Annotated in this window: 34 protein-coding genes and 2 pseudogenes; 18 read left to right on the top strand and 18 right to left on the bottom strand. The window is 71.8% G+C overall.

The annotated features are described in order from the left end of the window. From ACFE86_RS05265 to ACFE86_RS05230, 8 genes are all read right to left on the bottom strand, one after another. The coding region (locus ACFE86_RS05265) for a bifunctional precorrin-2 dehydrogenase/sirohydrochlorin ferrochelatase (RefSeq protein ID WP_375454272.1) at positions 1–401 on the bottom strand (401 nt) is incomplete at its 3' end. A 43-nt stretch (positions 402–444) separates the two neighbouring features. Next, positions 445–3117, bottom strand: coding sequence for a molybdopterin-dependent oxidoreductase (locus tag ACFE86_RS05260; RefSeq protein ID WP_375454270.1), 2673 nt, complete (start codon positions 3115–3117; stop codon positions 445–447). A 108-nt stretch (positions 3118–3225) separates the two neighbouring features. After that, a complete protein-coding gene (locus ACFE86_RS05255) occupies positions 3226–4824 on the bottom strand; it encodes a sulfite reductase subunit alpha (protein WP_375454269.1) in 1599 nt (532 codons plus the stop codon). Further along, a complete protein-coding gene (locus ACFE86_RS05250; RefSeq protein WP_375454268.1) occupies positions 4821–6605 on the bottom strand; it encodes a NirA family protein in 1785 nt (594 codons plus the stop codon). The genes ACFE86_RS05255 and ACFE86_RS05250 overlap by 4 nt, the downstream gene beginning before the upstream one ends. 12 nt (positions 6606–6617) lie before the next feature. Then, a complete protein-coding gene (locus ACFE86_RS05245; RefSeq protein ID WP_375454267.1) occupies positions 6618–7886 on the bottom strand; it encodes an NAD(P)/FAD-dependent oxidoreductase in 1269 nt (422 codons plus the stop codon). 389 nt (positions 7887–8275) lie between these two features. Next, entirely contained in the window at positions 8276–8488 is a 213-nt protein-coding gene (locus ACFE86_RS05240; protein WP_375454266.1) for a hypothetical protein, read from the bottom strand. Between the two features lie 126 nt (positions 8489–8614). Further along, positions 8615–9634, bottom strand: a complete 1020-nt coding sequence (locus ACFE86_RS05235; protein WP_375454265.1) for a CmpA/NrtA family ABC transporter substrate-binding protein — start codon at positions 9632–9634, stop codon at positions 8615–8617. Between the two features lie 10 nt (positions 9635–9644). After that, complete coding sequence (locus ACFE86_RS05230; protein WP_375454264.1) at positions 9645–10232, bottom strand: ANTAR domain-containing response regulator; 588 nt, start codon at positions 10230–10232, stop codon at positions 9645–9647. A gap of 244 nt (positions 10233–10476) precedes the next feature. Here ACFE86_RS05230 and ACFE86_RS05225 point away from each other — a divergent pair, with 244 nt between their 5' ends. From ACFE86_RS05225 to ACFE86_RS05185, 9 genes are all read left to right on the top strand, one after another. Beyond that, on the top strand, positions 10477–11031 hold the full coding sequence (locus ACFE86_RS05225) for a hypothetical protein (RefSeq protein WP_375454263.1): 555 nt from the start codon (positions 10477–10479) through the stop codon (positions 11029–11031). A 144-nt stretch (positions 11032–11175) separates the two neighbouring features. After that, a complete protein-coding gene (locus ACFE86_RS05220; protein ID WP_375454262.1) occupies positions 11176–13050 on the top strand; it encodes a glycoside hydrolase family 15 protein in 1875 nt (624 codons plus the stop codon). Positions 13051–13075: 25 nt separating this feature from the next. Next, the gene (tkt, locus tag ACFE86_RS05215; RefSeq protein ID WP_375454261.1) at positions 13076–15163 is read left to right on the top strand and encodes a transketolase; all 2088 of its coding nucleotides are present in this window, start codon (positions 13076–13078) and stop codon (positions 15161–15163) included. 98 nt (positions 15164–15261) lie between these two features. Further along, on the top strand, positions 15262–18111 hold the full coding sequence (locus ACFE86_RS05210) for a bifunctional transaldolase/phosoglucose isomerase (RefSeq protein WP_375454260.1): 2850 nt from the start codon (positions 15262–15264) through the stop codon (positions 18109–18111). Positions 18112–18152: 41 nt separating this feature from the next. Then, positions 18153–19130: a phosphogluconate dehydrogenase (NAD(+)-dependent, decarboxylating) gene (gene gnd / locus ACFE86_RS05205; RefSeq protein WP_375454259.1), complete on the top strand. Its 978-nt coding sequence runs from the start codon at positions 18153–18155 to the stop codon at positions 19128–19130. Then, positions 19131–19865, top strand: coding sequence for a 6-phosphogluconolactonase (gene pgl, locus ACFE86_RS05200; RefSeq protein WP_375454258.1), 735 nt, complete (start codon positions 19131–19133; stop codon positions 19863–19865). A gap of 251 nt (positions 19866–20116) precedes the next feature. Continuing rightward, on the top strand, positions 20117–21163 hold the full coding sequence (locus ACFE86_RS05195; RefSeq protein ID WP_375454257.1) for an HD-GYP domain-containing protein: 1047 nt from the start codon (positions 20117–20119) through the stop codon (positions 21161–21163). A gap of 202 nt (positions 21164–21365) precedes the next feature. Beyond that, complete coding sequence (locus ACFE86_RS05190) at positions 21366–22319, top strand: hypothetical protein (RefSeq protein ID WP_375454256.1); 954 nt, start codon at positions 21366–21368, stop codon at positions 22317–22319. A 159-nt stretch (positions 22320–22478) separates the two neighbouring features. Beyond that, positions 22479–23432 (top strand): D-2-hydroxyacid dehydrogenase family protein, encoded by a 954-nt coding sequence (locus ACFE86_RS05185; protein WP_375454255.1) that lies wholly within the window; start codon positions 22479–22481, stop codon positions 23430–23432. Positions 23433–23529: 97 nt separating this feature from the next. Here the strand turns inward: ACFE86_RS05185 and ACFE86_RS05180 are convergent. From ACFE86_RS05180 to ACFE86_RS05165, 4 genes and pseudogenes are all read right to left on the bottom strand, one after another. Next, positions 23530–24181, bottom strand: a pseudogene (locus tag ACFE86_RS05180) (TRAP transporter large permease subunit); the annotation flags it as partial. Then, positions 24171–24841: pseudogene (locus ACFE86_RS05175) on the bottom strand (acyl-CoA dehydrogenase family protein); the annotation flags it as partial. The pseudogenes ACFE86_RS05180 and ACFE86_RS05175, both read right to left, overlap by 11 nt. Positions 24842–24874: 33 nt before the next feature. Beyond that, positions 24875–25135 (bottom strand): hypothetical protein, encoded by a 261-nt coding sequence (locus ACFE86_RS05170; protein ID WP_375454254.1) that lies wholly within the window; start codon positions 25133–25135, stop codon positions 24875–24877. A 46-nt stretch (positions 25136–25181) separates the two neighbouring features. After that, positions 25182–26525, bottom strand: a complete 1344-nt coding sequence (locus tag ACFE86_RS05165) for an Nramp family divalent metal transporter (protein ID WP_375454253.1) — start codon at positions 26523–26525, stop codon at positions 25182–25184. 248 nt (positions 26526–26773) lie between these two features. Here ACFE86_RS05165 and mntR point away from each other — a divergent pair, with 248 nt between their 5' ends. Further along, on the top strand, positions 26774–27226 hold the full coding sequence (mntR, locus tag ACFE86_RS05160) for a manganese-binding transcriptional regulator MntR (protein ID WP_375454252.1): 453 nt from the start codon (positions 26774–26776) through the stop codon (positions 27224–27226). 62 nt (positions 27227–27288) lie between these two features. On the opposite strand, the gene ACFE86_RS05155 is transcribed toward mntR, so the two are convergent. Continuing rightward, positions 27289–27732: a DUF488 family protein gene (locus tag ACFE86_RS05155; RefSeq protein WP_375454251.1), complete on the bottom strand. Its 444-nt coding sequence runs from the start codon at positions 27730–27732 to the stop codon at positions 27289–27291. A 245-nt stretch (positions 27733–27977) separates the two neighbouring features. On the opposite strand from ACFE86_RS05155, the gene ACFE86_RS05150 reads away from it, so the two are divergent. From ACFE86_RS05150 to ACFE86_RS05135, 4 genes are all read left to right on the top strand, one after another. Continuing rightward, a complete protein-coding gene (locus ACFE86_RS05150) occupies positions 27978–28799 on the top strand; it encodes a GH25 family lysozyme (protein ID WP_375454250.1) in 822 nt (273 codons plus the stop codon). A 223-nt stretch (positions 28800–29022) separates the two neighbouring features. Continuing rightward, positions 29023–32067, top strand: a complete 3045-nt coding sequence (gene uvrA, locus ACFE86_RS05145) for an excinuclease ABC subunit UvrA (protein ID WP_375454249.1) — start codon at positions 29023–29025, stop codon at positions 32065–32067. Between the two features lie 506 nt (positions 32068–32573). After that, positions 32574–33512 carry a transporter gene (locus ACFE86_RS05140; RefSeq protein ID WP_375454248.1) on the top strand — a complete coding sequence of 313 codons (939 nt, stop codon included), beginning with the start codon at positions 32574–32576 and terminating at the stop codon, positions 33510–33512. A 387-nt stretch (positions 33513–33899) separates the two neighbouring features. Continuing rightward, entirely contained in the window at positions 33900–34475 is a 576-nt protein-coding gene (locus tag ACFE86_RS05135; protein ID WP_375454247.1) for a fasciclin domain-containing protein, read from the top strand. A gap of 132 nt (positions 34476–34607) precedes the next feature. On the opposite strand, the gene ACFE86_RS05130 is transcribed toward ACFE86_RS05135, so the two are convergent. Then, positions 34608–35330: an anti-sigma factor domain-containing protein gene (locus ACFE86_RS05130; protein ID WP_375454271.1), complete on the bottom strand. Its 723-nt coding sequence runs from the start codon at positions 35328–35330 to the stop codon at positions 34608–34610. Continuing rightward, on the bottom strand, positions 35309–35860 hold the full coding sequence (locus ACFE86_RS05125) for a sigma-70 family RNA polymerase sigma factor (protein WP_375454246.1): 552 nt from the start codon (positions 35858–35860) through the stop codon (positions 35309–35311). The genes ACFE86_RS05130 and ACFE86_RS05125 overlap by 22 nt, the downstream gene beginning before the upstream one ends. A 337-nt stretch (positions 35861–36197) precedes the next feature. On the opposite strand from ACFE86_RS05125, the gene ACFE86_RS05120 reads away from it, so the two are divergent. The 4 genes from ACFE86_RS05120 to ACFE86_RS05105 all read left to right on the top strand — a co-directional run bounded on the left by ACFE86_RS05120 (position 36198) and on the right by ACFE86_RS05105 (position 40894). Beyond that, positions 36198–37172 (top strand): S1C family serine protease, encoded by a 975-nt coding sequence (locus tag ACFE86_RS05120; protein ID WP_375454245.1) that lies wholly within the window; start codon positions 36198–36200, stop codon positions 37170–37172. Between the two features lie 625 nt (positions 37173–37797). After that, positions 37798–37944, top strand: coding sequence for a DUF1127 domain-containing protein (locus tag ACFE86_RS05115; RefSeq protein WP_375454244.1), 147 nt, complete (start codon positions 37798–37800; stop codon positions 37942–37944). A gap of 82 nt (positions 37945–38026) precedes the next feature. Then, entirely contained in the window at positions 38027–39463 is a 1437-nt protein-coding gene (trmFO, locus tag ACFE86_RS05110) for a methylenetetrahydrofolate--tRNA-(uracil(54)-C(5))-methyltransferase (FADH(2)-oxidizing) TrmFO (protein WP_375454243.1), read from the top strand. A 126-nt stretch (positions 39464–39589) separates the two neighbouring features. Continuing rightward, positions 39590–40894, top strand: a complete 1305-nt coding sequence (locus ACFE86_RS05105; RefSeq protein ID WP_375454242.1) for an MFS transporter — start codon at positions 39590–39592, stop codon at positions 40892–40894. Between the two features lie 6 nt (positions 40895–40900). Here ACFE86_RS05105 and ACFE86_RS05100 read toward each other — a convergent pair whose 3' ends face one another. The 3 genes from ACFE86_RS05100 to ACFE86_RS05090 all read right to left on the bottom strand — a co-directional run. Continuing rightward, positions 40901–41032: a hypothetical protein gene (locus tag ACFE86_RS05100; protein WP_375454241.1), complete on the bottom strand. Its 132-nt coding sequence runs from the start codon at positions 41030–41032 to the stop codon at positions 40901–40903. A gap of 61 nt (positions 41033–41093) precedes the next feature. Then, positions 41094–41624 (bottom strand): GNAT family N-acetyltransferase, encoded by a 531-nt coding sequence (locus tag ACFE86_RS05095; RefSeq protein WP_375454240.1) that lies wholly within the window; start codon positions 41622–41624, stop codon positions 41094–41096. Between the two features lie 235 nt (positions 41625–41859). Continuing rightward, the coding region (locus tag ACFE86_RS05090) for a 2-oxo acid dehydrogenase subunit E2 (RefSeq protein ID WP_375454239.1) at positions 41860–42521 on the bottom strand (662 nt) is incomplete at its 5' end.

The raw sequence follows: 42521 nt of genomic DNA, 5'->3' as shown, positions 1-42521 counted from the left end.
GCGCCGAACTTCACGTCGCAGAGGTGCGGCCGGTCCACCGCGTTGACGATGGCGCCGGTGCCGCGGGCGCAGGCGACGAAGGCGACGCACTCGGCCTCGTCCTCCATCGCGCCGATGCAGAAGGCGGCGCCCCAGAGGTCGTCCTGCGTCCAGGCGCGCGCGTGCAGCGTGACGCTGCCGGCGACGATCTCGGCGGGGACCCCGCGCAGCTCCTCGCTCGGGTCGGGGGCGTAGACGTCGACGTGGGCGCCGGCGGCGGCGAGCAGCTTCACCTTCCACGGCGCGCCGCCGTTGGAGCCGGCGAGCACGGCGCGCTTGCCCTGCAGCGGGACGAAGACGGGGAGGACCGCGAGGGGTTCGAGGCCGGCGCGGGTCTCGCGCGGCTGGCGGGGCGTGCTCATGCGGGTCGGCGTGTTCATGGGTCGGGTCTACCCGAAGGTGAGGCTACGCCGCACTGCGCGCAAGCGCCTCGGGCAACAGCTTGCGGATCTCGGGGATGCACGAGCCGCAATTCGTGCCGGCCTTGCAGGCGGCGCCCACCGCCTCGACGGAGCCGGCGCCCCCCGCGATCGTCGCGGTGATGACGTCGAGCCCGACCCCGTGGCAGGCGCAGACCACGGGCCCGGCACCCGCCGTGGCGGCGCGGCCCGAGAGCAGGGCGCGGCGCTCGGCCGCGTCCGGCGCCGGGCTCGCAAACAGCGCCTTGGCGGCTTCCCAGTCCGGTCGGCCGTCCGCCGGCGCGAAGGCGAGGCAGGCGACGAGCCGCTCGCCGTCGTAGGCCGCGCAACGGTAGCGCCCGCGGGCGTGGTCGGCGTACTCGGCGAGTTCGAGGCCCTGGAACAGGCCGCGCATCAGCAGGGCCGCCTCGCGGGACCCGTCCTGCGTGGCGAACTGGAGGCCGGAGCCGCCGGTGATGGTGGCTCGCGCCCACCACCAGCCGGCGGGGCCGGCGACCGGCTCGCGGCTCAGCAGGAAGCCGCGGGCGCGGTAGGCGACGGGCGCGATCGCGGCCGGCGTCGCCTTGAGCTCCGGCTGGCCCGAGAGCGGGTCGGGCACGCCGCGCACCAGCGCGCCGACGCGGGCCTGCGAGGCGTTGGCGTCGCTCCAGTGCATCGGCATGAACAGGGTGCCGGGCGCGACCGCCTCGGTGACGATCACCTCGAGCTCGGCCGCGCCGTGGGCGGTCGAGACCCGGGCGATGCCGCCCGCGACGAGGCCGGCCCTGTCCGCGTCCCGCGGGTGGACCTGGACGAAGGGCACCGGCCGGTGGGCCGAAAGCCGCTGGCTCTTCCCCGTGCGCGTCATCGTGTGCCAGTGGTCGCGCACCCGGCCGGTGTTGAGCACGAACGGCATCGCCGCGGTGGTCGCCTGCGCCAGCGCCGGCGCCTGCACCGCGACGAAGCGGGCGCGCTTGTCGAAGGTGAAGAACCGGCCGTCGGAAAACAGGCGCGCCTTCGGGCCGCCGCGCTTCGGGATCGGCCACTGCACCGGCAGAGTCCCGTCGTAGGCCGCGTCGCTGATGTCGCTGAGGCCGCCGATGTCGAAGTCGCGGGTCCCGTCGTTCTCGAAGCCGGAGAGGCCGGCATGCTCGCGGAACACGGCGGCCGCCGAGGTGAAGCCGAAGGCGGCGCCGTGGCCGAGGCGCCGGCCGACATCGGACAGCACCGCCCAGTCCGGCCGTGCCTCGCCCGGCGCCTTGAGGAACTTGCGCTGGCGGGTGATCCGGCGCTCGGAATTCGTGACCGTGCCGTCCTTCTCGCCCCAGCCCTGCGCCGGCAGCAGCACGGTCTTCTTGGCCCTGGCCCGCGCCGTGTCGGAATCGGCCATCACCTCGGAGACGACGAGCAGGTCGAGGCCCTTCAGAGCCTCCTTGACGTGGTCGGCCCGCGGCATCGACACCAGCGGGTTGGTCCCCATCACCCACAGCGCCTTGATCCTGCCCTGCGCGATCGCATCGAACAGGGCCACGGCCTTCATGCCCTCGCCGGTGATCAGGTTCGGAGCGTTCCAGAACCGGCGGACCTTGTCGACCTCCTCGGGGGAAAAGTGCATGTGGGCGGCGAGCATGTTGGCCAAACCGCCGACCTCGCGCCCGCCCATCGCGTTGGGCTGGCCGGTGAGCGAGAACGGGCCCATGCCGGGCTGCCCGATGCGGCCGGTGGCGAGGTGGCAGTTGATGATCGCGTTGCCCTTGTCGGTGCCCTGCGCCGACTGATTCACCCCTTGCGAGAACGCGGTGACGACGCGCGTCGTGCCCGTGAACAGGTCGAAGAAGGCGGCGACGTCGGATTCGGAGAGGCCGGTGGCGGCCGCGGTCGCGGCGATGTCCGGCGCGATGGAGCGCGCCCGGTCCAGCGCCGCGTCGAAGCCGGCGGTGTGGTCGGTCACGAAGCGCGCGTCGCACGCGCCGGCGCGGTCGAGGTGGACGAACAGTCCCGAGAACAGCGCGGTGTCGCTGCCGGCCCTGAGGCCGAGGAACAGGTCGGCCTCCTGCGCGGTCTCCGTCCGGCGGGGATCGATCACCACGAGCTTGGTGCCGCGGCCGACCCGCGCGTCGACCATGCGGCGGAACAGGATCGGGTGGCACCACGCGGTGTTCGAGCCGACCAGCACGATGACGTCGGCCTCGTCGAGATCCGCGTAGCAGCCCGGCACCGTGTCGGAGCCGAAGGCGCGCCGGTGCGCGGCCACCGCCGAGGACATGCACAGCCGCGAGTTGGTGTCGACGTGCGGCGTGCCGATGAAGCCCTTGGCGAGCTTGTTGGCGACGTAGTAATCCTCGGTCAGCAACTGGCCGGAGAGGTAGAAGGCGATCGCCTCCGGCCCGTGCCGCTCGGCGGTGCGGCGGAAGGCGCCGGCGACGGTGCCGAGCGCCGATTCCCACGACACCCGCGCGCCGTCGACCTGCGGATGCAGCAGGCGGTCCTCCAGGCCGAGGGTCTCGCCGAGCGCCGAGCCCTTCGAGCACAGCCGGCCGAAATTGGCCGGGTGCTCGGCGTCGCCCGCGATGGCCGCGCCGCCCTCGCCGTCCGGCGTCGCGAGCACGCCGCACCCGACCCCGCAATAGGGGCAGGTGGTCCGAACCGCCTGCGACGGCTGCGGCACGTGCACGCTCATGGCTCGGTCCTCGGATTTCTTATCGGTGCCTCCGCGGGCCGGGGCAGCAAAAGTCGGGCCGGCCTCGGCCGAGCCCTCCCCCGCAGAGGGGGGAGGGAAGGCGGCACTTCAGTAAACGTCGGCCTGGTAGCGCCCTGCCTTCTTCAGGGCCGCGAAATATGCCACCGCCTCGTCCGGCGACTTGGCGCCGTGCTGGGCCGCCACGTCGATGATCGCCCGCTCCACGTCCTTGGCCATGCGCTTGGCGTCGCCGCAGACGTAGAAGTGGGCGCCCTCCTCCAGCCACTTCCAGAGATCCGCGCCGTTCTCGCGCATGCGGTCCTGGACGTAGGTCTTCTCGGTGCCGTCCCGCGACCACGCCAGCGACAGGCGGGTCAGCACCTTGTCGTCGCGCAGGGCCTCCAGTTCGTCCTTGTAGAAGAAGTCCGAGGCTTGGTGCTGGTGGCCGTAGAACAGCCAGTTGCGCCCCGGCGCCCGCGTCGCCGCGCGCTCGCGCAGGAACGCGCGGAACGGCGCGATGCCGGTGCCGGGGCCGCACATGATCACGTCGGTCGAGAGATCCTCGGGCAGCGCGAAGCCGTGCGCCTTCTGGAGGTAGATCCTGACCTTGGTCCGCTCCGGCATGCGCTCGCCGAGATGCGTCGAGGCGACGCCGAGGCGCAGGCGCGAGCGGTGGTTGTAGCGCACCGCGTCGACGGTGAGCGAGACCCGGCCGGGATCGGCCTTCGGCGAGGACGAGATCGAGTAGAGCCGCGGCTGAAGCTCGTCCAGGGCTTCCAGGAAGACCTCGGCGTCGGGCCGCGCCTTGGGGAACTTGTGCAGCGCGCCGAGCACGTCGAGATAGGCGGCGTCGCCGTCCGGGTCCTCGCCGGCCGAGAGCGCCTTGGCCTTCCTGCGTGCCTCGCCCGAGGTGAGGAGCGACAGGAGCTGGTAGAGCCCGTCGGGCGCGGCGCCGAGCGAATAATCGGTGAGCAGCCGGTCGCGGAGCGTCTTGGCCCCGATCATGCGCTCGGGGCGCGCGCCGAGTTCGGCGATCACCGCGTCGGCCAGAGCCGGCGCGTTGGCCGGGAACAGCCCGAGGCTGTCGCCGACCACGTAGTCGATCGGCGTGTCCGTCAGGTCGAACTCGACGTGCCACGTCTCCTTCTCGCCGCCCGGATCGTTGAGGCGGCGGCGGGACAGGAAGGTCGCCTCGACGGGATTTTCGCGGCAGAAGCCGAGCGGACCGAGATCGGCCGGCTTGTCGGCGGCCGCCTCCCCGTCGGCGGCCGCCGGCGCGGCTCCGCCGCCGAACGCCTCGTCGAGCTTCTTCAGCATCCGGAGCGTGTCCTTGCCGCCGGGCTGGCAGAGGTTGAGGCGCGCCTCGCTCTTGAGGAAGATGGCGTTGGCGTAGTCGGCGCAGTTGTAGCCGCACTGGCCGCAATCCTGCTGCGCCATCGCCGCCATGAGTTGGTGCGGTTCGGGCCGGGCTTTCGCCATCTCCATGCGCTCGGTGATCGGCAGCGACGGGTCGTGCCAGGGCGCGTCGTCGTTGTCGGCGAGCTTTTGGCCGCCGCCGGGTATCTCGCCGGGGGCGAGCGCGGTCGCGCCCTCGACGGCGGGGCCGAGGAGCGCCGCGAAGTAGCCCGACAGCCACGAGCGCTGGTCGGCCGAGAACGGGGCGCTCTCGGGGATGAGGACGAGAGGGGGGGAGACGTGCTCGCTCATGCGGCGGCCTTGAGGGCTGGCTGTTCTTCGGCAAGGTCGCGCAGGGCTTCCGGCCCGGTGCGCGCGGTGAAGTCCTGGAAGCTCTCGTCGGGGCCGGTCCGGCGGGCGAGGTAGGTGCGCAGCAGCGCCTCGACGCGGGAGGGTGCGTCCTCGGCCTTGATCGCGCTCCAGATCTCGGTGCCGATCTTCGGGTTCTCGGCGAACCCGCCGCCGACCACGATGTCGTAGCCCTCGACGGTGTCGCCCTCCTCCGAGACCACGACCTTGGCGCCGATCAGGCCGATGTCGCCGATGTAGTGCTGGGCGCAACTGTGATGGCAGCCGGTGAGATGCACGTTCACCGGCACGTCGAGCTCGGGGAGCGTGGCCTCGACGTGGTCGGCGATGATCATCGCGTGACCCTTGGTGTCGGAGGCGGCGAACTTGCAGCCGTTGCTGCCGGTGCAGGCGACCAGCCCCGAGCGGATGCCGGCGGCCTTGGTGGTCAGCCCGAGCGCCAGCACCCGCGCCTCGACCTCGGCGACCCTGGCGTCGGGCACGCCGGAGAACAGGAAGTTCTGCCACACCGTCATGCGGATCTGCCCGTCGCCGCACTCGCGGGCGATGGTGGCGAGCTCCCGCACCTGGTCGCTCATGATCTTGCCCACCGGCAGGATCACGCCGATCCAGTTGAGGCCGGGCTGGACCTGCGCATGCACGCCGACATGGGCGAACCGGTCCGTGGCCCTGCGCGGCGCGACGTGGGCAGGATCGACGCGGGCGAGCTTGTAGCCCAGCTTCTCCTCCACGGCGGCGAGGTATTTGTCGAAGCCCCAGGCGTCAAGGACGTACTTCATCCGCGCCTTGTTGCGGTTGGTGCGGTCGCCGTGCTCGATGAACACCCGGATGATCGCGTCGGCGACCCGGTTGCAATCCTCGGGCTTCAGCACGATGCCGGTGTCGCGGGCGAGATCGCGATGGCCGGAGATGCCGCCGAGCACGAGGCGCATCCACACGCCCGGCGCCACGCTCGCGCCTTCGAGCACCTCGACCGCCTGGAAGCCGATGTCGTTGGTCTCCTCCAGCACCGCGACGATGCCGCCGCCGTCGAAGGCGACGTTGAACTTGCGCGGCAGGCCGTAGAGCGAGTGGTCGTTGATGATCCAGTTGTTCCAGGATTTTGCGAGCGGGCGCGTGTCGAGGAGTTCCTGGGCGTCGATGCCGGCGGTGGGCGAGCCGGTGACGTTGCGGATGTTGTCGGCGCCCGCGCCCCGCGCGGTGAGCCCGATGTCGACCAGCCCGTCGAGGAAGGGCTGGGCGTGCTCGGGCGCGATGTGGCGGACCTGGAGGTTCGCCCGCGTGGTGACGTGGACGTAGCCGCCGCCGTGCGCGTCGGCGAGATCCGCGATGGCGGAAAACTGCCAATGGTGCAGGATGCCGTTGGGGATGCGCAGGCGCGCCATGAACGAGGTCTGGTTCGGCGCGACCCAGAACAGGCCGTGGTAGCGCCAGCGGAAGTTGTCCTCGGGCTTCGGGGCCTTGCCGGTGGCGGCCTCGACCTTCAGCCGGTTGTGGCCGTCGAACGGGTTCTCCGCCCGCTTCCACTTCTCCTGCTCGCAGAGCTTGCCGCCCGCCTTGACCGTGCGGTCCTGCGCCTTGATGTGGATCGCGTCCGGCCCCGTGGGTTCGGCCGGAGGGGCGAGGTTGCCGGCGGCCAGGCCCCCGGTGAGGCGGGCCGCAGCGATCCCCGAGGCGAAGCCTTCGAGGTAGCGCGTCTGCTCGGCGTTGAAGTCTTCAGCCATGGTCTGCCGCCTTCACGCTGCGAGGGGTTGGGTGGGAGGTTGGGCAGCAGGGCGCCCGAACATCAGGTCGTCGAGGTGGTCGGAGACCGGCTCGCCGGTGCGGATCAGGCTCTTGCACCAGCCCTGCTCGGCAATGTCGCCGACGAAGACCGCGCCGATCAGCCGGCCCTGCTCGATCAGCAGCTTGCGGTAGAGGCCCGCACCCGGATCGCTCATCACGATCGCCTCGGCGGTGTCCGGCGTGTCGACGACGCCCGCCGAGAACACCGGCAGGCCCGAGACCTTGAGGCTCGTGGACAGCGCGGTGCCGCGATATTCGGCCGCGTGGCCGGAGAGGTGGCGGCTCAGGGTCTCGGCGTGCTCGTAGGCCGGCTCGACGAGGCCGTAGACCATGCCGCGGTGCTCGGCGCATTCGCCGAGCGCGAAGATGCGCGGGTCCGACGTGGTCATCCGGTCGTCGACCTTGATGCCCCGGGCCGTCTCGATCCCCGCTCCTTGAGCCAGCGCGAGGTTCGGACGCACGCCCACCGACATCACCACGAGGTCGGCCGGCAGCACGGTGCCGTCGGCGAGGACCAGGCGCTCGACCCGGCCGTCGCCCTCGACGCGGTCGGTGTCGGCCTTGAGCAGCACCTTGACGCCCCGCGCCTCCATCGCCCGGCGCACGAGGCCGGCCGCGGGATGGTCGAGCTGGCGCTCCATCAGCCGGTCGTTGACGTGGAGCAGCGTGGTGTCGACGCCGAGCCGGGCCAGCCCCACGGCGGCCTCCAGCCCGAGCAGGCCGCCGCCGATGACGATGGCGCGCGCGTGCTGCACCGCGGCCTTGCGGATCGCGGCGACGTCGGCCAGATCCCGAAACGTGATGATGCCGGGGAGATCCATGCCGGGCTTCGGCAGCCGGATCGGCAGGGAGCCGACGGCGAGGACCAGCTTGTCGAAGGGCAGCACGTGGGTCTCTCCGACGACGACCAGTGCGTTCTCGCGATCGACCTGCGTCGCGGGCGCGCCGGTGATCAGGCGGATGCCGTGGCTCTCGTACCAGTCGAGGCCGCGGAAGGCGCAGGCCGCCTCGTCGACCTCGCCGCCGAGGAGCGACGACAGCAGCACCCGGTTGTAGGCCGCCACCGGCTCGGCGCCGACGACGGTCACGTCGTAGCGGCCGGGCGAGCCTTCCGTCAGGCGTTCGAGGAAGCGCAGCGACGCCATGCCGTTGCCGACCACGACGAGCCTCTCGCGCGAGAGCCCCGCGGCGGGCGCCTGATGCGGTTCCGGTGTCGGCATCGTTGGAAAGGTCTCGTCCTTGGCTGTCATGCGCGTGCGCAACGAAAAAGCCGCCGCCGGCCGCTCGCCGCCCGACGTTGCCGTCTGCGCGAGAAACCGGTTCAGCGGCTTCGCTGACGGTGCTGCCCGTCCTCGTTGACGGGGCGGGGGATCGGAGCAGGTTCCGTGCCAGTTCGCCGAACCGGTTCCAAGGTGTGGCCGCCACCTGCGGATCGGGCCGGCGCGTCCGGCCAAGCTCACGCCTCGCGCCGGGAATGCGGTGCACAAAGAAGAGGCTTCTGGGGTCCGATCAGGCAGAGCCACGGGCCCGATCTCCGGCGGCGCACCGTCATCGACGGTGCGGGTCGCGGAGACGGATGGGTCCGGTCCCTGCCTCGGACGAAGGCGCGCTAAAGAAGCGTCGAGAGTGCGGCCATCAGGCCGATGACGGGCACGGTGCCGATCAGCAGGGCCCAGCGCCATGCGCGCGGGCGCGCGGCGCGCCGGTTGTCGTTGACCGCCCGCGGCGGGCGCCCCCGATGGCGGACATAGGCCGAGAGGTCCACGCGTCCGCGCGAGGCGGGACGGGGCGAGGAGGCGTCGAGCTTGCGGCAACCGGGCATGGCGGACGGATAACGGCGTCGCGGCCTCCGCGTTCCGTGCCTCGGTGCCAGGATCGTGCCTTGGAGCCAGGACGTGCGGCCCGCCTGCGTCCGGGTTTCCGCCCGGACCGGCTCGCACCGGACGCCTCAGCCGGAGGTGAGCCCGGCCGCCGCGTAGAGGTCCCGCCGGTAGACCGCCTCCGCGGCCGCCGCGAGGTCGTCGCCGTCCGGCACCTGCCCGGCCGCCCGCATCTGCGCCATCAGCCAGCGGAGATGGTCCGCCCGCGGTTCCTGGGCCGCCGCGTCGAGGCGCAGGTAGTCGCGCGCGGCGCGCTGCCGCCCGGATTCGTCGAGGGTGATCGTCCCGTCCAGGGCCCGGGCGATCAGGCCGGCATCGAGGTTGAGGTAGGGCCGCCGCGCGAGGCGGTGGACGAGCTCGGTCCGGTTGGCGGGGTCGGCGCACCAGCGCCCGGCGCTCGCCACGGCGCGCACCAGGGGCAGGATCGCCCCGTCGAGCCGCGGCGACACGGCCAGCACCTTCTCCGGGGCGTCCGGCGCCACCTCGCAGCCGAGCGCCGCGATGCGCCCGAGCCCGGCCGCGACCGCGACCGCGTTCCACGGCGCGCCGGCGCAGAACCCGTCGACGATGCCGCGGGACAGGGTCTCGACGCTGTGCTGCGGCGGCACCACGACGAGCCGGAAGGCCGCCGGGTCGAGGCCGCCGGCCTCGGCGAAGAGCCGGAGCTGGTAGGTGTGGCAGGAGAACGGATGCACGGTGCCGAGCGTCAGCGGCCGGCCCGCGGCCCTGCGCTCCCGCGCGACCCGGCCGAAGGCGCGGGCGACGTCCGCCAGGTCCTCGCTCTCGGGCGCCATCGCGGCCCAGAGCGGGTTGGAGAGCGTGATCGCGTTGCCGTTGAGGCTGAGCGAGAGCGGCACGATCAGGTCGGAGGGAGGGCCGGAGAGCGCCAACGCGCTGGCCAGGGCCAGCGGCGCCAGGATGTGGGCGGCGTCGAGGTAGCCGAGCGCCAGCCGATCGCGCAGCGTCGCCCAGGACGGCTCGGCGGCGAGGTCGAGCTCGAGGCCCTCGGCGCGGGCGAAGCCCATCTCGTGGGCCGCGATCACCGGGGCGGCGTCGCACAGCGGCACGTAGCCCAGATGAAGCCTCATCGCGACCCCCTCACCCGAGCAGGTCGGCGGCGGTGACGATCGCGCGGGCGATGTCGGCGATCTTGCGCTTCTCGTTCATCGCCTTCTTGCGGAGCTGCTTGTAGGCCTCGTCCTCGGACAGGCCCTTCATGCTCATGAGGATGCCTTTGGCGCGCTCGATCAGCTTGCGGTCGGCGAGTTCGCCGCGCGCCTCGGACAGCTCGCGCTGGAGCCGGGAGAAGGCGTTGAACCGCAGGATCGCGATGTCGAGGATCGGCTTGATCCGCTCCGGCCGCAGGCCGTCGACGACGTAGGCGGAGATGCCGGCATCGACCGCCGCCTGCATCATCGTGGCGTCGGAGCGGTCGACGAACATCGCCACCGGCCGCTCGGCCTGGCGGCCGACGCCCGACATCTGCTCCAAGATGTCCCGGCTCGGGCTCTCCAGGTGGATCACCACCACGTCGGGGGCGAGCGCGGCGACCCGCTCCATCAGGTCGGCGGTGTCGGCCATCACCACCACGCGGCCGATGCCGGCGGCGCGCAGGCCCTCCTCCAGGATCGCGGCCCGCGCCCGGCTCGGATCGATCACGGCGACGGTGAGGCTGGATTCGGTCATCGCGGCCCGGCGGGGCGTCTGTTCGGGATCGGCCGCGACCGGCGCCGGCGGCGGCTCGGGCGACGCAAGCGGCGTGCCCCCGTTCGGTGGTCCGGCCCCGCCGCGCCGGATCGGAAGTTTTGCCGCAGCCCGGCTTCCCGTCCGCCGCTCGGGTAACCGACCGGAAAGGAAACGGCCCCGCTTCCGCCGCAAATCCGGGTCTCTCCTGACGGTGTCGCGACGGTCGGAAGGTTCGCAGGGTCCGATGCCGAAGCCAGACCCCTTCGCCGCCCTCGACGGACACGGTGCCGGCCGCCTCTCCCTCCCCTTCCTGCCGACCCTGGTGACCGCGCTCGCGCTCGGCGCCGCCTCGCTGGCGTGCCGCGAGCCCGCCCCCGCCGCGCCGGCTCCGGCGGCCTCCGTCGAGCCCCGCGCCTTCCACGCGGCCGCGCCGGCCGAGGCCGCTCCGCCCCGCCCGCCGGCCGCGATCACCTTCGCGCAGTACCCCCCGCGCCTCGCCTTGCCCGAGGCGCGCGCCGCTGCGCCGCCGCCTCCGGCGGCCCGGATCGCCGCCGCCCAGCTCCGGCGCGCCTGCACCGGGCAGCCTTGCACCGAAGGCCCGCCGCGTCGGCCCGCCCCCGCCGCGACCGTCCAGCCGGCGGCGGTCGAGGCGCAGGCCGGGACCGGGGACGGCCTCCCGGACCTCGCCCTGCCCTTCGCGCCGGCCGCGCGGGTCGTCGGGGAGGCCGCGGCCTTCGTCCGCACCGGCGCCGCCTCGCTCGGTGGCTCGGTCTCGGTGCTGATCGACCGGCTGCGCTGAACCGCCGTCGGATCGCCCGGATGCCGCACCGAATGTTGCAGTGCGTCCGTCCGATTTCCGTGCGCGCCCTGGACCCTTGCCGTCCGCCGACCTAGGTGCGGTGCATCGGACGGCGTTCGCCGCCGGCCGTGACGGACCCGGTTCATGGCGGCACGCATCGAGGATTACGCGCTGATCGGCGACGGCCGCACCGCCGCCCTGATCAGCCGTCAGGGCAGCGTGGACTGGCTGTGCTGGCCGCGCTTCGATGCCGCCGCCGTGTTCGCCGCGCTGCTCGGCACCGAGGCGCACGGGTTCTGGCGCCTCGCGCCGGCGGCCGCCCACGTCGAGACCACCCGGGCCTACCGCGACGGCACCCTCGTGCTGGAGACACGGCACGAGACGCGCGAGGGCGCGGTGCGGGTGATCGACTACATGCCGGCCGGAGACGGCTCACACCTGATCCGCCTCGTCGAGGGCGTGCAGGGCCGCGTCGCGATGCGCATGGACCTCGCGATGCGGTTCGATTACGGCTCGGCCGTGCCCTGGGTCACCCACAACGAACTCGGGGATCTCCGTGCGGTCTCGGGCCCGCACAAGGCGGTGCTGCGCACCAGGGCGCCGCTCGCGGGCTCCGGGCAGACCACGGTCTCGGACTTCACGGTCGAGGCCGGCGAGTCGGTCGCCTTCACCCTGAGCTACGGCGCCAGCCACGAGGACGACCCGGCCCCGGTCGAGCCGCGCAAGGTTCTCGCCGAGACCGACCGTTTCTGGCGCGACTGGTCCGACCGCTGCGCCGGGGGCACGCCCTGGGACGCGATGCTGAAGCGATCGCTGCTGACGCTCAAGGCGCTGATCTACCGGCCCACCGGCGGGATCGTGGCCGCGCCCACCACCTCGCTGCCGGAGGAACTCGGCGGCGTGCGCAACTGGGACTACCGCTTCTGCTGGCTGCGCGACTCGACCTTCACCCTGCTCGCGCTGATGGATGCCGGCTACCTCGACGAGGCCCGCGCGTGGCGCGACTGGCTGCAGCGGGCGGTGGCCGGCAACCCGGAGCAGGCCCAGATCCTCTACGGGCTGGCCGGCGAGCGGTTGCTGCCCGAGATCGAGCTGGACTGGCTGCCCGGCTACGAGGGCTCGAGGCCGGTCCGGGTCGGCAACGCCGCGGTCTCCCAGTTCCAGCTCGACGTCTACGGCGAACTGTTTGACGCGCTGTATCAGGCGCGGGTGCGCGGCATGCCGACCGACGAGGACGGCTGGCGCGTCGGCCTCGCCATCGTCGCCCACCTGGAGAAGGTCTGGCACGAGCCCGACGAGGGCATCTGGGAGGTGCGCGGCGGCCGCAGGCACTTCGTGCACTCCAAGGTCATGGCCTGGGCCGCCTTCGACCGGGCGATCCGCAGCCACACCGGCCAGCCCGACGCCCCCGACGCGCCGGTCGGACGCTGGATCGCGATCCGCGACCGGATTCACGCCGAGGTCTGCGAGAAGGGGTTCGATGCCGAACTCGGCAGCTTCGTGCAGTCTTACGGCGCCAAGCAGCTCGATGCGAGCCTGCTGCTGATCGCCCATATGGGCTTCCTGCCCCAGGACGACCCGCGGGTGGTCGGCACCGTCGCGGCGATCGGGCGCGACCTGATGCGCGACGGCTTCGTCCTGCGCTACCATACCGAGGGCAAGACCGACGGGCTGCCCGGTGGCGAGGGCGCGTTCCTGCCCTGCACCTTCTGGTATGCCGACAACCTGATCGGCCTCGGCCGCCGCGAGGAGGCCCGCGCGATCATCGAGCGCCTGATCGGGATCTGCACCGACCTCGGGCTGGTGTCCGAGGAGTACGACGTGAAGGCCCGCCGGCTGGTGGGCAACTTCCCGCAGGCGTTCACCCACGTCGCGCTCGTGAACACCATCCTCAATTACAGCCGGGCCGAGGGTCCGGCGCAACGACGCGGCGGGACCGACGATGCCGAGGTCCCGGCGCATCTGGCACCGAGGGCGCGCAACCCGCGCGCGGTCGCGACGGGCGTCGCGCCGCACTGACCACAACCGGAAAGATGGCAAGACCATGAGCGGAGCAGACAGCGCGCCCAAGACGGCGCTTTCCGAGATCGACAAGCTGAGCATCGACACGATCCGCACGCTGGCGATCGATGCGGTGCAGAAGGCCAATTCCGGCCATGCCGGCGCGCCGATGGCGCTCGCGCCCGTCGCCTACACCCTGTGGAACCGGTATCTCCGCTACGACCCGGCGCACCCGCACTGGCCGAACCGCGACCGCTTCGTGCTCTCCTGCGGCCACGCCTCGATGCTGCTCTACGCGCTGCTGCACCTGGCCAACGTGGCGGAGACCGACGGCGGCAACGCACCGGCCGTGCGGCTCGACGACATCAAGAGCTTCCGCCAGCTCGACAGCCGCACGCCGGGGCACCCGGAATACCACTTCACCACCGGCGTCGAGACCACCACCGGGCCGCTCGGCCAGGGGGTGGCGAACTCCGTCGGCATGGCGATGGGCGCCCGCTTCCTGGGGGCGCGCCTCAACCGGCCCGGCCTGCCGCTGTTCGACTACAACGTCTACGCGATCTGCTCGGACGGCGACCTGATGGAGGGCGTGGCCTCCGAGGCCGCCTCGATCGCCGGGCACCTGCGGCTGGCCAACCTCTGCTGGATCTACGACAACAACACCATCACCATCGAGGGCCACACCGAGCTGGCGTTCAGCGAGGAGGTGGCGGCCCGCTTCCTCGCCTACGGCTGGCAGGTGCTGCGGGTGGCCGACGCCAACGACGTGGCCGCGATCGCCCATGCGCTGGAGACCTTCCTCGGGTCCGCCGACCGGCCGACGCTCATCGTCGTCAACTCGGTCATCGGCTACGGCGCGCCCAAGAAGCAGAACACGTCAAAAGCCCATTCCGACGCGCTCGGCGAGGACGAGGTCAAGGGCGCCAAGCGCGCCTACGGCTGGCCGGAGGACGCGGTGTTCTTGGTGCCGGACGGTGTCCACCGGAACTTCGCCGACGGCATCGGCAAGCGCGGCGCGGGCCTGCGCGACGCGTGGCAGGGTCTCCTGAACACGGCGCGTGAGCGCGATGCCGCCCACGCCGAGGACCTCGACGCGTTCCTGGAAGGGCGCCTGCCCGATGGCTGGGACAAGGACATCCCGGTGTTCGAGCCCGACGCCAAGGGCATCGCCACGCGCGAATCCTCCGGCAAGGTGCTGAACGCCATCGCGCAGCACGTGCCGTTCATGCTCGGCGGCTCGGCCGATCTCGCGCCCTCGAACAAGAGCAACCTCACCTTCGCGGGCGCCGGCTCCCTCGGACCCTTCGAGCCGGGCGGGCGCAACATCCATTTCGGCGTGCGCGAGCACGCCATGGGCTCGATCGTCAACGGCCTCGGGCTCTCGGGGCTCAGGGCCTACGGCGCCACCTTCCTGGTGTTTGCCGACTACATGCGCCCGCCGGTGCGGCTCGCTGCGCTGATGGAACTGCCAGTGTTCCACATCTTCACGCACGATTCGATCGGCGTCGGCGAGGACGGGCCGACCCACCAGCCGGTGGAGCAGTTGCTGAGCTTGCGCTGCATCCCCGGCCTCGTCACCCTGCGCCCGGCCGACGCCAACGAGGTGGCGGAGGCCTACAAGGTGATCTTCTCGCTGAAGGACCAGCCGGCGGTGCTGGCGCTGTCCCGCCAGCCGCTGCCGACGGTGGACCGCACCAAGTTCGGGAGCGCGGCGGGCGTGGCCAAGGGCGCCTACGTGCTCGCCGGAGGCGACGCGACGCCCGACGTGATCCTGATCGGGTCGGGCTCGGAGGTGCAGCTCTGCATGCAGGCCTACGAGGCGCTGACCGCGGAGGGCGTCGCGGCCCGCGTCGTCTCGATGCCGTCCTGGGACCTGTTCGAGCGCCAGGACGAGGTCTATCGCAACGCGGTCCTGCCGCCGGACGTGCTGGCGCGGGTGGCCGTCGAGCAGGGCTCGGTGATCGGCTGGGACCGGTATACCGGCTCATCGGGCGCGATCATCGGCATGTCGACCTTCGGCTCGTCGGCGCCGCTCAAGGACCTCCAGGCGAAGTTCGGGTTCACGCCCGAGAAGGTGCTCCAGGCCGCCCGCGACCAGATCGCCAAGCACAAGACCAAGCACAAGACATAGCGTCTCGGACGCCGTCCTCCGTTCCGAACGGAGCGGACGACGGCGCCGGGCGGTTATCCCAGGACCGGTCACGACCGACGATTTCGCGAGGCATCGACATGAACGCGCTCAAGGCCCTGCACACGCAACAGGATCAGGCGGTCTGGCTCGACTTCGTCGCCCGCGGCTTCATCGCCAAGGGCGAGCTGAAGGCGCTCGTCGAGAACGACGGCCTGCGCGGCGTCACCTCGAACCCGTCGATCTTCGAGAAGGCGATCGGGCATTCCGACGAGTACGATTCCAGCCTGAAGGCGGTGCAGGAGGCGGGCGACGCCCGCGTCATCGACCTCTACGAGGGGCTCGCCATCGCCGACATCCAGGCGGCGGCCGACGTGCTGCGCCCCGTCTACGAGGCGAGCGACGGCGCCGACGGCTACGTCAGCCTCGAGGTCTCGCCCTACCTAGCTCTCCGCACCGAGGAGACTCTTGAGGAGGCCCGGCGCCTGCACAAGGCGGTGGCCCGCGACAACCTGATGGTGAAGGTGCCGGCCACCCCCGAGGGCATCCCGGCGATCCGCCAACTGACCGCCGAGGGCATCTCGATCAACGTCACCCTGCTGTTCTCGCAAGGGGAATACGAGAAGGTCGCCCGCGCCTTCGTCGCCGGCCTCGCCGACCGCGCCGAGGCTGGCGGCGACGTCTCGCGGATCGCGAGCGTGGCGAGCTTCTTCATCAGCCGCATCGACGTGCTCGCCGACAAGCTGCTCGACGAGAAGATCGCGCAGGCCAACGACGCCGATGCCAAGGCCGCCCTGGAGCAGCTCAAGGGCAAGGTCGCGATCGCCAACGCCAAGCTCGCCTACCAGCGCTACAAGGCGGTGTTCTCGGAAGCCAAGTGGACGGCGCTCGCGCAGAAGGGCGCCAAGGCGCAGCGCCTGCTCTGGGCCTCGACGGGCACCAAGAACAAGGCCTACCGCGACGTGGTCTACGTCGAGGAGCTGGTCGGCCCCAACACCGTCAACACCATGCCGCCGGCCACCATGGACGCGTTCCGCGACCACGGCGAGGTGCGCAACGCGATCGAGGAGGACGTGGCGGGTGCGCAGGCCGTGATGGCGGCGCTGGCAAAGGCCGGGATCGACATCGACGCGGTGGCCAAGCAACTGGTCGAGGAGGGCGTGCAGCTCTTCATCGACGCCGCCGACAAGCTGCTCGGCGCGGTCGCCGGCAAGCGCGTGGCGCTGCTCGGCCACCGCCTCGATCACCAGAGCCTCAAGCTCGGCGAGGCGCTGGCCGCCGAGACCGGCAAGACGGTGGAGGCGTGGCGCGCGAGCGGCGCCATTCGCCGGCTCTGGGCGCACGACAAGAGCGTGTGGTCGAATGCCGACGAGGACAGGTGGCTCGGCTGGCTGCGCATCGTCGAGGACGAGCTGGAGCACGCCGACGCTTACGCGGCGCTTGCCGCCTGGGTGAAGGACCAGGGCTTTGCCGACGTGGTGGTGCTCGGCATGGGCGGGTCGAGCCTCGGGCCGGAGGTGCTCGGCCTGACCTACGGGCAGCGGGACGGCTTCCCGAAGCTCGCCATCCTCGACTCGACCCATCCCGACGCGGTGCGGGCGCTGGAAGCCTCGCTCGACCTGCCGCGCACGCTGTTCATCGTCGCCTCGAAGTCCGGCTCGACGCTGGAGCCCAACGTGTTCCGCGATTACTTCTTCGGGCGTATGCAGGAGATCGTCGGCGACAAGGCCGGTGAGCACTTCCTGGCCGTCACCGATCCGGGCTCCGCGATGGAGCAGGCGGCAAAATCCCAAAAATTCAAAAAAATCTTCCATGGCGTGCCGTCGATCGGCGGGCGCTACTCGGTGCTGTCGGCCTTCGGGCTGGTGCCGGCGGCCTGCATCGGCATCGACGTGAAGGATGTCCTGGAGCGGGCGCGGATCATGGTCCGCTCCTGCGGCCCGGCCGTGCCGCCCTCCGAGAACCCCGGCGTGCTGCTCGGCGCGGCGATGGGCACCGCCGGCTTGGCCGGGCGCGACAAGGTGACGATCGTCGCCTCGCCGCCGATCGCCAGCTTCGGCGGCTGGGCCGAGCAGCTCATCGCGGAATCCACCGGCAAGCAGGGCAAGGGCCTGATCCCGATCGACGGCGAGCCCGTCGACGTGCCGGCGGTCTACGGCCACGACCGCCTGTTCGTGTACCTGCGCCTCGACGGCCACGCCGATGAGCGCCAGGACGAGGCCTTGCGCAGCCTGGAGCGCGAGGGCCATCCGGTGGTGCGCATCACCCTCGATTCGGTGGAGCAGCTGCCGCAGGAGTTCTTCCGCTTCGAGATGGCGACCGCGGTGGCGGGCGGCGTGCTCGGCATCAACCCGTTCGACCAGCCCGACGTCGAGGCGAGCAAGATCGAGACGAAGGCGCTGTTTGCGGCCGCCGAGGCGAGCGGCGCGCTGCCCGGCGAGACGCCGCTGTTCGAGGACGCGACGATCGCGCTCTACGCCGACGCGCGCAACGCCGCCGCGCTGCCGCGGGCCGCTGAGGGGCTGGAGGCGGCGCTGAGGGCGCAGGTCGGCCGGCTGAAGGCCGGCGACTACCTCGCGCTGCTGGCCTACGTGCCGCGCAACGAGGCCAACGCCGCAACTCTGCAGCAGGCCCGGCTCACTGTCCGCGACGCCCGCCACGTGGCGACCTGCCTGGAATTTGGGCCGCGCTTCCTCCACTCGACGGGCCAAGCCTACAAGGGCGGCCCCGACAGCGGCGTCTTCCTCCAGATCACCGCCGATCCGGCGCACGATCTCGCGATCCCCGGGCGCAAGCTCGGCTTCGGCACGGTGGTTGCTGCGCAGGCGCGCGGCGATTTCTCGGTGCTCGCCGAGCGCGGGCGCCGGGCGCTGCGGGTGCACATCAAGGGCGGCGACGTGGCCGCCGGGTTGAAGCGGATCGCGGCGGCGCTGACGGCGTCGGTCGCCTGACGCCCGCAGCCGCCGGGACGAGGCCTTCGGAGGAGGATGCGATGCAACTCGGCATGATCGGCCTCGGCCGGATGGGCGGCAACATCGTCCGGCGCCTCCTGCGCGACGGACACACGGCGGTGGTGTTCGACCAGAGTCCCGAGGCGGTGGCGACGCTGGTGGAGGCGGGCGCGGTCGGGGCCGACAGCCTGGAGGACTTCGTCCGGAAGCTCGACCTGCCGCGCGCCGCCTGGGTGATGTTGCCGGCCGGCACGATCACCGAAGGCGCAGTGAAGACGCTGGGCGATCTGATGCAGGCCGACGACGTCATCATCGACGGCGGCAACTCGTTCTACGGCGACGACGTGCGCCGCGCCGGCGAACTCAAGGAGAAGCGCATCCACTACGTCGATGTCGGCACCTCCGGCGGCGTCTGGGGGCTGGAGCGCGGCTACTGCATGATGATCGGCGGCGACACGGCGGCCGTCGATCGCCTCGACCCGATCTTCGCCACCCTCGCGCCCGGCATCGGCGACATCCCGAAGACGCCGGGCCGCGACGGCCGCGACCCCCGGGCCGAGCAGGGCTACATCCATGCCGGCCCGAGCGGGGCCGGCCACTTCGTCAAGATGATCCACAACGGCATCGAGTACGGCCTGATGCAGGCCTATGCCGAGGGCTTCGACATCCTCAAGCACGCCGACAGCGAGAACCTGCCGCCGGAGCGCCGGTTCGAGCTCAACCTCGGCGACATCGCCGAGGTGTGGCGGCGCGGCAGCGTGGTCTCGTCGTGGCTCCTCGACCTGACGGCGAGCGCGCTCGCGGGCGACGAGAAGCTCGACGGCTTCTCCGGCTACGTCGAGGATTCCGGCGAGGGGCGCTGGACGATCAACGCGGCGATCGAGGAATCGGTGCCGGCGACCGTCCTGTCGAACGCGCTCTACCGCCGCTTCCGCTCGCGCGAGGACGCGTCCTACGCCGACAAGATGCTGTCGGCGATGCGCAAGGGCTTCGGCGGCCACCAGGAGCCCAAGAAATAGATGACGATCGCGCTTCCCGCCGGCGCCGAGATCCTGCCCGACGCCGACGCGGTGGCCCGCGCCGCCGCCGAGCGCCTGATCGCGGCCTGCGAGGCCGTGCGGACCGAGCGCATCGCGATCTGCCTGTCCGGCGGCTCGACCCCCAAGCGCCTCTACGCGCTGCTCGCCGGCCCGGACCATGTCGGACGCGTGCCGTGGGCGCGCGTGCACTGGTTCTTCGGCGACGACCGGGTCGTGCCCTGGGACGATCCGCGCAGCAACGTGCGCATGGTCCGCGAGGCGTTCGGCCACGGCGCGCCGATCCCGGCGACGCACCTGCACTTCATCCCCTCCGACGCGGGCGCGGAGGCCGGCGCGCAGGCCTATGCGCGCACGCTGCTGGACTTCTACGGCGCCGACGCCCTCGATCCGGCCCGCCCCCTGTTCGACTGCGTGCTGCTCGGGCTCGGCGAGGACGGCCACACCGCCTCGCTGTTCCCGGGACAACCGGCGCTCGCCGAGACGACGGCGCTCGCCGCCCCCGTGCCGGAGGCCGGCATGGCGCCGCTGGTCCCGCGCATCACGCTGACCTATCCGGCGCTCGCGTCCTCCGCCCTGGTGCTGTTCCTCGTCGCCGGTCCGGGCAAGCGCGACCCGCTGCGCCGCCTCGGGGCCGGCGAGGACCTGCCGGCGGCCCGCGTCGCGAGCCGCGGCCGGATCGCGTGGCTGATCGACGCGGCCGCCGCCGACGCCTGACGCCACCCCGGGGCCCCGCTCCCCTCTCGCCCGAGCGGGCCGCGCGACCGAAGCGGCCCGGCCGACGATGTGTCTTGCCGGCGGCGTAAAGCTGCAACACGCCCGAGCGGACAGGACGGTTCGTTCATACGTCTTCGGGTTTATTAGCATGGGAGTACGGCCAGCTCGGTCGAGCGAAAACGCTCCTTGCGCGTGCGGACAGGCGCGGAGAGCCGATAAATCGAGGGAAACGCCGCGTCATGCGATCGGGCATGTTGGTTCTGTTCACCGATCAACCCGACCGCAGCGCCGTTCTCGCGGAGGCCCTGGACCAGATCGGCCCGTGCCGCGTCCTGTCGATCGAGGAGCGTGCCGGCGAGGCTCAGGCGGGGTGTCTCGGCCTCGTCGCCGACGTCGACCTGCTCCGACCGGCCACGATCTGGGGCCTGCGCACCCTGCTCGCGACCGTCCGCCGTCCGGGCCTGCCGTTCATCTGCCTTACGCGCCGGATGGGCGAACGCAGCCTCGCCGAGGCGCGCGCCCTCGGTGCCAGCCTCAGCCTGCCGGTCGAGACCGCTCCCGCGACGGTGGTGGAGGCCTTTCTCGCGCATCTGAAACCGGTCCGTTCGCTCGCAGAGGCGAAGATCGTCCGCGGCGTCGAGCGGGCGGCCACCGCCCTCACCCGGCTGCTCGATACGGCGCGTACCCACGACACGGTCGACGCCGCGGCCGTCGAGCAGGGGCTCTGCCCGATTCTCGCGGCGGTGGATGCCGGCGGCCTCGCGAACTGGCTCGACACCGTGCGCAGCTACGACGACGCCACCTACCAGCACTGCCTGCTGGTGGCGGGCTTGGCTGCACGGTTCAGCATCGATCTCGGCTTCTCCGCAGCCGACCAGCAGCAACTGGTGCGGGCCGCCCTCGTCCACGACGTCGGCAAGGCCCGCATCCCGCTGGCGATCCTGAACAAGCCGGACGCCCTCGACCCGCAGGAGCAGGCCGTCATGCGGACCCACCCCGCGATCGGCCACGCGATCCTCGTCGCGGCCGGCGGGTTCGATACGGCGACGCTGTCGGTGGTGCGCCATCATCACGAGATGCTCGACGGCTCGGGCTATCCCGACGGCCTCGCCGGCGACGCGATCGGCGACGTCGTCCGGCTGACCACGATCTGCGACATCTACGCCGCTCTGGTGGAGCGGCGCTCCTATCGCGCGCCGATGACGAGTGCCGCCGCGATGGCCGTCCTGAGAGGGATGGGCGGCAAGCTCGACGACGCCCTGGTCCGGGCATTCGCCCGGACGGTCGCCGGAAGCTGAGGTTCCGGCGATCCGCAACCCTCGCGCATTCACGGCCACGGCGCGGCATGCCGGGCCGGCGGACACCCCGCTGCCCGGCGCGATCTCGATCCGACGCCGAACGGGATGCAGGCTCCCGGACGCTCGCGCCCGCGTGCCCCGTCCGACGGGCGCGGCGCGGACGGCCGTCGCCATCGCCGATGCGCCGTGGCAGGATCGGGCGATGAGACCACGCCTCCTCCGCACGATGGCCGCCGCCGGCCTCTGCCTCGCCGCAGCGACCGCTCCGGTTCGTGCGGAGGACGGCCCCGGAATCGATTGGCCCGAGCCGAACGGCAGCCTCGCGCTCCGGCGTCCGTTCGGCGGCTCCGAGATCGTCCTGCGGATCTCCTCGCGGAACGCGGGCGCCGTCGACAGCCTGACCTGGGGCGGCACCGAGTTCCTCAACGGCTTCGACCACGGCCGCGAACTGCAATCGGCCGCCGCGTTCGACAATTACGGCGAATGCCACAACCCCACCGAGGCGGGCAGCGCGGCCGACGGCGCGGGCGCCCGCAGCACCAGCCTCCTGACGGGCCTGCGCCGCGGGCGGGCGTGGCTCGAGACCGAGACGCGAATGGCGTGGTGGCTCGGGCCGGGACAGGCGTCGCCCGGCTGCCCCCGCGGCCCCGGGCCGCAGACCGGCGCGCTGTCCGACCACACCCTGCGCAAGCGCGTCGCGATCGGCCTGCCGGGCATTCCGAACGCGATCGAGGTGCAGGCGAGCTTCGACCTGCCCCGGCCCTACGCATCCGCGACCTTCGAGGTGCTGACCGCCTACATGCCGCCCGGCTTCTCGCGGTTCTGGACCTTCGAGCCGCGGAGCCGCACCCTGGCGCCGCTCTCGCACGAGGCCGGCGAGCAGGGCCTGCCGGTGATCCTCGCCACGCCCGACGGGGCCTACGCCATGGGCGTCTGGAGCCCCGGCCTGCCGCAGCCCGGCCTGCCGAACCTCGGCTACGGCCGGTTCGATTTCGCCACGGTGCCCGGCGCCGGCAACGCCACGGTGAAGTGGAACTGCGTGTTTCGCGAAGAGGCCCCGGCCGCCGGCCCGCACGGCTATGCCTGCTACGCGGTGATCGGCACGCTGGCCGACGTTCAGGCCGGCCTCGCGGCGTTGGCCGACGGTCCTCCGTAGGCGGGCGGCGCCGGCGCCACCAGAGCGTTTTCCATGATCCGAGGATCGTGGAAAACGCTCCAGCCCGGGCTCTGCCAGGGTGTTGTCCAGCGCGGTGGCTGGCCGCGCCGATCAAGGCCGCCGGGCCCGCGCCGGCCTGAACACGACACGGAGCGACCGATGCCGACCTGTGCGATCCTCGACGATTACCAGGGCGTCTCGACGAGCCTGGCGGACTGGTCCCCGGTGGGCGACGCCGTCGTGCTGCGCCCGTTCCGAGAGCGTTTCGAGACGCAGGACGCCCTCGTTGCGGCGATCGCCGATTGCGAGATCGTGGTGATCATGCGCGAGCGCACGCCGTTCCCCGCCTCCCTGTTCGCGCGCCTGCCGCGGCTGAGGCTGCTGGTCACCTCGGGCATGCGCAACGCCGCCATCGACCTCGCGGCGGCGAAAGCCCACGGGGTGACGGTCTGCGGCACCGCGAGCGCGTCCGAGCCGCCGGTGGAACTCACCTGGGCGCTGATCCTGGCGCTCGCCCGCCGCGTCGTGCCGGAGGCGAACGCGCTCCGGGCGGGCGGCTGGCAGTCGACGGTGGGCGCCGACCTCGCCGGGCGCCGCCTCGGGCTGCTGGGCCTCGGCCGGATCGGCGCCCGCGTCGCCCGCATCGGGCTGGCCTTCGGCATGGAGGTCTCGGCCTGGAGCGCGAACCTCACCCCCGAGCGCGCGGCCGCGGAGGGCGTCGCGCTCAGCCCGTCGAAGGCGGCCCTGCTCGCCGACAGCGACGTGGTCTCGATCCACCTCGTGCTGGCTGAGCGCACCCGCGGGCTGATCGACGCCGCGGCGCTCGCGCTGATGCGGCCCCACGCCCTGCTGATCAACACCGCGCGGGCGGCGATCGTCGACGAGGCGGCCCTGCAGGCCGCGCTCGCCGAGGGCCGTATCGGCGGGGCGGGCCTCGACGTGTTCGAGACCGAGCCGCTGCCGGCGGATTCGCCCTGGCGCAGCCTGCCGAACCTGCTGGCGCTGCCCCATCTCGGCTACGCCACGCAGGCCAACTACCGCACCTATTTCTCGGAAGCCGTCGCCGACATCCGTGCTTTCCTCGACGGAAAGCCGGTGCGGGTGATCGGGTGACGCATCCCTGCCCGCGCGGAACCCCGGACCGCCCGCGGGACGCGGACCGGCGGGAACGGCCGGGAGCGCCGGCGCGGGGGCGGCCGGCTCCTCGCGCTCACATCGCCCCGAGCATGCGGGGCAGCCACAGCGAGAGCGCCGGCCAGTAGGTCACCAGCACAAGGAAGCCGGGCATGGCCAGCAGCCACGGCAGCACCGCGACGGTGAGTTCGCCGATGCCCATCTGCGCGATGCCGCTCGCTACGTAGAGGTTGAGCCCCACCGGCGGGTGGCACAGGCCGACCGCCATGTTCACCGCCATGATGATCCCGAAATGGATCGGGTCGATCCCGAGCTTGACCGCGATCGGGAACAGGATCGGCGCCATGATGCAAGGGGATCGAGGACGGCTCCATCACGTTGCCGGCCACGAGCAGGAACACCAGCGGGCTGAAGTCCTTGGCGATCAGCCACGCCGCCATCGTCTGCGGGATGTTCTCCGAGGTCATCAGGAATGAGAACAGAACCGCGTTGGTGATGATGTAGAGCAGCATCGCGCTCATGTTGGCCGAGGCGAGCAGCACGCGGGGCACGTCGGAGAGCTTCAGGTCCCGGTAGACGAACACCGCGATGACGACGGCGTAGCCGGCGGCCGTCGCCGCCGCCTCGGTGGGCGTGAAGACGCCGGCGCAGATCCCGCCGATCACCATGACGATGAGCAGCAGGCCCCACAGGCTCTCGCGGAACGCGCGCAGGCGCTCCATCCAGGTTCTCGGCCGGCACGCGCAGGTCGTCGAAGAACACTTCCGTCGTGGCGTGCTTCATCATCGTGCGGATCGGGCGGATGGTGAGGCCGCGGCCCAGGGCCTCGCGCAGGTCGACGAGCAGCACCGAGAGCCCGTCGGTGCGCCTCATGGCCCTCCGTATGCGCGGTGGTGCGGGCGAGCAGCAGCATCAGGTCGGAATGCTCGCCCCGGCTCGTCCAGATCTTCTGGCCGTTGACGACGTAGTGGTCGCCATCGCGCCGTGCCGTCGTCTTCAGGGCGCTCGTGTCGGTGCCGCTCGTCGGCTCGGTGACGCCGAAGGCCTGGAGCTGCAGGCGCCCTGCCGCGAGCTCGGGCAGGGATGTGCGCCTTCTGCGCCTCGGAGCCGTGCCGCAGCAGCGTGCCCATCGTGTACATCTGCGCGTGGCAGGCGCCGCCGTTGCAGCCGGCGCGCTGGACCTCCTCCAGGATCGCGGCGGCCGAGAGCGGCAGGCCGGCGCCGCCGTACTCCTCCGGGATCAAGACCGAGAGGTAGCCGCTCTCGCTCAGCGCCCCGACGAAGTCCGTCGGGTAGGCCATCCCGCGGTCGAGCGCCCGCCAGTACGGCCCGGGAAACCGGGCGCAGAGCCGGGCCACCGCCGCGCGGATGGCCTGGTAGGTCTCCATCGCGCGTTCCTCTCCGGCTCGATGCGCCGACGGTTAGGGCGTGCGGCCCTGGAATTCCGCGCGGATGCGCGCGCCGTGCTCGCCGAGCGCCGGCACGGCGCCGAGCGGACGGATCGCGCCGTCGATCCGCGCGGGCGGGGCGACGAGGCTGGCCGGCCCCTCCGGCGTCGCCACGGTGGTGCGCACGAGCGCCGGATGGGCCGCGAGGTCGGCCACCGCGTTGATGAAGCCGAAGGCGGTGCCGGCCGCCTTCCGCCGCGCGGTCGCGGCATCGCGGGTCAGGCCCGAGAACACGGCGGCGATCCGGGCATCGACCGCGATCGCGCGACGGCCCCGGCGGTCAGTCGGCCGCCAGCCCCGGCACCGGCACGCCGAAGGCCTGGGCGAGCAGCACCGCGTTGAGGCACAGCACGATGCCCGCGCCGGCGAGCGCGGCGCCTTGCGTCGCCCGTCCGTTGGCGAAGGCGCCCATCAGGTCGGGGCGGCGGGTGAACAGCACCAGCGCGATCATCGGCACGGGCAGGGCCAGCGACAGAACCACCTGGGACAGCACCAGCGCACGGGTCGGGTCGATGCCCACCGCGACCACGGCGAAGGCCGGCAGCATGGTCGCCAGCCGCCGCACGATCAGCGGGATGCGCCACCCGGTGAAACCCTGCATCACCATCTGCCCGGCCATCGTCCCGACGACGGACGACGAGACGCCGGACGCGATCAGCGAGACCAGGAAGGCGCCGGCCGCCGCGGGCCCGAGGAGCGGCGTCAGCGTCCGGTAGGCCTCGCCGATCTCGGCGACCTCGCTGTGGCCGAGGTGGAAGGCCGCCGCCGCCATGATCACCATCGCGATGTTGACCATCCCGGCGAGCGCCAGCGCCACCACCACCTCGCGGTTGGAGTAGCGCACCAGCAGGCGCCGGTCGGCGTCGCTCTTCGCCGCGCCGCGCCCCTGGGTCAGGCCCGAATGCAGGAACAGCGCGTGCGGCATCACCGTCGCGCCGATGATGCCCACCGCGATGGTGAGCGCCTCAGCATCCGGAATCTTCGGCGTCACCAGCCCCCGGGCGGCGTCGCCCCAAGCGATCGGCGCGATGAACAGTTCGACCGCGTAGCAGAGCCCGATGGTCGCCACCATCGTGCCGATGACGATCTCCATCCAGCGGAAGCCCCCGCGCTCCAGCAGCAGGATTCCGTAGGTGACGATCCCGGTGACGACCATGCCGGCAAACAGCGGCATGCCGGTGAGCAACGACAGGCCGATCGCCCCGCCGAGGAACTCGGCCAGGTCGGTGGCCATCGCGGCGAGTTCGCTCACCCCCCACATCGCGAGCCGCACCGGCTTGGCGAACTCGTCGCGGCACAGTTCGGCGAGGTTGCGGCCGGTGACGATGCCGAGCTTGGCCGAGAGCGCCTGGAACAGCATCGCCACGAGGTTGGCGGTGAGCACCACCCAGAGCAGGCCGTAGCCGTACTTGGCGCCGGCCTGGATGTTCGTCGCGAAGTTGCCGGGGTCCATGTAGGCGATCGACGCCATCACGGCGGGGCCCGTGAATAGCAGGAAGCGCCCGCGGCCCCCGCGCCCGTCGAGCGCGTCGCGGATGCCCCGCTCCGTGCGGCGGCTCAGGGTCTCGCGCGCCGGGGCGCCCGTGCGGCCGCCGGCGCGGCCCGCGGCGATGTGCTGATCCATGGACGTCGCCGAATCCTTCACGGCCGAACCCTGCCCGGCCGAATCTTGCAAGGCCGAATCTTGCAAGGCCGAATCCTGCACGGCCCGACGCCGCGCCTCGTATAGCCGGAGCTATAAAGATGCGCCTGGGCTCAAGGTCAAGTCCATTTCTTCGCCGTCGCCGGGGCTCCCCTTCGGCGCCGCTTTTGCTAAACAGGCGGTCCGCGCCGCGGCCGACCGGCGCGGCCGAGGGGGAGAGAGCCGGCACCATGCAGGATCCGTCACGGTCCGAGCCCGCGCTCATCGATCCGGAGGTCCATGTCGAGAGCTTCCGGCAGGCGCGCGAGGCGCGCCGCTCCGAACTCGTCGAGGATTACGTCGAGCTGATCGCCGACCTGATCGGCGACGGCGGCGAGGCGCGGCAGGTCGACATTGCCGCCCGCCTCGGCGTGGCGCAGCCCACCGTCGCCAAGATGCTCAAGCGCCTCGCCGACGACGGCCTCGTGCAGCAGCGCCCCTATCGCGGCGTGTTCCTCACCGATTCCGGCCGGGCGCTCGCCGACCACGCGCGCGAGCGCCACCGCATCGTCGAGCGGTTCCTGTGCGCGCTCGGCGTCAGCCCGGAGACCGCGCGGCGCGACGCCGAGGGCATCGAGCACCACGTCAGCGGCGAGACGCTGGAGGCATTCCGGCGCTTCGCCGAGGGCCGGCCCGACGCGTGAGCCGCGTCGCCTGCGGCCGGGGCCGTCCGGACGCGCCCCGTCGCGGGACGCCGGAGGCCGGCTCAACCGAACAGGTCGCGCGTGGTGAAGCCGCGCGCTTCCAGGCGCTCGGCCAGCACCCGCCGGTGGCAGCGCGCCGGGTCGCGCTCGAAGCACAGCAGGCAGGTCGGTGCCGCCTCGGCCATGCGGGCGAGGTCGTCGAGGGCCAGTCCGCCGTCGGCGGTGTCGAGCACCTCCTCGCAGTAGATCCTGCGCATCAGCGCGGCGTCGTGGCCGCGCGCGGCCTCGCGGCCGGCCTTCGGCGTGCCGAGGCCGCGCAGGTGCGCGTAGGCGAGGCCCGCCGCCTCGACGTTCGCCTTGAGCGCGCCCTTCGAGAAGCCGCGCTTGCGCGAGTTGGCCACCGCCCGCACGTCGGCGAGCACGCCGCACTCCGCATCCCGCAAGGCAGCCGTGAGCCTCTCCGGATCGAGGCCTTCGTAACCTATGGTGAACAGGACCTTACTCAAACCGTGCCCTCCGAAGAAGCGAGGCGGCACCGCCACTTGGCCGTATCCTCCGCCCCCGTGCGCGGGCGGCCGCCTGCGCTCATGTGCCGTCGCCGCAACGGGTTCCGGAATTCCGCCGCATTGACGGCAAAGCTCTGTTAACCGCGCCGGGGCCATCGAAGAGCTCTGTTGTGGCGCTTCACCAGACGGCGGGCCGGGCATCGATGGCGCTGAGGAATGGTCTCCCCGGGAAGCCGGCCGCCCCGATGCCGGCTGGTGCACGCGGCCTCGCGAAGCGGGCCCTCGCGGCGGCGCTGACGGCGAGCCTCGCCGCCTGCGCGGCCAGCACCGACTTCTACCCGACCAACGGCGATGCCAAGCCCCATCCGGGCGTCGCCCGGGCCAAGAGCCACCCGATCCAGGGCATCGATATCTCGAAATGGCAGGGCCCGGTCGACTGGGCCTCGGTGCGCACCGCCGGCACGCAATTCGCCTACATCAAGGCGACGGAGGGCGGCGACCACGTCGACGAGCGGTTCCGCGACAACTGGGACGCGGCCGGCCGGGCCGGCGTGCCGCGGGGCGCCTACCACTTCGTGTTCTGGTGCCGGTCGGCGCGCGAGCAGATGGACTGGTTCAAGAAGAACGTTCCCAACGACCCGAGCGCCCTGCCCCCCGTCCTCGACGTGGAGTGGAACGGCCACTCGCAGACCTGCCCGAAGAAGCTGCCCAAGGCCCAGGCGCTGGCGATGACGACGTACATGCTGGAGGAGATGGAGCGGTACACCGGCAAGCGGCCGATCATCTACACCGACATCACCTTCCACAAGGACGTGCTGGAGGGCGAGCTTCCGGACTACCCGCACTGGCTGCGATCCACCGCGGCCGAGCCGGAGCAACGCTTCTCCAACCGCAAGTGGATGCTGTGGCAGTTCACCTCCACCGGCCGGGTGCCGGGGGTGCGCGGCGACGTCGACCGCAACGCCTTCTACGGCACCCCGGCCGAGTGGGCCTCGTTCCTCTCGACCGACTGCGACCCGCGCGAGCACGGGCGCCTGGCCGAGCAGGGCCTCTGCACCGGCAAATAAGCCGCAACGGCAAGCAGGCTGCATCGGTCACGGGCCCGTCGCCACGGCCTCTGGGTTGCCAGCGTACTTGTTCAGTTCTAGCAGACGGCGGGTATGCCGGGCCTGCGTCTTGCCTGTCGCCTCTTGTCCGCCGGCCTCGGGCGGACGACATGGCTCGGCGCGGCGGTGCTTCTCGTGATCGCCGAGCCCTGCCCGCGCCGACGCCTCGAAAGACCGCCGCTCCATGGCCAAAGCCGCCGCCGCCGGGAAGACCGCCGGACCGATCGCGACGAAGCCCGCCCCCGCGCGCGCCGCGGCCGCGCGGAGGGCCGCCGCGGTCGAGGCCGGCGCGGACGCCAAGCTCGAAGCCCTGTTCGACGCGGCCGAGCCCACGGCGCGCGACCGCCGGGTGATCGCGGTGCGCGGCGCGCGCGAGCACAACCTCAAGAACGTCGACCTGACGATCCCGCGCGACAAGCTCGTGGTGTTCACCGGGCTGTCGGGCTCAGGCAAGTCGTCGCTGGCCTTCGACACGATCTATGCGGAGGGCCAGCGCCGCTACGTCGAATCGCTCTCGGCCTACGCTCGCCAGTTCCTGGAGATGATGGCCAAGCCCGACGTCGACCAGATCGACGGGTTGTCGCCCGCGATCTCGATCGAGCAGAAGACGACGTCCAAGAACCCGCGCTCCACGGTCGGCACCGTCACCGAGATCTACGACTACATGCGCCTGCTGTGGGCGCGGGTCGGCATCCCGTACTCGCCCGCCACGGGCCTGCCGATCGAGAGCCAGACCGTCCAGCAGATGGTCGACCGGGTGCTGGCGCTGCCGGAGAAGAGCCGGCTCTACCTGCTGGCGCCGGTGGTGCGCGGGCGCAAGGGCGAGTACCGCAAGGAGATCGCCGAGTTCCAGAAGAAGGGCTTCCAGCGCCTGCGGATCGACGGGGACTACCACCCGATCGACGATTGCCCGAAGCTCGACAAGAAGCTCAAGCACGACATCGACGTGGTGGTCGACCGCATCGTGGTGCGCGCCGACATCGCCGCCCGGCTCGCCGACTCGTTCGAGACGGCGCTGGAGCTTGCCGACGGCATCGCCGTGGTCGAGTTCGCCGACACCCCCGAGGGCGAGGCGCGCGAGCCGATCACCTTCTCCTCGCGCTTCGCCTGCCCGGTCTCGGGCTTCACCATCGCCGAGATCGAGCCGCGGCTGTTCTCGTTCAACAACCCGTTCGGGGCGTGCCCGACCTGCGGCGGCATCGGCCACGAGATGCGGATCGACGCCGAACTGGTGATCTCCGATCCCGCGCTCAGCCTGAAGCGCGGCGCGGTCGGGCCGTGGGCGAAGTCGACCTCGCCGTACTACGGGCAGACCCTCGACGCGCTCGCCCGGCATTACGGCTTCAAGACCACCGTGCCCTGGGGGCAGTTGCCCGAATCGGCCCGCGCGATCGTCCTCTACGGCTCGGGCAGGCAATCGATCCGCTTCGACTACGACGACGGCCTGCGCGCCTACGCGGTCAACAAGCCGTTCGAGGGCGTGATCCCGAACCTGGAGCGGCGCTACAAGGAGACCGAGAGCGACGCCGCCCGCGACGACATCGGCCGCTTCATGAGCGAGACGCCGTGCGCGGCCTGCGCCGGCAAGCGGCTGAAGCCCGAGGCGCTCGCCGTCAAGGTCGCGCTGGCGGATATAGGGTCGGTCACCGCGCTGTCGGTCAGCGAGGCGCACCGCTGGTTCTCGGACCTGCCGGGCAAGCTCACGGACAAGCAGAACGAGATCGCGGTGCGCATCCTCAAGGAGATCCGCGACCGGCTGTCGTTCCTCGTCGACGTCGGGCTCGAATACCTGACGCTTGCCCGCGGCGCGGGCACGCTCTCGGGGGGCGAGAGCCAGCGCATCCGGCTCGCCTCGCAGATCGGCTCGGGGCTCACGGGCGTGCTCTACGTGCTCGACGAGCCCTCGATCGGCCTGCACCAGCGCGACAACGAGCGCCTGCTCGGCACGCTCAAGCGCCTGCGCGATCTGGGCAACTCGGTGATCGTGGTCGAGCACGACGAGGACGCGATCCTGAGCGCCGACTACGTGGTCGACGTCGGCCCCGGCGCGGGCATCCACGGGGGCAGGATCATCGCCCAGGGCACCCCCGCCGAAGTGCTGGCCCACCCGGATTCGCTCACCGCGAAGTACCTGACCGGGGCGATGTCGGTGCGCACGCCCGCCGTCCGGCGCAAGGGCCGCAAGGGCAAGCTCGGGGTGTTCGGCGCACGCGGCAACAACCTCAAGGACGTTGACATCGCGATCCCGCTCGGCACCTTCACCTGCGTCACCGGGGTCTCGGGCGGGGGCAAGTCCACGCTCATCATCGACACGCTGTACAAGGCGGTGGCCAAGCGCCTGAACGGCGCGCTCGAGCACCCGGCCCCGTTCGAGCGGCTGGAGGGGCTGGAGCACCTCGACAAGGTCATCGACATCGACCAGTCGCCGATCGGGCGCACGCCGCGCTCGAACCCGGCGACCTACACGGGTGCCTTCACGCCGATCCGCGACTGGTTCGCGGGCCTGCCCGAGGCCAAGGCGCGCGGCTACCAGCCGGGGCGGTTCTCGTTCAACGTCAAGGGCGGGCGCTGCGAGGCGTGCTCGGGCGACGGCGTCATCAAGATCGAGATGCACTTCCTGCCCGACGTCTACGTCACCTGCGACGTGTGCAAGGGCAAGCGTTACGACCGCGAGACGCTGGAGGTGCGCTACCGCGGAAAATCCATCGCCGACGTGCTCGACATGACGGTGGAGGAGGCCGCCGACCTGTTCAAGGCGGTGCCCGCGATCCGCGAGAAGATGGAGACGCTGGCCCGCGTCGGGCTCGACTACGTCCACGTCGGCCAGCAGGCGACGACGCTCTCCGGGGGCGAGGCGCAGCGAGTGAAGCTCTCCAAGGAGCTGTCGAAGCGCGCCACCGGCCGCACCCTCTACATCCTCGACGAGCCGACCACCGGCCTGCACTTCCACGATGTCGCCAAGCTCATGGAGGTGCTGCACGAACTGGTCGATCAGGGCAACACCGTGGTGGTGATCGAGCACAACCTCGAGGTCATCAAGACCGCCGACTGGGTGATCGACATGGGGCCGGAGGGCGGCGACGGCGGCGGCCGGGTGGTCGCCGAAGGCACGCCCGAGCAGATCGCCGCCTCGAAGGCGAGCCACACCGGCCGCTTCCTGCGCGACGTGCTCGCCCGCCGTCCGGCGCCGGCGGCTCGGGCCTCCGCCCGGCGGGCGGCGGCCGAGTAGAAGGCGCCTAACCGGTGGAGCGGGCCTGTCTGTGGCCGGGTCCCGCCGTCGAATCGCCAAGCCGGCTTCGCGACCCGGCGGCGCCGAGGGACATATGCGCCGCCGGCGACGTCATCGCGACCGGCCCGAGGCCCGCGCGCGCCTGCCGGGCTGCCGATCCGTCCCGCCCGCCTTGCCGGAAGTACCCACGGAGCAGCCCCGGCCAACGGCCTGAACCGGATGCGTTATCTTGCCGGACGGCGTGCTTCCGGGCCTGCCGTTCCGATCGGCACGCCCGCGCTGAAATGCGGCTTTTGCGCAACGCTCCGCCCGCCACTGTCCAGATACGAGGCATTCCGCTGTCTTTAGGATGCGCTCTGTAGAATAATTGCCGGCGTTGAGACACGGGCCGGCTTCGGAGGAGGCCTTTCGTGCACCGCGCACGGGAGCCGCGCAGACGGCGGACCGGCAAAGTAGTGCAGAGATCGCAGGCCGAAGACCGGAAATCCTTGGGAAGGAACGGGAACATGATCAAGAACTGGCTTGCCGCGGGTGCGGTCGCGCTCACCGCCGGCATGACGTCCACGGTTCAGGCCGCCTCCGTCACCCAGCCCGGCGAGCAGGTCGGCCTCGCCTACGGGCCGCTGCCGGAAGGCGTCTACGCCATCGACACCTTCAGCATCGGCCGGGCGGATGCCCGCAACAGCGCCGATGTCGGCGTCAACGTTCCGATCCTGGTCTGGTCGACCGGCTACAAGGTGTTCGGCGCGACGCTGATGCCGGTCATTGCCGTGCCGTCGGTGTTCGTGAACACCAACAACCCGGCGCCGCTGCCGAACGCCAACGTCAGCATCCTCTACAATCCCTTCATCGGAAACATCTTCGCGTTCGATCTCGGCAACAAGATCAGCGCCGCCTACCTGGTCGGCGCCTATGTCGGCGTCGGCGACCGCGGCTCCATCCTCGGCGCGACCCCGGTGCTGCCGCAGCTCGCGTCCAGCTCGATCCGCAACACCTTCGCCGCCTCCTATACCGGCGATGGCTACAACCTCACCGCGTCGTTCACCCACGTCTTCATGGTCGACGACGCCGCCCGCTTCGGCGGCCCGGTCGGCGCCGCCCTCGGCCCGATCGGCAACGCCGACGGCGTCTACCTCGACCTCACAGCGACCAAGACCTTCGGCAAATTCGAGATCGGCGCCGTGGCCTTCGGCTACACCGACCTGACGGTCAACACGCGCAACCCGATCTATGCCAACTATCAGCGCGCCGGCCAGTTCGCGGTCGGCGGCCTGGTCGGCTACGATTTCGGGCCGTTCAAGACCCAGATCTTCGTGACCCGCGAAGTCGCCAACCGCGCCGGCCCGCTGGCCGAGGAGACCCGCGGCTGGTTCCGCGTCATCGCGCCGCTCTACACGGCTCAGGCCGCGGCGGCCGCGCCGCTCCCGCTGATGCGCAAGTACTGAAGTCCGGACAGGGCGCGGCCCGTCACGGGCCGCCCCGTCTGATCCGATCCGGGAACCGCCCGGCCCGACAGGGCCGGGCGGTTTTTTCGTGCTCCGCGCCGGTCCACGGCGAGGCGGCCGCCCGCTTGTTTCTCGCATCGCACGAAGATCGGGCGCCAAGGCCCTGCAACAGAACGAGATTTTCCAAAATTTGCTTCGCCGCGCAGGAGCCGCGGGGCGTTCCCGGCCTGCCGGTGGGTCGTCGCGCGCCTGTCCACGACGGGGCCGGGCGAGACCGCATCCCGGCGCCGTCCTGCCGGCGCCGTCCTGTGAAACCTTTCCCGCGGGCGTCCCGTAGACAGGCGCGTTGCCCCGCTCGACGGGGCCGTCGAACGGTCAGGAAATGCCATGCAGTCCCTCTTCAGCACCCGTCCCGCCACGTCACGCTTCGCCGCCCTCGCCCTCGCCCTCGCGGTCGGTGCCGCGCCGGTCGCGGCCCAGGCCAAGAACCCGATGGTCGGCGGCGCGCCGATGTATGCCAACAAGACCATCGTCGAGAACGCGGTCAACTCGAAGGACCACACCACGCTGGTCGCCGCGGTGAAGGCCGCCGGCCTCGTCGACACCCTGTCGGGCCCCGGCCCGTTCACGGTGTTCGCGCCCACCAACGCCGCCTTCGGCAAGCTCCCGGCCGGCACCGTCGAGACGCTGGTGAAGCCCGAGAACAAGGCCACGCTCACCAAGATCCTGACCTACCACGTCGTCCCCGGCGTCTACACCGCCAAGGCGCTGGTGGCCGAGGTCAAGAAGGGCGGCGGCGAGGCCCAGCTCAAGACCGTCGAGGGCGATCCCCTCGTGGTCACGACCAAGGGCAAGAAGGTCTACGTCACCGACGCCAAGGGCGGCACCGCCACCGTCACCGTCGCCAACGTGATGCAGTCAAACGGCGTCATCCACGTGATCAACGGCGTGCTGCAGCCCTGATCCGTTCGTGATCGCCGCGGTCCGGGCCCCTCCCCGGACGGCGGCGCGGAAGAAGACCCCGGGCCTCGCGGTCCGGGGTCTTCTTCATGTGTGCAGGAGGGAGGGCGAAGGCGGCAATGCCGGCGGCGATCCTCACTCCGGGATCAGCTTGCCCGTGTAGATCACCGCTCCGGTCGGTGCGCCGCTCGGCGATCCGCCGGGGGGCTCGACCGACACGGCCAGCACGCCGTCGGACGCGGTGCCCGCGGGCAGGGCGACCTGCGTCGCCGCCGCGCCGACGAGGCCCAGCGTCCTCGGGGCCGCGCCGGTGCCGACGTACCAGAGTTCCAGGCTCCTGCCGGCCGGCGCCTCGGCCCCGACCGGGCGCACCTGCGCCGTGCCGGACGCGGTGTCGACCCGCACCACCATCGCCGGCAGGGCGCCCCCGCTCTGCACCACCGCGAGGTAGCGCGTCCCCGGCGCCGTCCGCTCGGGCCGTCCGCCCACGGCGACGAACAGGGCGAGGCCGGCGGCGAGCAGCCCGGCGCCGGCCGTCGCGAGGCGCCAGCGCCGCACCTGCGCGCCCAGCCGGATCACGCGGCGGTCGTCCGCCGCCGTGCCGGTGCGCGACGGCAGGGCGCGGGCGATCCTGGCCCAGACCTGCTCCGGCGGCGCCCCGGACGGCGCGGTCAGCGCAAGCGGCGCGAGCCGCCCCTCCCATTCGGCGACCGCGCGCGCGGTCGCCGGATCGACGGCGCGCTCCAGCGCGAACGCTGCCCGTTCCTCGGCCGGGAGCGAGCCGAGCACGTACTCGGCGGCCCGCAGGTCGCGCTCCAGGCTCTCCGGTCCCGTGCTCACGGCCCCTCCTCCAGGCAGCCCTTCAGGGCCCCGAGTGAGCGGTGCAGCCAGGTCTTGATGGTGTTCACGGGACGGTCGTAGCGCCGGGCCAGCTCCTCGCGGGACCAGCCCTCGCAATAGGCCAGCACGACGCAGGCGCGTTGCACGGCATCGAGGCGCGCGAGGCAGGCCGCGAGCGCGTCGCGGCCGACGATCGCCGCCTCGGTGTCGTGGGGGTCGATGAGCCGTTCCACCCAGTCCTCGCCGTCCTCGCGCACCGGCCCCTGGACCTCGCCCTTGCGGCGGACCCCATCGATCGCCCGGTTGCGCGCGACGGCGCAGAGCCACGTCATCGGCCGGCCGGATTCCGGAGCGTAGGAGCCTGCCGCCTGCCAGACGCGGAGATACACGTCCTGAAGCACATCCTCGGCCACGCTTCGGTCGCGCTGGATACGCAGGATCACCCCGTAAAGTTTCGGGGCCGTCAGGTCGTAGAGCGCGCGCAGCGCCTGCTCGTCGCCGGCGGCGACCGCGCGCAGGAGAGCGTGCAAGGTGGCGTCGTCGCGCACGGATCGGTCCCCGTCCCACCGGCCGGTCCTCTCGCCGCATCGCGATCGGGCGGGACCGTTGCGGCAAGGACTAGCGTATTCTGGCGTGAAGAGAAGACGTGCCGGCCCGTCGTGCCCAGGTTCGCGGCGCCGCGCGGCAGCCACGGGCGTCGCCGGCATCGTCGTGGGCGGCCGGCTCCGGTGGCGGGCGTCCGCGGCGCCCTGCCGGGGTGTCGGCGGCGGCGGCGGCGTCCTATCTCCCGGAACGGGCACGCGTCTCGCGTTCCCCGGCATCCGACCGGCCCGTGGCTTCGAGACCGGGGCGCGCAAGACGGACATCGCGAAGGATCGACGCGGCATGGCCTCGCAGGGCGACTGGAAGATCCCGGCTTCGACGCAGCCGAAGCCCGGCGATTACGGCTACGACCTCGACCGCGCGCTGGCTGCGATGGTCCAGCTCTCCGCCCGCGTGCCGGCCGGGGCCTTCACCGCCGAGACGCTCGGCACCGAGCGCGCCGGCAACGGCGTGGTGATCGGCGAGGACGGGCTGGTGCTCACCATCGGCTACCTCGTCACCGAGGCCGAGAGCGTGTGGCTCACCACCAACGACGGCCGCTCGGTCCCCGGCCACGTGATGGGCTTCGATGCCGCCACCGGCTTCGGCCTCGTCCAGGCGCTCGGGCCGCTGGGCGTACCCGCGCTGAAGCTCGGCACCTCCGGCACCCTGAAGATCGGCGACCGGGCGGTGATGGCCGGCGCCGGCGGGCGCCAACGCTGCGTCGCCGCGCAGATCGTCGCGCGGCAGGAATTTGCCGGCTACTGGGAATACGTCCTCGACGAGGCGCTGTTCACCGCCCCCTCGCACCCGAACTGGGGCGGCACGGCGCTGATCGGGCCGGAGGGCGACCTGCTCGGCATCGGCTCGCTCCAGCTCCAGCAGGGCGGCACGTCGGGCCCGCGGGCGATCAACATGGTGGTGCCGATCGACCTGTTGCCGCCGATCCTCGACGACCTGACATCGCGCGGCCGCGCCAACCGCCCGGCCCGGCCCTGGCTCGGCCTCTACGCCACCGAGAGCGAGGACGGCGTCGTGGTGATGGGGCTCGCCGACGGCGGTCCCGCCGAGGCCGCGGACCTGCGCGCGGGCGACGTGGTCGAGGCGGTGGCCGGCGAGCCGGTGGCGGATCTGGCCGACTTCTTCCGCAGCGTCTGGGCGCTCGGCGAGGCGGGGGTGCGCGTGCCGCTGACCATCCGCCGCGACGGCCGCAAAATGAAGCCGACCCTGACCTCGGGCGACCGCGAGCGGTTCCTGATGAGCCCGCCGCTGCATTGACGGCGGGGGCGGCGCCGCGTCGCCGGCGCGGCTTCCCACACGGACGACGGCGGCGCGATCGACTCCCGCCACGCGAACCCCTGCCGCGAATGCCGCCCGCCCGTTTGCGGCGCCGACGCCGATGTCCACAGCTCTCGACGCGATCGGATGACGCGCGGGTCCCCTGCCCTTTCCGCCAATCGCCCAAGTCGTTCGGACGCCCCGCTTGCGGGGCTGACGCCACTGCCTGCCGCACCGCAAACGCCGCCCCACACACCACGCGGCGGCGTACTTCGTCGTGGAGCCAAGGATCATCCGAGACGATGCGCGGTCGATCGCGTGCGTTTTGTCACGGAGCACGATCGTCAGCCATCGATCCGGCCGACCCGGAAGATGAATCGTCACCCCAATACCGTGCCGACCGTCGCGTGATCGGATCGAGGGGGCTTGGTGTCTCGCAGCGCCGCAAAAACAGGCTCGCGCAATCCTTGCCAAATCCTTGTGCGTTTCATGCCGAACTCGCATGGCAGATCAGCCGGCAGGCCTCTGCCGCCGCGATGCAACAGGTTTATATATGCATTGCACCAACAAGAGGCAGGCGGTGCCCAAGCGGTCGTCACCGCCTGCCTAAACAAAGGTCAATGTCATGTCCGCCGCCCGTAGCGTCCTGAACCGGTTCCGCGCTTATCTCCGTTACCGCGAGACCGTTACCGAGTTGTCCCGCCTGTCCGACCGCGATCTTGCCGATCTCGGCATCAACCGCTTCGAGATCCAGGACATCGCCCGCGGCTGATCCCGTCATCGCCCGCGGCTGATCGGCTCGCGGACCCGGTCGACCCGTTGCCTCGGGCGGTCCGGGTCCGGTATTCCGGGCCATGTCCAGCCCTAACACCACCATCCACGTCGTCGGCGGCGGCCTTGCCGGCTCGGAAGCCGCGTGGCAGATCGCCGAGGCCGGCCATCGCGCCGTGCTGCACGAGATGCGCCCGGTGCGCGGCACCGAGGCGCATCACGGCGAGAGCCTGGCCGAACTCGTCTGCTCCAACTCGTTCCGCTCCGACGATCCGAACGGCAATGCCGTCGGCCTGCTGCACCAGGAGATGCGCACCCTCAACGCGCTGATCCTGCGGGCGGCCGACGCGCATCAGGTGCCGGCCGGCGGCGCCCTCGCGGTCGACCGCGACGGGTTCGCGGCCGCCGTCACCGCGGCGCTCGAAGCGCACCCGAACGTCACGATCGTGCGCGAGGAGGTCGCCGGCCTGCCGCCGGAGGAATGGGGGCCGTGCATCGTCGCCACCGGCCCGCTCACCGCGCCGGCTTTGGCCGACGCGATCCGCGACATCACCGGCGCCGACGCGCTCGCCTTCTTCGATGCCATCGCCCCGATCGTCCACCGCGACTCGATCGATATGGGCAAGGCGTGGTTCCAGTCGCGCTACGACAAGGTCGGCCCCGGCGGGACGGGCGCCGACTACATCAACTGCCCGATGGACCGCGCGCAGTACGACGCCTTCATCCGGGCGCTGGTCGCGGGCGACAAGATCGGCTTCAAGGATTGGGAGGCCGCCACGCCCTACTTCGACGGCTGCCTGCCGATCGAGGTGATGGCCGAGCGCGGCCCCGAGACCCTGCGCCACGGCCCGATGAAGCCGGTCGGCCTCACCAACCCGCACGACCCGACGGTGAAGGCCTGCGCCATCGTCCAGCTCCGCCAGGACAACGCGCTCGGCACGCTCTACAACATGGTCGGCTTCCAGACCAAGCTGACCTATTCCGAGCAGGTGCGCGTCTTCCGCACGATCCCCGGCCTGGAGAACGCCGAGTTCGCGCGCCTCGGGGGGCTCCACCGCAACACCTACCTCGACAGCCCGCGGCTGCTCGACGCGCGCCTGCGTCTGAAGGTTCGCCCGAGCCTTCGCTTCGCCGGCCAGATCACCGGCTGCGAGGGCTACGTCGAGAGCGCGGCCATCGGCCTGATGGCCGGGCGCTTCGCGGTGGCCGAGGCCGAGGGGCGCTGGCTCGCCCCGCTGCCCCGGACCACGGCGCTCGGCGCGCTCATCGCCCACATCACCGGCGGCCACCTGTCGGAGGATGCGTCCGAGGAGCCAACCAGGCCGCGCTCGTTCCAGCCGATGAACGTCAATTTCGGACTGTTCCCGCCGCTCGCCGCGATGCCGCGCACCGAAGCCGGCAAGCGCCTGCGCGGGCCGGAGAAGGCGGTGCTCAAGCGACAGGCGCTCACCGACCGGGCGCGGGCGGACCTATCAGCATGGATCGCGCGCGCCGCGCCGCAGGCCGCGGCGGCCGAATAGCGCGTTCGGCACGTTCGGGCTCCTGCAAAAATCCAGCGCCCGCGAAATCTTCGCTTGAGCCTCGGGCCTTCCCGGCGAACACTGCCTGCGCAGTCGATGACGCCGGATGTGGCGCGAGGAGTGGCCGTGGCGGGTGCAGATGAAAAATCCTCCGGGTCGAAGCTCGGGGCGGTGCTGCGCGTCACCAGCGGCAACTTCCTGGAGATGTTCGATTTCTTCCTGTTCGGCTTCTACGCGACCTCCATCGCGCGGGCCTTCTTCCCGGCGGGCGACGAATTCGCCTCCCTGATGCTGACGTTCATGACCTTCGGGGCCGGCTTCCTGATGCGGCCGCTCGGCGCGGTGCTGCTCGGCGCCTATGTCGACCGCGTCGGGCGCCGCAAGGGCCTGATCACGACGCTGGCGATCATGGCGGCCGGCACCGTGCTGATCGCCTTCGTGCCGGGCTACGCGACCATCGGGCTCGCGGCGCCGGCGCTGGTGCTGATCGGGCGCCTGCTCCAGGGCTTCTCCGCCGGCGTCGAACTCGGCGGGGTCTCGGTCTACCTCTCGGAGCTGGCGACGCCCGGGCGCAAGGGCTTCTACGTCTCCTGGCAATCGGGCAGCCAGCAGGTGGCGATCATGGCCGCCGCCGCGATCGGCTACGGGCTCAACCACGCGCTGATGCCGGCGCAGATGTCGGACTGGGGCTGGCGGGTGCCGTTCTTCATCGGCTGCGCCCTGGTGCCGTTCCTGTTCTACATCCGCACTTCGCTGGAGGAGACCAAGGCCTTCGCCGAGCGCAAGCACCGCCCGGAGGCAGCCGAGATCTTCCGCACGCTGGCGCTGAACTGGCGGATCGTGCTGCTCGGCATGCTGATGGTCGCGATGACCACGATCACGTTCTACACGATCACCGTCTACACGCCGACCTTCGGCAAGAGCGTCCTGAAGCTCACCGACACCGACAGCCTGCTCGTCACCTTCTGCGTCGCGGTCTCGAACTTGGTCTGGCTGCCGGTGATGGGCGCGCTCTCCGACCGCATCGGGCGCAAGCCGCTCCTGATCCTGTTCTCGGCGCTGACGCTCGTCACCGCCTACCCGGCGCTGACCTGGCTCGTCGGCCATGTCAGCTTCGGGGCGATGCTCGGCGTGCTGCTGTGGTTCTCCTTCCTCTACGGCAGCTACAACGGCGCCATGGTGGTGGCGCTGACCGAGGTCGTGCCGGTGGCGGTCCGCACCGCCGGCTTCTCGCTCGCCTATTCGCTGGCCACCGCGCTCTTCGGCGGCATGACGCCGCTGGTGGCCACGTGGCTGATCGAGGCCACCGGCGACAAGGCCGCGCCCGGCCTGTGGATGTCCCTCGGCGGCGCCTGCGGGCTCTTCGCGACGCTGGTGATCTACCGCCGGCGCGGGGCGGTGCATGCCGGCTCGCCGATTCCAGCGCGCTGAGATCCGTCAGTCGCGCTGCGGCGGTTCGCTCGGATATCGCTTGTCGAGCCGGATGGAAGCGAGCTTGAGCCCGGACAGGCCGCCGACGATGAGGATCACGGCCAGGGCGGCGATCTGAAGGGAGACGGTCGTGCCCATCATTCCTCGCTGCGCATGAGGCGGATCGTGGCACGCTTGCGATCACGGTCGTCGGCCACCGTCAAACCGCCCGCAACGCCAGCAGACGCCGGCCCGGCCGGTGGCCTTCCTCGCCGGTGTCGTGGAACCCGAGCTTGCGCAGCAGGCCCCAGGAGGCGACGTTGCCGGGGCGGCATTCGGCGACGATCGTGCGGCGCGGGAAACGGCGCGACAGCAGCGTGACGATGCCCGAAACCCCCTCCGTCGCGATGCCGCAGCCGCGGGCCGCCCCGCCGACCCAGTAGCCGATCTCGACCGCGTCCGTGCCGCGCAGGTGCGTGCCGACGACGCCGACGAGGCCGCGCCCCTCGCGTCGCCATGCGCCGAAGAAGCGGTCCTCGCCCCGCCGCCCGGAGCGGATCAGGTTGCGGGCATCCGCCAGGGTGAAGGGCGCCGGCAGGAAATCGACCGCGCCGGTGATCGCCGGGTCGTCGGTCAGCGCCCGGAGGGCTTCGGCCTCGGCCGCCACCAGGGGGCGAAGCGACAGGCGCGCGGTGTCGAGGCCCGACAGGTCGGCGAGACTGTCCCGGCGCAGGCGGCGGAAGATGTGCATCACGGCGCCGGATGTGGGGCGGCGGCCCCCGTTGCGGAAGGACGCCCCGGCCTCGTCATCCGCGATCGGCCCGACGCGCAGCCCCGGCCGATGCCGGGTCGGATCGATCAGGCCGGATTCGGTCTCGCCGAGGCCCGGCCCCGGATCGGGGCGCCGAAGGCAGCCGGCGTGGTCCCGGCGATGAGCGATGGGTCGGACGCGGCGCGAAGCCGAGACGGCATCGCGGCGGATGCGTTCACACCAGCATCGCCATCGGGCTCTCGATCAGGCCCTTGAACGCCGAGATCAGCTCGGCGCCGAGCGCGCCGTCGAGGACGCGGTGATCGCAGGAGAGGGTTGCGGTCATCACCTGCGCCACCGCCGGGGCGCCGTCCCTGACGACGACGCGCGTCTCGCCGGCGCCGACCGCCAGGATCGAGGATTGCGGCGGGTTGATCACCGCGGTGAAGTGCTTGATGCCGAACATGCCGAGGTTCGACACCGCGGTGACGCCGCCCTGGTACTCCTCGGGCTTGAGCTTCTTCGCCCGGGCGCGGGCGGCGAAATCCTTCATCTCGTTGGAGATGGTCGACAGCCTCTTCTCGTCGGCCCTGCGGATGACCGGCGTGAACAGGCCGCCGTCGATCGCCACCGCGACGCCGACCTCCGCGTGGCGGAAGCGCAGCACCCGGTCCTCGGCCCAGACGGCGTTGGCCATCGGCACCCGCACGAGCGCCAGCCCCATCGCCTTGATGATGAAGTCGTTGACCGAGAGCTTGAACAGCGGCTTGCCGTCCTTGTCCTTGGCCGCGCTGCCGTTGAGTTGCTCGCGCAAGCCCATCAGCGCGTCGATCTCGCAATCGACCGTCAGGTAGAAGTGCGGCGCCACCTGCATCGCCTCGGTCAGCCGCTTGGCGA

Origin of the sequence: uncultured Methylobacterium sp., assembly GCF_964244095.1 — a bacterium.
Taxonomy (GTDB): Bacteria; Pseudomonadota; Alphaproteobacteria; order Rhizobiales; family Beijerinckiaceae; genus Methylobacterium.
The sequence above is the reverse complement of the archived record's forward strand: the minus strand, read 5'-3'. Positions and strand labels throughout refer to the sequence as shown.

Bases quoted from the DNA above. Each gene is read 5' to 3' on its own strand.
- pgl (WP_375454258.1), top strand. From the start codon at position 19,131: ATGACGATCGCGCTTCCCGCCGGCGCCGAGATCCTGCCCGACGCCGAC.
- ACFE86_RS05150 (WP_375454250.1), top strand. From the start codon at position 27,978: ATGCCGGCTGGTGCACGCGGCCTCGCGAAGCGGGCCCTCGCGGCGGCG.
- mntR (WP_375454252.1), top strand. From the start codon at position 26,774: ATGCAGGATCCGTCACGGTCCGAGCCCGCGCTCATCGATCCGGAGGTC.
- uvrA (WP_375454249.1), top strand. From the start codon at position 29,023: ATGGCCAAAGCCGCCGCCGCCGGGAAGACCGCCGGACCGATCGCGACG.
- ACFE86_RS05195 (WP_375454257.1), top strand. From the start codon at position 20,117: ATGTTGGTTCTGTTCACCGATCAACCCGACCGCAGCGCCGTTCTCGCG.
- ACFE86_RS05220 (WP_375454262.1), top strand. From the start codon at position 11,176: ATGGCGGCACGCATCGAGGATTACGCGCTGATCGGCGACGGCCGCACC.
- ACFE86_RS05100 (WP_375454241.1), bottom strand. From the start codon at position 41,032: ATGGGCACGACCGTCTCCCTTCAGATCGCCGCCCTGGCCGTGATCCTC.
- ACFE86_RS05185 (WP_375454255.1), top strand. From the start codon at position 22,479: ATGCCGACCTGTGCGATCCTCGACGATTACCAGGGCGTCTCGACGAGC.
- trmFO (WP_375454243.1), top strand. From the start codon at position 38,027: ATGTCCAGCCCTAACACCACCATCCACGTCGTCGGCGGCGGCCTTGCC.
- ACFE86_RS05120 (WP_375454245.1), top strand. From the start codon at position 36,198: ATGGCCTCGCAGGGCGACTGGAAGATCCCGGCTTCGACGCAGCCGAAG.
- ACFE86_RS05210 (WP_375454260.1), top strand. From the start codon at position 15,262: ATGAACGCGCTCAAGGCCCTGCACACGCAACAGGATCAGGCGGTCTGG.
- ACFE86_RS05165 (WP_375454253.1), bottom strand. From the start codon at position 26,525: ATGGATCAGCACATCGCCGCGGGCCGCGCCGGCGGCCGCACGGGCGCC.
- ACFE86_RS05230 (WP_375454264.1), bottom strand. From the start codon at position 10,232: ATGACCGAATCCAGCCTCACCGTCGCCGTGATCGATCCGAGCCGGGCG.
- gnd (WP_375454259.1), top strand. From the start codon at position 18,153: ATGCAACTCGGCATGATCGGCCTCGGCCGGATGGGCGGCAACATCGTC.
- ACFE86_RS05240 (WP_375454266.1), bottom strand. From the start codon at position 8,488: ATGCCCGGTTGCCGCAAGCTCGACGCCTCCTCGCCCCGTCCCGCCTCG.
- ACFE86_RS05245 (WP_375454267.1), bottom strand. From the start codon at position 7,886: ATGCCGACACCGGAACCGCATCAGGCGCCCGCCGCGGGGCTCTCGCGC.
- ACFE86_RS05140 (WP_375454248.1), top strand. From the start codon at position 32,574: ATGATCAAGAACTGGCTTGCCGCGGGTGCGGTCGCGCTCACCGCCGGC.
- ACFE86_RS05135 (WP_375454247.1), top strand. From the start codon at position 33,900: ATGCAGTCCCTCTTCAGCACCCGTCCCGCCACGTCACGCTTCGCCGCC.
- ACFE86_RS05235 (WP_375454265.1), bottom strand. From the start codon at position 9,634: ATGAGGCTTCATCTGGGCTACGTGCCGCTGTGCGACGCCGCCCCGGTG.
- ACFE86_RS05250 (WP_375454268.1), bottom strand. From the start codon at position 6,605: ATGGCTGAAGACTTCAACGCCGAGCAGACGCGCTACCTCGAAGGCTTC.
- ACFE86_RS05095 (WP_375454240.1), bottom strand. From the start codon at position 41,624: ATGCACATCTTCCGCCGCCTGCGCCGGGACAGTCTCGCCGACCTGTCG.
- ACFE86_RS05225 (WP_375454263.1), top strand. From the start codon at position 10,477: ATGCCGAAGCCAGACCCCTTCGCCGCCCTCGACGGACACGGTGCCGGC.
- ACFE86_RS05115 (WP_375454244.1), top strand. From the start codon at position 37,798: ATGTCCGCCGCCCGTAGCGTCCTGAACCGGTTCCGCGCTTATCTCCGT.
- ACFE86_RS05190 (WP_375454256.1), top strand. From the start codon at position 21,366: ATGAGACCACGCCTCCTCCGCACGATGGCCGCCGCCGGCCTCTGCCTC.
- ACFE86_RS05260 (WP_375454270.1), bottom strand. From the start codon at position 3,117: ATGAGCGTGCACGTGCCGCAGCCGTCGCAGGCGGTTCGGACCACCTGC.
- ACFE86_RS05255 (WP_375454269.1), bottom strand. From the start codon at position 4,824: ATGAGCGAGCACGTCTCCCCCCCTCTCGTCCTCATCCCCGAGAGCGCC.
- tkt (WP_375454261.1), top strand. From the start codon at position 13,076: ATGAGCGGAGCAGACAGCGCGCCCAAGACGGCGCTTTCCGAGATCGAC.